Source organism: Variovorax sp. PBL-H6, assembly GCF_901827155.1.
In the GTDB taxonomy this organism is placed as follows: Bacteria; Pseudomonadota; Gammaproteobacteria; order Burkholderiales; family Burkholderiaceae_C; genus Variovorax.
This window is the reverse complement of the sequence record NZ_LR594659.1, coordinates 2577566-2634095: the sequence shown is the minus strand read 5'-3', so window position 1 is coordinate 2634095 and position 56530 is coordinate 2577566. Positions and strand designations below refer to the sequence as shown.

The window sequence follows — 56530 nt, the reverse complement described above, 5'->3', positions numbered from 1 at the left end:
CGTGGATCGGCCGGACCATGCGTGGCCCCGATGTCAAGGCTGTGGATCGCCGACAGGATCACCGCGATGTCCAGCGCCTTGGGACTGGGCTGGTCGTCAGGCAACACGCGTGAGCGGTAGTAGCCGTGCGTACCCTCGCGATCACCTGGCTGTTCGTCCACCCAGTAGCCGTCCAGCAGGTTCAGCACCGCTTGCGAGGCCTCACGGCAGCGCTGCGCCTGCGCCGTGTCGCCCAGGCCCTGCAGCCATGCCGCGCCCTGGCCCAGCGCGGCCGCCGAAATGCGCAGCGTGTAGTAGTGATGGCCGCTTTCCTCCTCCCAGATGTCGTACGACGGCTCGTGCCAGTGATCCAGCGTGAAGTCGATGTCCAGCTGGATCAGGGCCGCGACCTCCGCCAGCAGCGGCGCGTCGAGGTGCCCGCCGGCCACCCAGCGCAGCAGCGCCAGCGCACGAAGCGGCGGCCCATCGTGCTGGGGACGCGGCCATCGCAGGATGTCGAGCGTTCCGTCGGGGTTCACCCGCGTCTCGTTCACGATCGTGCCGTAGACGCTCGCGAGTTCGTGGTCCTCGCGCAGGTACTGCAGCAGGTCCGGGGCCACGCGCGCCCTGCGGTCGGACACCGCCGCAATCATGCGGCCGTCGAGCCCGTTCAAGGCGAGGCTGAAGCGGGTGAAATCGCGCACATGCTGCAGGGCCTCGCTGCCGACGCGCCCGTCCTCGTAGAGCAGGCGCAGCGCATCGATGACCACGGCGGAGTCGCGGAACCAATGAAAGAAGTAGTCCGGGTCCGGGTCGTAGTTGCCCAGCACCGGGGAAGCGACGATGGCACCGGCGATCGGCCGCACCGTCTGGCCGAAGCCGGAGCGATCCTTGACGATCGACACCGGCGAGATGCTGGACAGCATCGCCTTCGCCGAATAGCCCAGCTGTGTTTCGAGCCAGGACTCGAATGCCCCGCTCATGCGTCGGACGCGACGAGATGCGGGCTGGTGAAGTCCAGGCGCCGCAGGCCGGCCTGCACTTCGGGCACGCTCATGAACAGCTTCCACAGAAGGCCCGTGCGATGGTTCTCCATCATCACGACGATCGGGCCCTGGTCGATGGCGAGATGCGTTTCGGCGAACCAGCCGCGCCGCTCGCAGAACGCATCGACGAAGCCGTAGTCCTTCCACACCCGCGTTCCATGCACGGTCAGGAGATGCCGCGCGACCTGCATCACTTCGGCGGGTGCATACGGCAGGCTGGCCAGCGCGGCCGTCGGCGAGATGGTGCCGTTGTCATTGCTCGGGTCGTGCGCAAGGTAGCCGTCGGGGTCGTCGCTCGCCGTCAGGCCCCAGCACGATTCGCCGTAGCCCGCGTGGCCCCGGGGGTTCGCAATGCAGTGCGCGCGGTTGATGCGCACATGGCGGCTGTTGAGATCCCAGTAGTCGGCGTACCGATCCTTCAGACCGTGCGGATCGAGGCCGCAGAACGAGTAATGCGTGAAGAACAGCGGTCCGCCGTACGCCGAGCCCAGTGGCATGTCGATGCCGTAGTACTGCCGCCCGTTGACGAAGTCGGGCCCGCTGGCGTAGCCGCGGTGGTAGACCTGCGGATCGACCGCATGGCGTGGCGCGGCCGCGGCCAGGAAGTAGGTGATGAGACACTCGTTCCAGCCGTGGATCTGATGGTTCATCGCCCAGCCGTGGTTCGGGCTCCAATGCCAGTACAGCACGTCCTGCCCGCCCTGGGTGAACCAGTCCCACTCGACCTCGTGCCAGAGGGTGTCGATGTCGCCGCGCAACCTGCGCGCGACGGCCGTGTCCTCGCTGAAGTACTGGCGCGCGCACAGCAGGCCCATGCAGAGGAAGGAGGTTTCGACCAGGTCGCCTGCGTCGTCCTTGATGCCCATCGGAATGGTCGCTCCGCTCGGCCCGTGGATGAAGTGCGCGAAGGCGCCGTGGTAGCGCGTGGCGCGGAACAGGGCATCGAGCATGCGCCGCAGGCGATCCAGCGCCGCATCCCGCGTGACCCAGCCGCGCTCGACCGCGACGATCAAGGCCATGACGCCGAAGCCCGTGCCGCCGATCGCGGCCTTGTCTCCATCGGTGTCCCCCGCGAGCGAGCGGCGGTCGAGCGCGAGCCCGCTGGTGGCATCCGCGCCGTCCCAGAAATAGCGGAAGGTCTGGCGCTGCACGGCCTCGATCAAGTCTTCATCAGGCAGGGCTGCCAGCGCCCTCGGGTTTCTGTCATCCTTCAACACGAACGGCTCCTTTCGTCGACGGGGTGCGTCACGCATCCCCCGCAGCATGCCATTATTGAGCCCCCTGGGTCCCATTCTGGAGTTCTCCGATGAGTCGTATCGATACCCTCATGGCGCGGATGACGCTGTCCGAAAAGCTGGGCCAGCTGACGATGACTGCGTCCAGCTACACGGTCACCGGACCGGTCCTCGCGGGGGACTCTACCCAATCGATCATCGACGGCACCGTCGGCAATCTGCTGAACATGGTCGGTGCCGGGCCCGTGCACGAGATGCAGCGGCTGGCCGTCGAGAAGTCGCGCCTCGGGATTCCGCTGCTGATCGGCCTGGACATCATCCACGGCCACCGCACGCTCTTTCCGATCCCTCCCGCGGAGGCGGGCATCTTCGACGAAGCCATCTGGGAGCGCACGGCGCGCGAGGCCGCGCGTGAAGGCGCGGCCGACGGCCTGGCGATGACGTTCGCGCCGATGCTCGACGTCTCGCGCGATCCCCGCTGGGGCCGCACCGCGGAAGGCCCGGGCGAAGACCCGTGGCTCAACGCGCGCATCGCGCAGGCCAAGGTCCGCGGCTTCCAGGGCGCCGAGCTGTCGTCGGCCGAATCGCTGGCCGCCTGTGCAAAGCATTTCGTCGCATACGGCGCGGTCACCGCGGGGCGGGAGTACGCCGCCGTGGACATCTCCGAGCGCACCTTGCGCGAGGTGCATCTTCCGGGCTTCGCGGCGGCGGTCCGCGCCGGCGTCGCGACCGTGATGCCGGCCTTCACCGACCTCAACGGCGTGCCGATGACGGCGCACGTCCCCTTGCTGCGCGACTGGCTGCGCGGCGAGATGGGCTTCGACGGCGTCATCGTCAGCGACTACAACGCAATCGGGGAATTGATCAAGCACGGAGTGGCCGCCGATCTGGCCGACGCCGCGGTGCTGGCGCTGAAGGCCGGCGTCGATATCGACATGATGGCCGACGCGTATCGCAAGGGCCTGCCGATCGCGCTCGAGCAGGGCCGGGTGACCCTCGAGGAGATCGACGCGTGCGTGCGCCGCGTGTTGCGGCTCAAGGAGCAGCTCGGCCTGTTCGACGACCCCTACCGCCGGGGTGCGACACCGGAGCCCGCGGCGGCGGTCGCCGAGCGGCACGCGCTGGCGCGCGAGGTTGCGGGCAAGGCGATCGTCATGCTGAAGAACGAGCGCGACGCCCTCCCCTTGGCTGCGGGCGCGAAGACACTGTGCGTCATCGGCCCGCTGGCTGACGCAAGCACCGAAATGAAAGGCCCGTGGTGGGGTGCCGGCGAACACGAGCCGGCCGTCAGCGTGCTGGCCGGCCTGCGTGCCGCGCTGCCGCAGACCGACATCCGCCATGCGAGCGGCGTCGCCATCGAGGATGCCGACGACAGCGGCATCGAAGCCGCCACCCTGCTGTGCGACGGCGCGGATGCGGTGGTGTTGTGCCTGGGCGAGCGCGCGCCGATGAGCGGCGAGGCAGCGAGCCGCGCCACGCCCGCCCTTCCCGGCCGGCAACAGGCCCTGGCCGAAGCGGTGACGGCCCGTGCACGCACGCTGGGCATTCCCGTCATCGCGATCCTTTTTTCGGGCCGTCCGCTCGTCGTGCCCTGGCTGTCAGAACACGTCGATGCGCTGCTGGCTGCGTGGTTCCTCGGCGTCGAAGCCGGCCATGCGATTGCCGACGTGGTCACCGGACGCCTATCGCCAGGCGGTCGCACGACGATGAGCTGGCCGCGCGCGATTGGGCAGGTGCCGATCTTTTTCGGCCAGCGTCCCACCGGCCGGCCGATGAATCCCGCCGACTACTACACGAGCAAGTACCAGGACGTCGACAACACACCGCTGTATGCCTTCGGTCACGGCTTGACCTACGGCCGGTTTCAGTACGACGAGCTTCAGGTCGAACCGCGGCGCGTGCGCGAACAGGACCGGCTTGCGATCAGCGTCAGCCTGCGCAACCTGGGTGGGCGCGAGGCCGAAGAGACTGTCTTCCTGTTCGTTCGCCACAAGCTGAGCCGCGTCACCCGGCCGCTGCTGGAGCTGAAGGGCTTCGCCAAGCTGCGGTTGATGCCGGGCGAAGCCGGCTCGGTGAAGCTGGCGTTGCCCGCAGCCGAGCTGCGCCACCTCGGGCCGGACCTGCAGCCCATGTTCGAGGCGGGCGAGGTCGAGATCCTTGCCGGACCGAGTGCCGTGCAAACAGGGTTGCTGTGCCAGAGCATCGAGCTGTATTGAACGCCTGGCATGACGCCGGTACGCCCGTACGCCAGAACGGCATTCGCTGAATTGAAAGGTTGAAGATGTCCGCAGACGACTGGTGGCGGCACGGCATCGTCTATCAGGTCTACCCGAGGTCGTTCCAGGACAGCAACGGCGACGGCATCGGCGACCTCGACGGCATCCGCGCGCGGCTCGATCATCTGGTCGCCCTCGGTGTAGACGCCATCTGGATCTCGCCGATCTTTCCCTCGCCGATGGCGGATTTCGGCTACGACATTTCCGACTATTGCGACATTGATCCGCGCTTCGGCACACTGGCCAGCTTCGATGCACTGGTCGGCGAGGTTCATGCGCGGGGACTCAAGCTGATCCTCGACTTCGTGCCCAACCATACGTCCGACCAGCATCCCTGGTTCATGCAGAGCCGCAGCGCGCGCGGCAATCCGCGGCGTGACTGGTACCTGTGGCGCGACCCGGCGCCCGATGGCGGCCCGCCCAACAACTGGCTCAGCAACTTCGGCGGCCCGGCCTGGACGCTTGACCCTGCCACCGGGCAGTACTACTGCCATTCCTTCCTGAAGGAACAGCCTGACCTCAACTGGCGCAACCCGGAGGTGCGCGCCGCGATGTACGAGGTGCTGCGCTTCTGGTTGCGGCGCGGCGTCGACGGCTTTCGCGTCGACGTGCTCTCCGACCTCGTCAAGGACGCGCAGTTCCGTGACAACCCGCCCAACCCGGACTTCCTCCCCGGCCAGTTTCCTTCACTGCGCTTGATTCCGCTCTACTCCACGGACCAGCCGGAAATGCAGCAGGTCGTGGCGGAGATGCGGCGCGTGGTCGATGCCTTCAGCGATGCGGCGTCATCGCGCGTGCTGGTGGGCGAGCTCTACCTGCCGCTGTTGCGCCTGGTCGCTTTCTACGGGCTCAATGCCGACGGCGTGCTCGAAGGCGTGCAGTTGCCTTTCAACTTTCAGTTGATCGGGGCGGAATGGCAGGCCCGGCACATCGACGGCCTGGTGCGCGACTACGAAGCCGCCTTGCCTGCCGGCGCCGCACCGAACTGGGTGCTGGGCAATCACGACAAGCCCCGCATCGCGAGCCGCGTCGGACCGCAGATGGCGCGGCTGGCGGCCATGCTGCTGCTCACGTTGCGCGGCACACCCACGCTCTACTATGGCGACGAGATCGGCATGACCGACGTTGCCATCCCTCCAGAGGAAGTGCAGGACCCGTTCGAGAAGAACGAGCCCGGCAGGGGCCTGGGCCGCGATCCGCGGCGCACGCCGATGCAGTGGAGCAGCGCACCGCAGGCAGGCTTCACCACCGGCACCCCGTGGCTGCGGCTGGCGGACGACTGGCGCCAGCGCAACGTCGAATCGCAGGCGCGCGACCCAGCATCCATGCTGACGCTCTATCGGCGGCTCATCGCACTGCGCCGCGCGCAGCCGGCGCTGAACCGGGGCAGCTACGAGGCCCTGGAAAGCGAAGAGGAGGTGCTGGCGTATGCGCGCACCTTCGAGGGGCAACGGGTGGTGGTGGCGCTGAACTTCGGCGCGACCACGGCCGCCTTGCCGCCTGCGTTGCTGCCGGACCGGTCGATCGTGCTGGCGTCCACGGATCCCGCACGCGCCGAGCGGATTGAAAAAGGGACGCTGCTACTGGAACCGCACGAAGGCGTTGTTGTCGGTCAGCCTTGAGAGCAATCCGGCAGGAGGTCCCATGTTTGTTTCGCAGCTGCATCAGAAATGAAAAGTCCGAAATCCTTCGCCGGGCCCTTTGCCGGAAAAGTCGCGCGGCGAAATCATGGGAACGAGGTGCCGCTGCGGGGCACCCGGCTACGCCTACCTTCCTGGCATCTTTAGATGAAGGCGCTCGACACCCTGCGGATGTTCGTGATCACCGCGCGCAAGGGCAGCCTCTCGGCCGCCGCGCGCAGCCTCAGCCTGTCTCCCGCGACGATCTCCCGCCGCATCAGTGCGCTGGAGGAAGAGCTCGGTGCGCAACTGGTCGACCGCACCAGCCGCAAGCTCAAGGTCACCGAGAGCGGGCAGGCCTTCCTGCAGCGGGCGGAGGTGGTGCTGGAGAAGATGGCAGAGGCCGAGGAAGCGGCGCGCAATTCCAAGCTGCGGCCCGAGGGGCGGCTGCGCATCCACTCGCGAACCCAGATCGGCTTGCGTGTGATCGCGCCGCTGCTGCCTCGCTTCGCCCAGCAGTACCGCGACATCCATGTGGAGATCGAGCTCTCCGAACACCCCGTCAACCTCGTGGAGCAGGACTTCGACATCGATATCCGCACCGGCGAGTCCAACGATTCGAGCTTCGTGATCAAGCGGCTGCTCAGCAGCGACGAGGTGCTGGTGGCCAGCCCCTCCTTCGTCAAGGCGCACCCGCGCATCCGGCACCCGACCGACCTGCCGCAGGTGCGATGCCTCACCTACCGCCGAGAGCAGGAGGCCACGACCTGGAAATACATCGACGAACACGGTGAGCAGCAGGCGTTGGCGATCCACGGCGTGCTCAGCTCGAACAATGGCGAACTGCTGCGGCTGGCTGCGATCGGCGGCATGGGCATCGCGCTGCTGTCGGAGCCCACCATCCGCAGCTGCCTCCAGGACGGTTCGCTGGTGCGCCTCCTGCCCGAGCACCGGTTCGCAGTGCGCGCCTTCTCCAATGGCATCTACGCGGTGTTCCGCCAGAGCCGCACCTTGCCCTTCAAGGTGCGCGCCTTCGTCGACTTCATCGCCGAGGCGCTACGCGAAGACGACGCCGGCTGAAGCGCTGGCTCAGCGCTTCTATGCCTATGCCGTGCCGTGCCGACGGCGGGATACGGCGCGATCCAGACGATCAGCGCCAACGTGCAAAGCTGCTTTGCAGTTCCTGCTTTCCGCACCTCGCCGCGCGATCCTAGAGTCCGCGGATGAACGACAGATCCATGCCTCTTCCACCCCTGCACGGCATCCGCGTCATCGAACTCGGCAACTACATCGCGGGCCCCGGCACCGCCATGACGCTCGGCGATCTCGGCGCCGAGGTGGTGAAGATCGAGTCGATGGAAGGCGACATGGCGCGCCACACGGGACACTTCGGCGAGGCCATGCTGCGGGCCTACAACCGCGGCAAGAAGTCGATCGCGCTCGACCTGCGCCAGCCGCGGGGCCAGGAGATCGCCCTGCGCCTGGTCGCAGCGGCCGACGTGCTGGTGCAGAACCTGCGGCCGGGCGCCGCCGAGGCCCTTGGCCTGGGCGCGGAGGCCCTGCGTACCCGGCACCCCGGCCTGATCCACGTGTCGATCTCGGGCTTCCCCACGGACGCTCCTTCGCGCGACCGCCCCGGCTACGACATCGCCGCGCAGGCCGAAAGCGGAATGATGTCCGTCACCGGCGAACCCGAGGGGCTGCCGCAGAAGGTCGGCGCCACCATCATCGATGCCGCGACCGTGCAGGTGGCGGCACAGGCCACCCTCGCAGCCCTGTTCCGGCGCGAGCGCACCGGCATCGGCGAGACCGTCCGCGTCTCGCTGCTGGAGGTGGCACTCAACCTGCAGTCGACGAACTGGAGCGACTACATGGTGCGCGGCGTCGAGCCCACCCGCAGCGGCGATGGCCAGCCGATGAACGCCCCTGCGGCGGACATCTTCCACACCCGCGATGGCATGGTGGTGGTCTCGGCCTACGTTCAATCGCACTGGATACGGCTGTGCGAAAGCATCGGCTGCCCCGAGCTGGCGAGCGACGCGCGCTTCCTCACCAATGAGCTGAGGGTGTGCAACCGCCCGGCCATGAAGGAGGCCGTGGGCAGCCGTCTCTCGCTCTTCAGCACCCGGGATTGCGTGGACCTGCTCACGCGCAACAACATCGTGGTCGGGGTGGTGCGCAGTTACAGCGAAACGCTGGCAGGCGAGGACTTTCGTTCGAGCCGCATGGTGATCGAGGCAGCGCCGAACGGCGGCCGGCCGGGCTATCCCAGCTTCGGCTTGCCGTACGAGCTGGCCGACACGCCGCGCCGCCCCACGCAGGCTGCCCCGGCCCACGGGGCGCATACGCAGGAGTTGCTGCGCGATGCAGGATTCGGATCCGGGGAAATCGCAGCCCTGCAGGCCGACGGCGTGGTCCTCGGCTGATGCCTGCGCGCCAGCAACCCCCGCGTGCGCGCCGTACAAAGGTGCTTTTCATTTCCTGCACGTCCACGCCGCGCGTGCGGCCATAGACTGGGTTTCGATTTCGATTGCCTTCCTTGCCATTCCAAGAGCCAACAGGAGACTAAAGTGAGTTATCGGAAGTTCGTTTCCGGCGTGTTGTTCGGACTCTTCGCCACCTTGGGCCTGGCCCAGGCGCAGCAGCCCATCAGGATCGTCGTGCCCTTCGCCGCCGGTGGCGGCACCGACCAGTACGTGCGCATCCTTGCGGCCGAGCTCAACAAGCGGGGAACCCAGGTCATCATCGACAACAGGCCGGGCGCCAGCGGCATCGTCGCCGCGGACTACGTGGCGCGGTCCCGGCCGGACGGCAATACGGTGCTGGTGTCGTCGCTGGGGACACTCGCCAACAACACGATCCTCTACGACAAGCTGCCCTACGACCCCAAGAAGGACTTCGCGCCGGTCTCGCAGATTGCCTACCAGCCGGCGATCATCGTCGGCCGGTCCGACCTGCCCTACAAGAACATCCGGGAAATGGTTGCCTACGCCAAGGCCAACCCCGGCAAGATCAACCGGGGCTCGCCGGGTGCGGCCATCCTGACCAACCTCGCGCCTCTCAGCTTCGAGAAGACCAACGGCTTCAGCACGACCCACATCCCCTTCAACGGCGATGCTCCCGCAGTCCAGGCGCTGCTGGGCAACGAGATCGACATCCACGGAACCTCCATCACCGGTTCCCTGCCGCATGTGCGCAGCGGCAAGCTCCGGGTCCTGGGCGTGATGGACAGCAAGAGGATGCCCCAGGTGCCGGATGCACCGACCTTCAAGGAACAGGGCTACGACCTCGAGGCCGTCCTCTGGTATTCGCTGTCGGTCCCCTCCGCCACCCCGAAGGAAGCGATCCAGCGCCTGAACCGCGCCGTCAACCAGGTGATCGCCGATCCGGAATTCGTCGAACGCGCCAGGGCCATCGGCATGGAGCCGCGCGGCGGCACCCCGGAGGAACTGGCGAAGTTCGTCGACATCGAATTCAATCGCTGGGTGCCGCTGCTCCAGAGCCTCAACTTGCCGAAGCAGGCGCATTGAGCAAGCGGCCGAGGCAGCTCCCGCTCAGCCCGGCGAGCACACGCTGACGACGACCTTGCAGGGCTCGGTCGGCAAGTGGGTTTCGCACTGCCCGGCTGCCACCTTGCCAGCTTCGTTCGGCGTGGCGGCGACGGCGGTGCCCCACTCTCCGTAGTTGCCCTTGGCGAGCGCGCCACAGGAGCGATCGAAGTAGGTGCGGACCACGCAAGTCCCCGGACGGCCCGCGGCACGGTCGCACCGGGCACGCGCGGCAAGCTCCGCCGCGCCGCGGGACGGAAAGTTGACGGCGTAGCCGTACCAGCCCTCGATGGAGGCAATGGCTCCCCAGCTCTCGCCACGGGATGGCTCGGCATGGGCAGGACGTACTGCAATGCCGCTCGGGTCGCAGCATGCCAGCAGCGCGAGCGCGCCGAGCACGCGGACAGCGTATGAGTGCAAGTTCATGGAGGAGGCCATTTTGAAGCAGTGCCCGGGTGCGGTCGCCGGAGGCGCTGCGGACCGGACGCTAGCGTAAATCCCTAGCACCAGGCTTCGGCAAGCATCGTACTCTGTATACAGAGTTCAGACATCAAGACCGTGCCCGCCAAGCTGCTCCAGATCGCCGCCGCCCCCGACCTCGTCGACCAGGTCTACCGCGCCCTGCACGACGCGATCAGCAGCGGCTCGCTGGCGCCGGGCGAGCGCATCACGCAGGAAGACCTGGCCCGGCGGCTGGCCGTCTCGCGCCAGCCGGTGCTGCAGGCACTTCGCTTGCTGAAGAAAGACGGCTTCGTGCTCGACGCGCCTGGCCGTGGCCTGCTGGTGGCGCCGCTCGACGTCGAGTGGATGCACAAGGTCTACCAGGTGCGCGGCGCGCTCGACGTGCTGGCGGCGCGGCTCGCCGCGGCGCAGCGCCATCGCATCGACCCGAAGCTGATCGAGCGCGGCCGCCGTGCGGCGCGCGGCCGCAGCGTGGAGGCCATGATCGATGCCGATGCCGCCTTCCATCACGCCATCTACACCGCCTCCGGCAACCCGCTGATTGCGCAGAGCGCCGACCAGCACTGGCACCACCTGCGCCGGGCGATGGGCGCGGTGCTGCAGTCCGTGCCGCAGCGCGAGTCGCTGTGGGACGAGCACGAGGCCATCGCGAATGCCATCGCGGCCGGCAATGCCGACCGGGCCGCGCGGCTCAGCGAGGCGCATGTCACACAGGCCGCCCGGACGCTCGGCGCACGCCTGGCCGAACGTCTTTCCGCCAACGCCCACCAAGGAAACACCGCATGAAACTCACCCCCGAGCAGCGCGTGCAGTTCGAGCACGACGGCTACCTCTTCTTCCCTGGCCATTTCACCCCCGAAGAAACGAGAGTGTTGACCGACGCGGTGCCCGCGCTCTACAGCCGGCGCGAGGCCTTCAACGTGCGCGAGAAGGGCTCGGACGCGGTGCGCACCAACTTTGCAGCCCACCTGATCAGCGAGCCCTTCGCGCGGCTGGCGCGCCATCCGCGCATGGTGGGCCCGGTGATGGACCTCTTCGAGGAAGAGGTCTACATGCACCAGTTCAAGATCAACGGCAAGATGGCCTTCGAGGGCGACGTCTGGCAGTGGCACCAGGACTACGGCACCTGGCTCAACGACGACCTGATGCCGACGGAACGTGCAATGAACGTGGCCATCTTCCTCGACGACGTGAGCGAGTTCAACGGCCCGCTGATGTTCATCCCCGGCAGCCATCGCAAGGGCGTGATCGAGGCGCAGCACGACCTCACGACCACGAGCTATCCGCTGTGGACCATCGACCACGCGCTGATCCGGCAGCTCGTGGATCGCGCCGGCGGCAAGCACGGCGGCATCGTCGCGCCCAAGGGGCCCGCCGGCTCGATGATCCTGTTCCACAGCTGCCTGGTGCATGCCTCGGGCAGCAACCTCTCGCCCTTCAACCGCGTGGCGGTGTACCTGAGCCTGTGCGCGGTCAGCAACCATATCCGGCGCTTCAAGCGGCCCGAGTACATTGCGCACCGCGACTTCACGCCCATCGCGCTGCTGCGTGATGATTGCCTGCTGAAGCCCTGCCCTGTCGAGACGCCGTGGAAGGATGGCCTGCCCGACAGCGCGCTGCGCACCTCGCTCGAAAACATCGACACCGTGGCGGCCTGAGCGATGAGCCTGCATCAACGACTCCAGCAGCGCGCCGCCGAGAACAAGCCGGTGCGCATCGGCCTGATCGGCGCCGGCAAGTTCGGCGCGATGTACCTGGCGCAGATCCCGCGCACGCCCGGCGTGCAACTGGTGGCCATCGCCGACCTCTCGCCCGATGCGGCGCGCACCAACCTCGAACGCGTGGGCTGGAACACCGAGCGTTTCGCCGCCGGCTCTGCGCAAGAAGCACTGCGCAGCGGCACGACCTGGATCACCGATGACTGGCAGGCCGTGACCCGCGAGCCTTCCATCGACATCGTCGTCGAGTGCACCGGCAACCCGGTGGCCGCGGTCGAGCACTGCCTCGATGCCTTCGCGCACCGCAAGCACGTGGTCAACGTGACGGTGGAGGCCGATGCCTTCTGCGGCCCGCTTCTCGCGCATCGCGCGCATGAGGCGGGCGTGGTGTATTCGCTCGCCTTTGGCGACCAGCCGGCGCTGATCTGCGACCTGGTCGACTGGGCGCGCACCTGCGGCTTCCCGGTGGTGGCGGCCGGTCGCGGCCACAAGTGGTTGCCGCATTTCAGCGAGTCCACGCCCGAGACGGTGTGGGGCCACTACGGCCTCACGCCCGAGCAGGCGAAGCGCGGCGGGCTCAACCCCAAGATGTTCAACAGCTTCCTCGATGGTTCCAAGCCTTCGATCGAGAGCGCGGCGGTGGCCAATGCGACCGGGCTCGGTGTCCCTTCGGACGGCCTGCTCTATCCGCCGGCGAGCGTGGAGGACATCCCCTTCGTCACCCGGCCGAGGAGCGAGGGCGGCGTGCTCGAGCGCAAGGGCATGGTGGAGGTGGTCTCGTCGCTGGAGCCCGACGGCCGGCGCATTCCCTACGACATCCGCATGGGCGTGTGGGTCACGGTGGAAGGCGAGACCGAGTACATCAGGAACTGCTTCGAGGAATACAACGCCCACACCGACCCGAGCGGGCGCTACTTCACGCTCTACAAGCGCTGGCACCTGATCGGCCTGGAGGTCGGCGTCTCGGTCGCGAGCGTGGCGCTGCGCGGCGAGCCCACCGGGGTGGCGACCTGCTGGAATGCGGACGTGGTGGCTACCGCCAAGCGCGACCTCGCCGCTGGCGAAACGCTCGACGGCGAAGGCGGCTACACGGTGTGGGGCAAGCTGCTGCCCGCCGAGCGCTCGATGCGGCTCGGCGGGTTGCCGCTCGGGCTTGCGCACAACGTGAAGCTGGTGCGGCCGGTGAGGAAGGGGCAGAGCCTTTGCTGGGATGATGTGGCGATGGACACCACCACGCAGGCGTACAAGCTGCGGCAGGAGATGGAAGCGATGTTTGCGCCGGAGCGAGCGAAGGCTGCTTGATCTTCACGCAGTGGACGTGGAGAGGCGCGAGGTGATGGTCGATGCTGCGCGCTGCGCGCCGAGGGAGTGCTTGCATGAACATTGACACGAACGGCTATTCGCGGATGACGGCCGTAGCGCTGCGCCAGGCGCTTGCCCGGGGCGAAGTGAACGCCGAGGCGGTGGCCCGTGCCGCGCTCGAACGCATCGCCGAGCGCGAGCCGCAAATCCATGCCTGGCAGCACCTCGATGCCAAGGGCGCATTGGCCGCTGCACGCGCATTCGATGCCCGCGGCCGGCCCGGCCTGCTCGGCGGTGTACCGGTCGGTGTCAAGGACATCATCGCCACCGCGGACCTGCCCACCCGCTACGGTTCGCCGATCTACGAAGGCTTCCGGCCCGCCGCGGACGCGCGCTGCGTCGCCACGGTTCGCGCGGCTGGCGCCGTCGTCATCGGCAAGACCGTGACCACCGAGTTCGCCTACTTTCAGCCCGGCCCCACGGCCAATCCGCGCAACCCGGCGCACACGCCGGGTGGCTCATCCAGCGGCTCTGCAGCAGCCGTGGCCGACGGCATGGTGCCGATCGCCTTCGGCACGCAGACTGCGGGCTCGCTCATCCGTCCCGCTTCGTACTGCGGCGTGTTCGCGCTCAAGCCCGGCTTCGGCGCCGCCAGCATGGAGGGCATCAAGCCCTTCTCGCCTTCGCTGGACACGCTCGGCTGGCTGGCGCGCAGCGCGGACGACCTGGAGCTGATGCGCTGCGCGATGGAAGGCACTCCTTTCGTGCCGCTGCAGCGGCCCGCGCCGAACGCGCTGCGCCTCGGCGTGTGCCGCACCCACGAGTGGCCGTCGGCGGATGCCGGTGGCATTGCGGCCTTCGGGCAGGCCGTCATGCTCGTGGGCGCGGCCGGCACCAGCCTGCGCGATGTTGCCCTGCCCGCTGCCGCGGCGGGGCTGCTGAATGCACAGAAGACCGTGATGGCCTACGAGGCCGCGCGCCAGCTCGATGTCGAATGGCGGCTGCATCCGCAGCAGCTCAGCGCCGCGCTGCACGGCCTGCTGCAGAACGGGCGGGACTGCAGCGAAGCCGACTACCGGCAGGCCCTGGCACAGGCCGGCGAAGGCCGCCGCACCGTCGGCGCGCTGATGCAGGGCCTCGACGCCCTGCTGGTGCCCGCTGCGCCTGGAGAGGCCCCGGTCGGCTTGACCGCCACGGGCGACCCGGTGTTCAGTCGCGTCTGGACCCTGCTTGGCCTGCCCTGTGTCAACGTGCCCGGCCTTCATGGGCCGCAGGGCCTGCCGATCGGCGTGCAGCTGGTCGGCCATCCGCAGCGCGAGCGCGATCTGCTGGCCGTTGCCGCCCGCGTCCACCACATCCTGTCGAACGGGTCGCAAGACGCACCGTACTTGGCTTGACCGCAACCCGGCACATGCAATTGTGGCGACGGGCTGCTGTCGAAATGCCGTCTTGCCAGACGTCATGGGGATGAGCGATCCTGCTCGACATACTCTCCTCCGGAGGTTCCCCATGCAATACATGCTGATGTTCTACCAACCCCAGTCCGAGTTCGACCAGCGTGACGAGGCCAAGGCGCAGGCCTACCGCGCGAGCTGGATGGACTACGTGGGCGCGGTGCGCCAGTCCGGCATCGTGCAGAACGGCCACGGCCTGCAGCCGCCGATGACCGGCACCACGCTGCGCGTTCGCGGCGACAAGCGCAAGGTGCAGGACGGCCCCTTCGCCGATACCAAGGAGCAGCTGGGCGGCTACTTCGTGATCGACGTGCCGGACCTCGACGCTGCACTCGAATGGGCGGCACGCGCCCCCTGCGCCGCCACGGGCGGCGTGGAGGTGCGCCCGGTGTTCACCGCACCTGCCGGGATGTGACGGCCCCTGCCCGCCCGGAGGCGCAGCAGGCGCATGCGGCAGCCGAGAGCGCCGCGCGCCAGTCCTATGGGCGGCTGGTTGCCATCCTCTCGGCACGAACGCGCGACATCGCGGCCTCGGAGGATGCGCTGGCCGACGCCTTCGCGCGCGCGCTCGAGCGCTGGCCCGCCGAGGGCATCCCGCGCCAGCCCGAGGCCTGGCTGCTGAGCGTGGCGCGCAACCGCGTGCTCGACGCCTGGCGCCACAGCCGCGTGCAGGACGCGGCAGTGCAGACGCTGCTGACCATGGCCGACGAGTTCGCCGCCGACCCGAGCGGCGGCGAGGCGGTGCCGGACGAGCGCCTTCGCCTCTTCTTTGTCTGCGCGCATCCGGCCATCGACCCCGTGGCGCGCACGCCGCTCATGTTGCAGACTGTGCTCGGCCTGGACGCAGCGCGCATGGCAGGCGCCTTCCTGGTCGCGCCGGCCACGCTGGGCCAGCGCCTGGTGCGCGCCAAGGCCCGCATCCGCGCCGCGCGCATCCCTTTCGAGTTTCCGCGCACCCAGAACCTGCCGCAGCGCCTGCAAGATGTGCTCGATGGCATCTATGCCGCCTACGGCACTGGGTGGGACGACATTGACGGCGCCGACAACGCACAGCGTGGCCTGACGCGCGAGGCGATCGACCTGTGCGGCATCCTCTGCGGCCTGATGCCGCAAGAACCTGAACCGCTGGGCCTGCTGGCGCTGATGCTGTTCTGCGAGAGCCGGGCCGCGGCCCGGCGCAGCGACAGTGGCGACTATGTGCCGCTCGATGTGCAGGACAGCGGCCGCTGGGACCTCGGCATGCACGCGCAAGCCGAGCAAGCCCTGCAACGCGCTGCCGGCATGCGTGTGCTGGGTGGCTATCAGATCGAGGCGGCGATCCAGTCCGCGCACTGTGCCCGGCGCCTGGGCGCGCCGGTCGCGCCCGAGGCCGTGTTGGCGCTCTACGACGGGCTGGTCGCCCTGCGTCCGAGCACCGGCGCGCACGTGAGCCGGGCCTGCGCGCTGGCGCGGGCCGAGGGCCCGGCCGCAGGCCTGCAGGCGCTCGATGCGTTGGCCCTGGACGAAGTGGCGAGCTATCAGTCTTTTTGGGCCGCGCGGGCGCATCTCCTGGGCGCGAGCGGCGAACGCGAGGCAGCGCGCCAGGCGTACGCGCGTGCGGCGGGGCTCAGTACCAGCGCGGCGGTGCGCGCCTATCTGGCTGTGGAAGCCGGCCGGCTTTGAATCCGGCAATGCTTTTCAAGGGACCTTCCAACCAGCCAGCGCAATAGGGTGGCTGCGGAGGTGAGCGGGCGAACGACGCACAGTGTCGCTTTTCGGCCGCAAGCCTCTACGCTGGATAGCGGCAATTTTGAGAGTTTGGGAAGGAATTTCCTCCCAAACACCTAAAACAAGAGCACTATCCGCGCATGTTGCTCAGTTTCTCGTTTTCCAACTTCGCCAGTTTTGTCGAAAAGACGGACTTGTCCCTTCGTCTCAGCACGCGCGATCCCGTGATCGGCTGGGACCGCTACGCGCTTACAAGCCAGCGGGCCTCCACTGTCGTTGCTATCGTTGGGGCCAACGGTGCGGGCAAGTCCTCGGTACTCAAGGCTGGTAGCTTCCTCGCATGGTTCATCCGCGAATCATTCGCCGCCGACCCAGAAGCGCCGCTGCCGTTCCACCCGCACATGCTGCACACGAAAGAGCCCTCGCGCTTTGAGTTGGAACTGGTGGACGACGATGGCACCCAATGGTTCTACAACTTGGTCACGACCACGACGCAGGTGCAACAAGAGACGCTGCGCAAGCGGCCGATACAGGGCAACGTACGCAGCGTATTCGCCCGCATGTGGAACAGCAAGGCTGGCGCGTATGTGGTTTCGCAGCCCGGCGTGGAACGGCGCCTACCTCCTTCCGAGGCGGCAAAGGTGCGGCCCAACGCCTCTTTCATCAGCGTCGCGAGGCAGTATGGCCTCGATGTTGCCTCGGGCCTGCAAGGCTTTCGCATCACGAGCAACTTGAAAACCGGCGACGCCAGCAGCGAATGGACAGCACTCACCGAAGCGGCGGACCACTTTCATCAGGCGCCGGAGAGCATGAACAGGGCGCGAAAGCTGCTTACGCAATTGGACTTGGGCCTGAGCAACGTCGAACTGGTAGCAATGGAGACGACAACTACACCATCCCCAAAGATGGGAGGCTCACCGCAACGTCCGACCTATTACCCCTTAGGCATCCACAACAGCAGCACGAATACCTTCCATCTACCCTTTGCATGGGAATCCGCAGGTACTCGCGCGGCCTTCGTTCTGCTTCGCCATCTGCTGGACGCGCTTGCCACTGGCACGCCGGCGCTGATCGATGAATTCGACGCGACATTGCACCCGCACATGGTAGAGCCCATCCTGCGCCTGTTCGATCGCGAAGAGACGAACCCGCATGGCGCGCAGCTGGTGTTCACGGTACAAAGCCCTGAAGTTCTGTCGCTGCTCAAGCCGGCGCAGGTGCTGTTCGTCGAAAAGACCGAGTGCATGAGCACCGCCTACCGCGGTGACGAAATAAGAGGCCTCAAGAGCAACGACAACCTCTACGGCAAGTACATGGCAGGCGCGCTCGGCGCGGTGCCCCATCTCTGATGGCGCGCTACAAGCGGCCGCTGCTTGATACCGTGCTGGCCGTGGGTGAAGGGCTGTCGGAAGTTCACCTGCTGCACCACCTTGGCGCGTTGTATGTGCCACGTAGCTGCGGGATTACCGTTACGGTGCGTGATGCCGGCGGCAAGGGCGCGGCGCAGGTAATTGACTATGCCGCCTCCATCACGCGGCGCACCGAGTACACGCGCACGCTGGTGCTGCTCGACACCGACACTGATTGGACGCTGGCAGCACGCGCGCAGGCGAAGACCTGCGCAATTGCAGTCATCCCGTGCACGCCGTGCCTTGAGGCGGTGCTCTTGCAAATCGCGGGCCGAGGAGGTGAGCGCAGCACGGAGCAGCATAAGCGGCTGTTCAGGCGCGTGTTCGCGATGACGGCGTCCGACGAGCGCATGCGCGGCTGGTATGCCAAGCACTGGGAACTTGACGCATTGATGCGCGCCCAACACGACGTCCCGGTCCTAAGGCAGCTTGTAGCTGAATTGACCGGGAACTAGACAGCGCCCGCTGCGCCGGCGCATGAGCGCGCTTTGGTGCGGTGTCGGCGCCTCCGGGAGTTCGAAGGTGGTCGGCCAAGCCGCCTGTGCCTGCGCGCAGAATCGATCCCGATGCGCGCCCTTCTCCGCACTTTTTCCTGGCAGGAACTCCGCCACCATCCCTGGCGCAGCGCCGCGGCCGTGCTGGCGGTGATGCTCGGTGTGGCGCTGGCCTTCTCGGTGCATCTGATCAACGCGTCGGCGCTCGACGAGTTCTCGAGTGCGGTGCGCTCGGTCAACGGCCAGCCCGATCTGGAGCTGCGCGCAGCGCAAGGCGCCTTCGACGAGTCCCTGTTCGGCCGCGTCGCGCAGCTCCCGCAGGTCCAGCTTGCCAGCCCGGTGCTGGAGACGCAGGCCGTGGCGCTGGCCAGCGATGCCCGCCGGCTGCCGTTGCGCGTGATCGGTGTGGATGCGCTGGTGCTTCCCACGATCGCGCCCGCGCTGATGCCGCAGCCGGCGAACGGCGCTGATCGCTTCGCCCTGCTGGCGCCGGACACCGTGTTCCTCAACGCGGCCGCTCGCAACGCGCTCGGCGAACACGCGACCCGGTTGCCGCTGCGCATCGGCACGCAGACGCGCGAGCTGCGCGTGGCCGGCCAGGTTGCGGCGGGTGGCGCCGCGTTGGCGGTCATGGACATTGGCGCAGCCCAGGACCTGTTCGGCCGCGCAGGGCAGCTCACCCGGATCGACCTGCGGCTCGCGCCCGGCACCGATCGCGCCGCCTTCATGCGCACGCTGCGCGAGTCGCCGGGCTGGCCCGCCAACATCCAGATCGCCGAGCCGGGCGACACGGCCGAGCGCGTGAGCAATCTCTCGCGGGCCTACCGGGTCAATCTCACGGTGCTGGCGCTGGTGGCGCTGTTCACCGGCGCCTTCCTGGTGTTCTCGGTGCTGGCCTTGAGCGTGGCCAAGCGTGCACAGCAGTTCGCGCTGCTGGGCGTTCTCGGGCTCACGCCGCGCGAGCGGCTGCGGCTGGTGCTGGCCGAGTCGCTCGGCCTTGGCCTGATCGGCAGCATCGCGGGGCTGGCACTCGGCACCGCGCTCGCCGCCTTCGGGCTGCGGGTGCTGGGTGGCGATCTTGGCGGCGGCTACTTCGAGGGTGTCGCGCCGACGCTGCGCTGGCGCTGGGGGCCGGCACTGCTGTACGGCGGCCTGGGGCTGCTGGCGGCGGCGGTTGGGGGCTGGTGGCCCGCGCGCGCGGCGCAGGCGCTGCCCGAAGCACAGACGCTCAAGGGCCTGGGCGCGGCGCCCGCCCAGGGCGGCGCGCACAAGCTGGCGCTGCTGCTGATCGCCGCCGGGATCGCGCTGGCCATGGCGCCGCCGGTCTTCGGCATCCCGATCGCGGCGTATCTCTCGGTGGGCTTCCTGCTGGTGGGCGGCATCGCGGCCCTGCCCTGGCTTATCGCGCTGCTCTACGACCGGCTGGCACCGGTCTTCGCCCGGCGCGTGCTGCCGATGCTGGCGATCGAGCGGGCGCGGCGCATGCGCGCCACGGCGGCAGTGGCGGTCAGCGGCGTGGTCGCGAGCCTCAGTCTCGCGGTCGCGCTCACGGTGATGGTGGCGAGCTTCCGCGAGTCGGTGACGCACTGGCTCGACGTGGTGCTGCCGGCCGATCTCTATGTGCGCAGTGCGAGCGGCGGCGGTGGCGGCTCCGTCGGCGGCGAGCAGGCGGCCTTCACGCCAGGCTTGGTGCAAGCCCTGTCGGCGCTGCCGGGCGTGGCGCGCAGCGGCACACTGCGCACGCGCGCGCTGCTGTTCGATCCGGCGCGGCCCTCGGTCACGCTGATATCGCGCAGCCTCGATGAAGACGCGTCGCGCTCGCTGCCGCTGGTGGGCCCGGCGCACCCGGTGCCGGCGGATGCCGTCGGCATCTACGTCAGCGAGGCGATGGTCGAGCTCTACGGCGCGAGGCCAGGCACCCGCTTCGAGCCGCTGGAGCGCGCCTTCGGCAGCGGCGCGCGCTTCTTCGTGGCCGGCGTGTGGCGCGACTACGTGCGGCAGTTCGGTGCGATCACGATGGACGCGCGCGACTTCGAGCGGCTCACCGGCGACCGCAGCGTGAGCGACATCGCGCTCTGGCTGGCGCCGGGCGCGAACGAGGCGCAAGTCCAGCAGGCCGTGCGCGCATTGGCGGCGCGCGAGCTCGGCGCGGCCGAGCCGATCGAGATCGCCTCCGTCGGCCAGCTGCGCGCGACCTCGCTGCGCATCTTCGACCGCAGCTTCGCCGTCACCTACTGGCTGCAGGCGGTGGCGATCGGGATCGGGCTGTTCGGCATCGCGGCCAGCTTCAGCGCGCAGGTGCTGGCGCGGCGCAAGGAGTTCGGACTGCTCGCGCACCTTGGCTTCACGCGTGCGCAGGTGTTGGCGGTGGTGGCGGGCGAAGGCGCGGCGTGGACCGCCATCGGTGCGGCGGCAGGCCTCGGGCTCGGGCTCGCGGTCGCAGTGGTGCTGGTGCATGTGGTCAACCCGCAGAGCTTCCACTGGACGATGGACCTGCTCGTGCCCTGGGTGCGCCTGGCCGCGCTCTGCGTCGCGGTGATGGCGGCCGGCACCGTCACCGCCTGGTTGGCCGGGCGCGCGGCAGCCTCTCGCGACGCGGTGCTGGCCGTCAAGGAAGACTGGTGACAATGCGCCCCATGAACGCGTCCCCTCCCCCCTGCGCCGGCTGGCTCGCTGGCGCGATCCGCCGCATCGAGGCTGACTACCAGCGCAGCGCCGACACGCACCTGATCCCGCTGCCGCTGCCCGGCTTCGCCGCGCACGGCATCGACTTCTACCTGAAGGACGAATCGACGCACCCGACCGGCAGCCTCAAGCACCGGCTGGCGCGCTCGCTCTTTCTTTATGCGCTGTGCAACGGCTGGATCGGCGAAGGCACGACGATCGTCGAGGCCTCGAGCGGCTCGACCGCGGTGAGCGAGGCCTACTTCGCGCGCCTGCTCGGCCTGCCCTTCATCGCGGTGATGCCGGGGAGCACCTCGCCCGAGAAGATCGCGCAGATCGATTTCTACGGCGGCCGCTGCCATTTCGTCGACCACGCGGCGCAGGTGTACGACGAGGCCCGCGCACTGGCCCAGCGCGAGCGCGGCCACTACATGGACCAGTTCACCTACGCCGAGCGTGCCACCGACTGGCGCGGCAACAACAACATCGCCGAGAGCATGTTCCAGCAGATGACGCACGAGCGGCATCCGGTGCCGGCCTGGATCGTGGTGGGCGCCGGCACCGGCGGCACCAGTGCCACGATCGGGCGCTATGTGCGCTTCCGCTGCCACGACACGCAGGTCTGCGTGGCCGACCCCGAAGGCTCGGTGTTCTCGGCGTACCACCGCAGCGGCGACGTGACGTTGACGGCATCGGGCTCGCGCATCGAGGGCATCGGCCGGCCTCGGGTGGAGCCCAGTTTCATTCCCTCGCTGGTCAACCGCATGATCGAAGTGCCGAACGCCGAGTCGGTGGCCGCGATGCGCGTGCTCTCGCGCCTGCTGGGCCGCAAGGTGGGGCCTTCGACCGGCACCAACTTCATCGGCATGCTGGCACTGGCTGGCGGGATGCGGGCCGCCGGGCGGCAGGGCTCCATCCTTTCGCTGCTGTGCGATGCGGGCGAGCGCTACCTGCCGAGCTACCACGACCTCGACTGGGTGGCGCAGAACTTTGGCGACTGCCACGCGGCCGAGCAGCGCGTGCAGGTCGCGCTCGCGGGCTGACGACCATGGGCCTGCACGGACTGTCGCGGCGCGCCCTGCTCGCCATGACCGCGCTGGCACTGCCGCCGGCATGGGCGCTGCCCGCGCGCACGATGCAGTTCCCGCGCGACTTCGGCAGCCATCCGGAGCTGCGCACCGAGTGGTGGTACATCACCGGGCATGCCCGCTCGGGCACGCGCGAGTTCGGCTTTCAGCTCACGTTCTTCCGCTCGCGCGTGGAGGCCACGCAGCAGATGCGCTCGGCCTTCGCGGCGCGGCAGATGATCTTCGCGCACGCGGCCATCACCGACCTCCAGGCGCGCAGGCTCTGGCACGACCAGCGCATCGCGCGCGCGGGCTTCGGCATCGCATCTGCCGCTGAAGAAGATACCGACATCCGGCTGCGCAACTGGACGCTCAGGCGAGACGCCGGCGGCTACACGGGCCGCCTGCCGGCCGAGGGTTTCGCGATCGACCTGCGCTTCACGCCGGCCGGCCCGGTGCTGCTGCAAGGCAAGGAAGGCCTGTCGCGCAAGGGGCCCAACGCCGAACAGGCCAGCTACTACTACAGCGAGCCGCAGCTCGCGACGCAGGGCCGCCTCAGCATCCAGGGCCATGGCTTCGATGTGCAGGGCCGCGCGTGGCTGGACCACGAGTGGAGCGACGCCTACCTGCATCCCGACGCGGCGGGGTGGGACTGGGTCGGCATGAACCTGGACGATGGCGGCGCACTGATGGCCTTTCGCATCCACCGCCGCGACGGCTCGGCCTTGTGGTTCGGCGGATCGCTGCGCAGCGCCGATGGCCAGCTGCGCGTGTTCGGCGCCGACGAAGTCCGCTTCGAAGGCACGAGCGCCTGGACCAGTCCGCGCACCCGCGCCGTCTATCCACTGCGCTGGCGCATCGACACGCCCGCGGGCACCTTCATCGTGCAGTCCCTGCTCGACGACCAGGAGCTCGACAGCCGGGGCTCGACCGGCGGCGTCTACTGGGAGGGGGTGAGCGACCTGCTGGACGCGAGCAACCGGCGCATCGGTCGCGGGTACCTGGAGATGACGGGGTACGCCGAGCCGTTGCGGATGTAGGCCAGCGGTCGTGTCCGCGGGCGGGCGCGACAGGCAGAATCCGTATCGCATCGGCGCCTCGCTCACCCGCTGCCGAAGCGCCTCCACCACCCCATCGATCGCCCGCCCATGGCCCAATTTCCCGACGACATCTACACCGAGCCTTCCGACCTGGATGGACGAACTCTCGACAATCTCGGGCCGCTGCGCCGTATGGCGGGCCTATGGCGCGGCGAGAGGGGCGTTGACGTCAAGCCCAAGGCGCAGGGGCCGAAGACGCAGGTCTACGTGGAGCACTACGAGCTGCAGCCGATCGACCCGCAGACCAATGGCCCGCAGGTGCTTTATGGGCTGCGCTACCACACCTTCATCCACAAGCCGGGCCTGACCAAGGCGTACCACGACCAGGTCGGCTACTGGCTGTGGGAGCCCGCCACCGGCACGGTCATGCACACGCTGGCGATCCCGCGCGGCCAGGTCGCAATGGCCACTGGCCATGCCAGCCCCGATGCAGATCGCTTCGAGCTCGTGGCCACGCACGGGAGCCTGGTGAACGGCATCGTCTCCAACCCGTTCATCGAGCATGCCTTCACCACGCTGGAATGGCGCATCGAGGTCGCCTTCAACGCGGACGGGACCTGGTCCTATGACCAGGACACCGTGATGCAGATCCAGGGACAGGCGGAGCCCTTCCACCACACCGACCGCAACACGCTCACGAAGGTGGGCGAGCCCTCGCCGAACCCCCTGGCCGTGCAGGCCTGAATCGCACGGATCGCCAGTGCGGCGAGCGCGTCATGCCGACGGGGTAGAGGAACGGGCGCGCCAGGAGCTGTAACACCTGCGAACCATGCGCAATCCGCGGGCACAATCCGGACGCCGCCCCTGTGGCCTTTGAGGTCGCTGTCGTGAAATTCGAGAAAATTCCGTTCGAGGCACCGTTCGCGATCGAGCCCATGGCACTGGCCGAGCTGCCGGCCGTGCCGAAGGTGAGCATCGCGATCATCTGTTTCAACTACGGCCGCTTCCTGCCCGAATGCCTCGACAGCTGCCTCGGCCAGACCGTGCCGCCAGACCAGATCGTGGTGGTGAACGACGGCTCCACCGACGACAGCGCGCAAATCCTCGTTGGCTACGCAGCGCGCTTCGCGCAGGTCCAGCCCATCCACCAGCCCAACGGTGGCATCTGCGCGGCCACCAACGCCGCCCTCGCCGCCTGCACCGGCGACGTGGTGCTGCTGCTCGACGCGGACGACGCGATCGCGCCGCGACGCATCGAGAAGGTGCTGGATGCACTTCGCCGGCGCTTGGACGGGCACCTTCCGGGCTGGACGCACAACGCCATGCAGCGCTTCTCGGAGGGCCGGCCCCACCTGGGCCTGGCGCCCTACTATCCCGGCGGCCGTGCGCCGGAGGGCTGGCTGGCCACCGAGACCTTGAAGGCGGCCTCCTGCCTCGTCCTATCGCTGACCTCGGGGCTCGCCTTCCGGCGCGAAGTCCTGGAGGCCATCGGCCCGGTGGACGCCGACCGCACGATGTACCAGGACCTGCAGCTTTGCACGGCAGCGGCGCTGCTCAGCCCCTGCGCCTGGATTCCCGAGCCGATGACGCGCTACCGCGTGCACGGCGCCTCGGCAACTCAGGGCTCGATGGTGTCGGTGGCGCAGATCAAGGCGATGCGGCAGCGCGCCGCCCGCTTCGACCTGTGGCTGCGCGCACAGCTCGAGCGCCAGCAGTCCGGCGCCTCGGCGCTGTGGCGGCCGCTCGAGGACCAGGGAGGTTATCTCTGGCTCAGTTTCCTCGAGCGCTGGCTGTCGGGAGAAGGCAAGGACCTCGGCCTGCTGCGGCGCGCGCTGCGCCACCCCGACACGCGCCAGGGGCCGCGGCAGTACCGCATCTACTACTACGGCAGCGTGCTGCTGCCCCGCGCGCTCTTCCTCTCGTACTCGCAGCTGATCTTCGGAGCGAGCCCGCTCAAGACCATGCTGCGCAGGCTGCTGCGCCGGACCTGAGGGCCGGCTGAGCCGGAGCGCGCGGCTCAGGCGAACACGGCGCGAAAGTCGATTTCCTCTTCCCCCGGCATCTCGAGGCGCAGCGTGTTCTCGACGTGCGTGAGGTGCTCGATCATCAGCATGCAGGCGCGCTCGGCATCGCCCTGCTCCAGCGCGTCGACGATGGCATCGTGCTCGTGGTGCGGGCAGGCGGGCGTGCCGGGCGCGTCGTAGAGCGCGATCACCAGGCAGGTCAGCGAGCACAGCTCGCGGATGCACTTGTGCAGGTACGGGTTCTGCCCGAGCTCGGCGATCAGCAGGTGGAACTGGCCCGAGAGCCGGATGGTCGCGCGCCGGTCGTTGCGCTCGCGGGCCTCGCTCTCGAGCGCGATGTTCTTGCGCAGGCGCGCGAGCTGCTCGCGCCGCACCTGGCCCGACAGGTCGCGCAGCAGCGCCGGCTCCAGCACGCGCCGCGCATTGAACACCTGTCGCGCCTGCTCGACGGTCGGGCTGGCGACGAAGGTGCCGCGGTTGGGCTCGACCGTGAGGATGCTGTCGTGTGACAGCTTGCCAAGTGCCAGCCGGACCTTGGTGCGGCTCACGCCGAAGACCTCGGACAGCTTCTCCTCGACCAGCTTGGTGCCGGGCGGCAGCCGGTGCTCCCAGACGGCCTGGAGGATGCGTTCGCTGATCTCCTCGACGGAAGGCGCACCCGGGGCATCAACGTCCGTGCTGGTCGTTTTGGCCATTGTCTCGATTCCTTTTGAACATCAGATCTCTTTGGATTGTATGGCGGTTATGCGGCCAATCATCGCCCAATTGCACCCGCTTTTCTTAGGAATGCACCAAGAAAGCTGCTGCCAGGTCCGGGTTATCCACTAGGCCTAGCCGAAGAACATAAATGTTTTTAGCGATGTACAAATTTCTTCTTGATTGCACATCGGTTATCGCCTATCTTTTGCCCGCGCAACGATTCAGCCCCTCACTTCCATCACTCACGGAGACAAGCGAATGCATGCAACCATGCCCATCGGCGGGACAGCCGAACGCGAGGCCAGCCCCTCATCCACCAAGCGCGTGGCGGCCGCCAGCCTGGCCGGGACGACGCTGGAGTTCTACGACCACTTCATCTACGGCTCGGCGGCAGCCCTGGTCTTCCCGAAGCTGTTCTTTCCGCAGAGCGAGCCGTTGGTGGCGACACTGCTGTCCTTCGCGAGCTATGGCGTCGCCTTCGTCGCGCGTCCGCTGGGTGCAGCGGTGTTCGGGCACTTCGGCGACAAGCTGGGCCGCAAGTCCATCCTCTTCATCACGCTGCTGATGATGGGATTGGCCACCTTCCTGATCGGCTGCCTGCCGACCTTCGGCCAGGCCGGCATGCTGGCGCCCATCCTGCTGGTCCTGCTGCGCATCATCCAGGGCCTGGCGCTGGGCGGCGAATGGGGCGGCGCGGCCATCATGGTCAACGAGCTCGACCCGGAGGGCAAGCGGCGCGGACTGCTCGGCGCCGTGGTGCAGATCGCGGCGCCCATCGGGCTGCTGCTCGCCAACGGCGCCTTCGCGCTGGTCACCTGGCAGGTGTCCGAAGAAGCCTTCCTCTCATGGGGCTGGCGCATTCCCTTCATGCTGAGCGCCATTCTCGTGGTCGTTGGCCTGTACATCCGCATGAGCGTGGCGGAATCCAAGGTGTTCGAGAAGGAGGCCAAGGGCCATGAAGCGCACGCGCCGATCAAGGAGGTGCTGCGCCACTACAAGCCGCAGCTCGCCATCGCCTTCTTCGCGCGGCTGGGCGGCGACATCGCCTTCTATGTGTTCACCCTCTTCCTGCTGTACTTCGTGCCGACGCAGCTGGGCCTGCCGAAGTCGATTGCACTCAACGCAGTGCTCCTGGGCGCCGTGGCGCAGATGATCTTCATCCCGGTGGCCGGCTGGCTGTCCGACCGCATCGGCCGCCGGCCGGTGCTCATGATCGGCGGCATCGGCGGCGCGCTCTGGGCCTTCGTGTTCATGCAGATGGTGCAGACGCGCGACCCGGCCCTGATCATGGCGGCGTCCTTCGTGGGCATGGTGCTGGTGTCGTTCATGTTTTCGCCGCTCGCCTCCTTCCTGCCGGAGTTGTTCGCGACCCGCGTTCGGGTGACGGGCGCCTCGCTCGGCTTCCAGTTCGCGGGCGTCTTCGGCGGCGCACTGGCGCCGATCATCGCCACCGCGCTGATCGCGCGCTTCAACTCGACGACGCCTGTGGCCATTTACCTCGCGATCGTCTGCGCGCTGATCGCGGTGGCTGCCTTCGCGGCACGCGAGACCGCACGCATCGACCTCAAGGACGCGGGCCATTGAGCGCCGCCGGCAAGCAAGAGAAGGAAACGCAAGTGCAAGGCTTCGACACCGTCATCCGCAACGGCCTGGTCGCGACCGCCTCGGAAACCATGCAGGCCGACATCGGCATCCGCGGCGGCCGGGTGGTCGCACTCGGGCAGGAGCTCGCGCGCGGCCGCGACGAGATCGATGCGCGGGGCAAGCTGGTGCTGCCCGGCGGCGTCGATGCCCACTGCCACCTCGACCAGCCGATGGACGAAGGCCTGCGCATGGCCGACGACTTTGCCAGCGGCACGCGCTCGGCGGCCTGCGGCGGCACCACCACGGTGATCCCCTTCGCCGCGCAAATCAAGGGCCAGTCGCTGCGCGCCGCGGTGGAGGACTACCACCGGCGCGCAGGGCGCAAGGCGGTGGTGGACTATGCCTTCCACATGATCGTGACCGACCCCACCGAGCAGGTGCTGCGCGAAGAGCTGCCGGCCCTGATCGCCGAGGGCTACTCCTCGTTCAAGATCTACATGACGTACGACGACATGAAGCTGGACGACCGCCAGATCCTGCGCCTGCTCGCGGTGGCGCGCAGGCACGGAGCGCTGGCGATGATCCATGCCGAGAACGCCGACTGCATCGCCTGGCTCACCGAGACGCTGGAGGAAGCCGGGCACACTGCACCGCTCTTCCACGCGACCTCGCGCCCCATGGCCATCGAGCGCGAGGCGACGCACCGTGCGATCACGCTATCGGAGCTGGTGGACGTGCCGATCCTGATCGTGCACGTGTCCGGCCGCGAAGCCATCGAGCAGATCCGCTGGGCGCGCGGCCGGGGCATGCGCCTCTATGCCGAGACCTGCCCGCAGTACCTGTTCCTCAGCGCGGACGACCTGGGCGGCGGCTACGAGGGCGCCAAGTGCGTGTGCAGCCCGCCGCCGCGGGATCGGGCCAACCAGCGCGTCGTGTGGGAGGGCCTGTCCGACGGGCTCTTCACCATCGTCTCCTCCGACCACGCGCCGTTTCGCTTCGACGATCCGCAGGGCAAGAAGCCCGGCGGCAAGGAGGTGGCCTTCCGCCACATCCCCAACGGCATTCCGGGGCTGGAGACGCGCCTGCCGCTGCTCTTCTCCGAAGGCGTGCGCACCGGGCGCATCACGCTCAACCAGTTCGTGAGCCTGACGGCAACCAACCCGGCGCGGCTCTACGGCCTGCACCCGCGCAAGGGCACGATCGCCATCGGCTCGGACGCCGACATCGCGATCTGGGACCCGAACAAGGAGGTCACCATCGAGAACCGCCTGCTGCACCACGACGTGGACTACACGCCCTACGAAGGCATGCAGGTCACCGGCTGGCCCGTGACGACCCTCGTGCGCGGCGAGCGCGTGTGGGACGAGGGCAAGCCCTGCGCGCCCTCGGGCCATGGCGAGTTCCTGCCCTGCGGCAAGCCCGAAATGGCGCGCCCCAAGCCGGGCGATGCGGCGAACGGCGCCTACGTGGGCAACTTGCCCGATGCGCTGGCCAAGCTTGCAAAGGCACCCCCGCATGCTTGACCTCGACGCCTCACAGATCGCGCAGCGTGTGCAGCGGGGAACGCTGGACCCGGGCGAAGTCGTGGCGGCGTGCCTGCGGCAGATCGAGTTGCGCAACGGCACGCTCAATGCCGTGGTGGGCGAGGTCCCGGCCTCGCTCGACGCAGAGATCACCTCCCTTCGCGCGCGCGTCGCCCGCAGGGAACCGATGCCGCTTGCCGGCGTGCCCGTGGTGGTGAAGGACGTGATCTGGGTCCGCGACCAGCGCGTGACGCAAGGTTCGCTGCTGTTCCAGGACTTCGTCGCGCCTCGCGATGCGCTGTCGGTGGAGCGACTGCGCGCCGCCGGCGCGCTGGTGATCGGCATGGGCAACAGCTCGGAGTTCGCCTGCAAGGGGCTGACCACCAACAAGGTCTACGGGCTCACGCGCCATCCGATGGACCCGGCCCTCACGCCGGGCGGCTCCTCGGGCGGGTGCGCCGTCGCGGTGGCCGCGCGGCTCGCGCCGCTCGCGCTGGGCACCGATGGCGGCGGCTCGAGCCGGCGACCGCCCGCGCACGTAGGCGTGGTGGGCTTCAAGCCTTCCTTCGGCGCGATCCCCGATCCCTTCGGCTTCGCGCATGCCTTCATCGGGCTCCAGACGATCGCGCCGATCGCCCGCACTGTCGCCGACGCCGCGCTGATGTTCGAGGCGATGGCCGGCCCCGACCCACGCGACCCGGCGTCCATGCTGCTGCCCGACCCAGCCCCGCTGCGCGCTGCGAACCAGTTGCGCGTGGCCTTCAGCCCGCGCCTGGGCCTCGACGTGCCGGTGGACGAGGACGTGCAGGCATGCATCGCCAGCGCAGTCGAGGCGTTGCGCATGGCGGGCTTCGACATCACCGATGCCGACCCGCTCTGGCCCGACGGTGCCGACGAGACTGCGTTGATGCCGCTGCAGCACACCGGGCTCGCCGACCTGTTCGGCGAAGCCTGGCGGCGCGATGCTTCGGTCTTCGACCCCGACGTAGCGCGCCAGATCGAGCGCGGGCTGCAGTGGTCTGGCGCCGACGTGGCGCGGGCGCGTGCCGCGGGCGCCGCAATCGCATCGACGCTGGCCGGCTTCCTCGCGCACCATGACGTGCTGATCTGCCCGACCGCGCCTTGCGTCGCCTGGCGCAACGACCGGCTCGGGCCCACGCACATCGGCGGTCAGGCGGTGGAGCCGCGCGCGCACGCCGTGTTCACGCCTTTCGTGAACCACGCGATGGCGGCTGCCATCACCCTTCCCTGCGGCAGCGGGCGCGATGGCCTGCCGGTCGGCCTGCAGCTGATCGCGGCACGCGGACGTGACCGGCAATTGCTCGAAGCGGCGCGGGCCGTCGAAGCGGTGCTGGCGCGGGCCGGCAACACGGCGGCATAGTCAGGCCTGATTTCAAAGGAACATCGCATGCGCATCCTCGTGCTCAACCCGAACACCAGCCAGGGCATCACGGACCGGCTGATGAGCGCCGCCCTGCCCGCCGCAGCCGCCGGCACCGAACTGGTCGCGCTCACGGCGCCGCGCGGCTTCCCCTACATCGCCACCCGCGCCGAAGCGCAGATCGGCGGCGCGGTCGCCTTGGAAATGCTGGCCGAGCACCACGAGGGCTTCGACGCCGCCATCATCGCGGCCTTCGGCGACCCGGGATTGTTCGGCGCGCGCGAGCTCTTCGACATCCCCGTGGTCGGCATGGCCGAGGCCGCGATGCTGACCGCCTGCATGCTCGGCAAGCGCTTCGCCATCGTGACCTTCGCGCAGGCGCTCGGCCCCTGGTACGAGGAGTGCGTGGAGTCGCACGGGCTCATGGGCCGCCTGGCCGGCATCCGCATGCTCGAGGGCCGCTTCGCCTCCATTGCCGATGTGCAGGACGAGAAGGAGCAACTGCTGGTGGACCTGGCGAACCGCGCGGTGAACGAGGACGAGGCCGACGTGGTGATCCTCGCCGGCGCACCGCTGGCCGGCCTGGCCGACAAGGTCAAGGATCGCATCCCCGTGCCCGTGGTCGACCAGATGGCCGCGGCGGTGAAGCAGGCCGAGGCGCTGGCAACGCTGCGCGTGCGAAAGGCGAGCGCCGGCACCTTCAGGCGGCCCGCGCCGAAGCAAGCGATCGGCCTGCCGGATGCGCTCTCGCGGCGCTTCGCTCCCTGAGGCTCACCTCCCATTTTCTGGCGAGAGCAGCGACTTCCTCGAGTACGCGGTGGCTCTTCGTGGCGCAGGAGCCAGGATCGCTGCAAAGAATCGTTCCCACGTCGTCGATCTCAAAATCCAATGCCGCGGCTGTGACGAGGAACGCCAAATGCCACAACCCGCTGGCGCAGCTCAAGGAACTCCAAAAGACCCGAAAGGCCACGCACACCGGCCGCTCGCGGCCTTGAGCACCTGATGCCTCAGGCCGCGCCAGGCGGCTTCGGTGTCGCGTGCATCGCCTGCATCTCCTCGCACAGGATGGGGACCGCCAGGTTGCACGCATGAATGCCCATGACGGTCGTGAGCTGGATGACCTCCAGCACCTCCTCGGGCGTCGCACCGAGCCTGAGCGCGTTCTTCATGTGCCGGCGCACGCCCGGCGCGTAGAGGTGAGTCGTTGCAGCGTTGATCGCCACCAGTACCAGCTCCTTGAACTTCGCCGGCAGCGGGCCGTTGCGGTGCGGGACACTGCGGAACGCAAGGTACGCCTCCATGAACTCGGGGTCCAATTCGCGCAACTGGTCCCACAGCGGGTTCCAGTCGCCGCGTGCGATATGGTCGTCGCAGTTCGGCGTGGCCACCTTCCTGTCAATCGGCGTGTGCGTCATCGGGTCGTCCCTGGCTACCACTTGGCAGAATCCGCGAGCAGCATCTCCGATGCCTTCTCGCCGATCATCAACGCTGGTGCATTGGTGTTGGAGGATGCAATCGTCGGCATGACGGACGCGTCTGCGACGCGCAATCCGGCGATGCCGTGCACACGCAAGCGCGAATCGAGCACCGAATCAGTCGAATCCCGCCCCATGCGGCAGGTGCCGACGGTGTGCCATGCGGTCTGACCGCTCTCGCGGGCGTAGTCCAGCAGCGCGGCATCCGTTGCGGCCCCTGCCCCCGGCCGCTGCTCGGCGATGACGACCTCGCCGAGAGAAGCCTGGTTCGCGATGCGGCGCACCAGCTTCAGCAGGTCGACCGTCGCGCGTCGATCGGCATCCTCGGCCAGGTAATTGGGCTGGATGCGCGGCGGCGCATTCGGGTCCGCGCTGGCGCAGTGAATGCTTCCGCGCGACGCCGGATACAGGACGAAGCCACCGATCGAGAAGCCCGACCAGGGGTCGATGCCAGCCCCTTTCGTTCGGGAGTAGCGGTCCTTCCCGCTGATGTGATAGACGCGGATCATCACGTCCGGGTGACCGTTGGCAGATGCCGTGCGTGTGATGGCATGCGCCGTTGACGAGGTGTTGGCCAGCAGCCCCTTGCGCAGGAAGAGGTATTGCAGCGCCGTCTTCACCTTCACGTAGGGGCTTCGCATCAGGTCGTTGATGGTCTCCGGCACGCGGGTGCGATAGGTGCAGCGCACCTGCAGGTGGTCGCTCATGTGCTCGCCCACGGACGGGAGGTCGCACTGCACCGCGATGCCGAGCGCCTGCAGCCGGGCCGCATCGCCGATGCCCGACAACTCGAGTAGTTGCGGCGATTGGACGGCGCCGGCGCTCAGCACCACCTCGCATCGGGCCCGCGCCGTCTGGATGCGGCCTTCGTGCTCGAACTCGACGCCGACGCAGCGCTGGCCTTCCAGCAGCACGCGGCGGACGATCGAACCGGTGCGGACGATCAGGTTGCTGCGCTGGCGTGCCGGCTTCAGGTACGCGACGGCCGCGCTCCAGCGCCGCCCGTTGTGCGCCGTCTGCTCCAGGTAGCGCACGCCTTCGTAGCGCACCGCGTTGTAGTCAGGCGTGCTCTCGATGCCCGCCTCGCCGCAGGCGTGCACGAAAGCTTCGGAGATCGTGTCGCGCTCGCGCACCGCACGGTCGGTGATGCGCATCGGGCCGTCGTGGCCGCGTAGCGGGTTGTCGGCGAAGGGATTGGATTCGAGCCGCTTGAAGTACGGAAGCAGCTGCTCGAAGCGCCATCCCTCGATGCCGCGGCCCGTCCAGCCGTCGTACTCGCGAGGGTCCCCCCAGACATAGGCCATGCCGTTCAGCGCGCTCGATCCGCCGAGCACTTTGCCACGCGGCCAGTAGATCGACTGGCCTTGCATGGCGGCCTGGGGTTCGGTCTGGAATTTCCAGGCGTAGCGCTCGTCGGTGAGCAGCTTGCCCACGCCCAGCGGGATGTGGATCCACATGTGGTTGTCCGCGCCCCCACCCTCTAGCAGCAGCACGCGGTGCCTGCCGCTCTCGGTGAGTCGCGCGGCCAGCACGCAACCAGCCGACCCCGCGCCGACCACGATGTAGTCGTAGGCTTCCATGGATGACGGTGCACCGGTCATGCGGACTTGTCCCGGTGTTTGAACGAATCGCGGCGGAAGCTGTAGAGCGCATTGGGATCGACCTTCACGTCCACCACCGCCGGCTTGCCGCAGGCAACGGCAGCTGCGACCGTGCTGCCCAGATCCGCGGCGCGGTCCACCCGGAAACCCTTGGCCCCCCATAGCTCGGCGAGCTGGTCGTAAGGCGGGTTCGGCACGTCGGCGCCGATGTAGCGCTCCCCGAAGAAATCGCGCTGGTAGGCTTTTTCCGCACCCCAGCAGCCGTTGTTCATCACGATGCAGACCGTGTTGATCCCATGGGCGACCGCGGTGCCGATTTCCGACGTGGTCATGCCGAAGCCGCCGTCACCCATCAGGCTGACCACGGTTCGATCGGGCGTCGCGAGCTTGACCCCCAGGCCGCACGCGTACGAGAAACCCACCAAGCCGAAGTCCAGGGGCGTGAAGAGTGCTGGCGGCTGCGCGTAGCGCAGCTTGTCCGTCGCCTGCAGGCACAAAGTGCCCGCATCCATCGTGTAGATGCAGTCGTCCGGCAGCACGTCGCGCAGCGTCTTGAAAAGGAAGGCAGGCTGGAGCGGGTCTGCGCCCTGCCCTGCGTCGGCATCCTGCTGGACAAGGAAGGCCTTGCGTCGATCCATGAAGGTTGTGGCCCAGTCGCGCGCCGCGCTGCCGTCATGGCCTTGCAGCGCCGACCCGAGGTCGCGCGCGACCACGCCCGCGTCTCCGAAGATGCCGAGCGCGACCGGAAAGAAACGCCCGATGGCCGTCGGCTCGTTCTCCACCTGGATGATCCGCGCGTTGCGGTTCAGGTTGTCGAACGAATAGAACGTGGTGTTGAAGCCGAGGCGCGTGCCGAGCGCAAGGATGACGTCGGCCGTACGCGCCAGGTCCGAAGCAACCGCATTGCCGCGCGGACCCATCTGGCCCGCGTAGAGCGGGTGCGTGCAGGGAATCGCGTCGCCGTGCCCGGGGGACGTGACCACCGGCGAATTGAGCATCTCGGCCAGCGCGAGCACGGCGGCGTGGTGGCGGCCGTTCTTGACGCCGCCTCCGGCAAGGATCAGCGGATTCTTCGCGCCGCGCAAGAGCACGGCCGCCTGCTCGATCGCTTCACGGCTCGCGGTGAAGGTACCGTCGAAATGCAGGCTGCCGGCGCGCGCGGTCAGGTCGAACTCCGCACTGTCTGCCAGCAGGTCGCGCGGCAAGTTCAGCAGTACCGGCCCTCGCCGCGGCGACAGTGCCGTGCGGAACGCCTCGCCCATCATCTCGGGAATGCGTGCGGTCTGGGTCAGCGTCCATGTCTTCTTGGTCACCGGCCGGAACAGTGCCTGCTGGTCGACCTCCTGGAACGCGTCGCGGTACACGTGCGCGGACGACAGCGAGCCTGCCAGTGCGACCACCGGCGAGTACGCCGCGTTCGCCTGAGCCAGGCCCGTGACGAGGTTGGTCGCGCCAGGTCCGTTCTGGCCGGCCAGGAAGACGCCCGCCGTGCCCTTGGCGCGAGCGTAGCCATCGGCCATGTGCACGCCGGTGCGTTCGTCGCGCACCCCGATGAAGTCGATCGAGCCCGAATCGTAGAGCGCGTCGAAGATCTCCATGCCGGCAGATCCGATGAGGCCGAAGACGTGTCCGGTCTTCTCGGCCTCGAGCGATTCGACAATGGCCTGGCCACCCGTCATTCTTTGCATGCTGGTCTCCTATTCGGGTTGAATGCCGCTGGCCTGCACCAGCTTCGCGGTCTTCTTGATGTCGGCCGAAATCATTCGGTCGAAGTCGCCGAGCGTGAGCCTGGAAGCGATCAGTCCCTGCGACTTGAGCTTCTCGGCGACCTCTGGCATTTCCGTGACCTTGACGAACTGCGCGGCGAGCGATTCCATGATCGGCTTGGGCGTCTTCGCTGACATGACCAGCGCATACCAGATGCTCGAGTCGAAACCTGGCACGCCGAGCTCGGCCACCGTCGGGACCTCGGGCATGGACGGCGAGCGCTGCGGGCTCGTGACCGCCAGCGCGCGCAGGCGCCCCGACTTGATGAAGGCCTGCGCCAGCGCGATCGGCGGAAAGGCGGTGTCGAGCCGGCCGGCGATGACTTCGTTAACCGCCTCCTGCACGCCCTTGTACGGGATGTGCAGCAACTCGATGCCCTCCTCCGCCGCGAAGTAGGCGCCGGTCAGGTGGGTCGCGGCGCCGACTCCGGCGGACCCGTAGGTCATCTCCTTCGGCTTCTTCCTGGCCGCCGCCACGAACTCGGCGAGCGTCTTCGCGGGATGATCCTCCCGGACCACAACGAGGCTGGGCGAAGACGCCAGTAGCGCGAGACCCGAGAAGTCTTTCTCTGTGTCGTACGGGAGCTTGAGCTTGAGCGCCGGATTCGCCGCATGGGCCGACGACACGAAGAGCATGGTGTGGCCGTCGGCCGGTTGGCTCAGCAGCATCTGGGAGGCGGAAACGCCACCGGCGCCCGGCCGGTTTTCCACAACCACCGACTGCCCCAAGGGCTGCGCAAGCTTGTCGGCGTAGATGCGCGCGATGATGTCGGTGAGCGCCCCGGCCGTGAAGGGCACGATGATGCGCACTGGCTTGGCGGGCATCCACGGCGGCGGCGTTGCCGACTGCGCCGCCCCCGGCAACGAAGCGCCGAGACCGGCGGCCGCTACCGCCGCGATGAACACTCTGCGCTTGATCTCGTCTTGCATCAGCAGTCTCCTAATGTATGAATGTCGACATTTGGATTGTAAGCACTGCAATTCGAGTTGGTCAACCGTGCGCCGGGCCCGCGCACCCGGAGACGCTGCCTAGAATCGAGCCGCCATGGACCCACGACTCTCCTCGCTTCAACTCACCCATACGCTGCCGCTGCAGGTAGCGGACCGGATCGGGTCGAGCATCGTCGAGGAATCGTTCGAGCCCGGCGAGCGCCTGAAGGAGACAGAACTCGCGCAATCCTTCGGCGTGAGCCGCGCCACGATCCGCGAGGCGCTGCGCATCCTGGAGAGCCGGGGGCTCGTCACCATCCAGCCGCAGCGGGGCGCGCAGGTGACGCGGCTGTCGGCGAAGGAACTGGATGACTTCTTCGAGATCCGTGCCGTGCTGCTCGGGCTCGGCAGCCGGCGCGCGGCGATGAACCGGTCCGATGACGAAGTGGTCGCGCTCCAGGCACGTCTGAAGGCACTCGAGGCCCATCGCGATGATCTCGACGACTACGTGCGCCTGAGCGGTGACCTGGTTTCCTACCTGATGCAGGTCTCTCGGAGCATCGCGCTCACGGCGTACATCGACGACTTCTCGCAGCGCATCGGCCGCTACGTGCGGCTTGGCCTCACCACGACACGCCGCCGCCAGCAATCGATCGCGGTCTGGCGAAAGCTGATCAAGGCGATCGTGGCCAAGGACGGCGATCTGGCCGAAGCCATTCACCGCCATCTGGCGCTGGAAAATCACCAGGCGGCACTGGTCGAATTTACCCGGCGGACGACAACGTCCGACAAAGCAAGCTAACGGCTGCGACCCCGTGACGCCGTGCGCTGGGTCTGCAGTACCTGCGCCCGCCGCATCTCCTCGAACCAGTCGGCCACGCAGCGCGCCTCGGGCGTAGCACCGGGCGCGAGTCCGTAGTAGTAGCGCGTGAGCGGCATGCGCAGGTCCGGAAGGGCGGCCTGCAGCCGACCCGACGCCAGGTCGTGTGCCAGCAGCGATGTCGGCGCCAGCGCGAGGCCCAGCCCGTCGACCGCTGCCTGCATCACGAAGTGCAGGTGATCGAACTGCAGTCGCCCTGCCTGCCGTCCACGCGGCGCGCCGAAGCACTTGCGCCAGTCGTCCCAGTCGGCCTTGCGCGTCTTCGCCGAAAGCAGCACATGGGACGCGAGCGCGCACAGGTCGACAAGCGGCTGCGCGGCGAAGAGCGACGGCGCGCCGACTACCAGCACCTCGTCGTCCAGGAAAGGATGCACCTGCATCGCCTGCGCCCAGCCCTCCAGCCCGCGCCGCACCGCCACGTCGAACCCCTCGGCTTCCAGCGACGGCCATTGCGTACTGGTGACCACCTGCGGCTCGATGTCCGGATAGCGTTCGACGAAGTCGGGCAGGCGCGGGATCAGCCAGCGCAGCGCGAAGGAGGGCCGCACGTTGATGCGCACGGCCGCACGGCCCGCGACTGGCCGCGACAGCGCTCGTGCTGCGGCACCGATCTGCTCCAACGCCGGCTCGACCTCGGCATAGAACTGCTGGCCCTCGGCCGTCAGCGCGACCTGGCGAATGCGCCGCTCGAACAATGCCACGCCCAGAAAGCCTTCGAGCGACCGGATCTGGCGGCTCACCGCGCTGTGCGTCACGTGCAATTCCGCCGCCGCGCGCGTGAAGCTCAGTTGCCGCGCTGCCGCCACGAAGACGCGGACGGCGTTCAGGGGCGGCTCGCTGGAAGGCATGTGTGCAATTTTCTCACGCATGCTGCCGCAGGAATGTCGTTTGTCGAAGGCAGGGCCGGGGCGCACCATCGGGCTCCCCGATGCCGCCTTCCTTCACTTCCTCAGCCTCTGCTGCAGCCCTCTCGACCGCTGTCGCCGACCGCGATTCCCGCCAGGCCGCCGTCGCGCTGGCCCTGGCCCTGCCGGCGGACACCGTGCTCTATCTGCTGCTGCCGATGTATGCGGAGCAGTTCGGCGTCACGCTGGCCGAGGTCGGGATGCTGCTGGCGGCCAACCGGCTGGTACGCATTGCCGGCTATGGACAGGTGGCGCGCTTCTACGCCCGCCGCGGCGACCGTGCAACTTGCCTGCTTGCCGTGGCCATTGCCGCCATGTGCGCAGTGGGCTACGCCACGCTCTCGGGCTTCTGGGCCCTGCTGCCGCTGCGACTCTTATGGGGCCTGTGCTTCGCCGCACTCAACCTGTCGACCCAGGCGCTGGCCACAGCGGACCCGATCGGCGCCTCGCGGCGCAGCGGCCGTTCACGCGCCTTCATCGCCATCGGGCCGGTGCTCGCGCTGCCGCTGGGCGCCCTGCTCGCGCAGTGGGCCGGGCCGCGGCCGATCTTCGGGGTACTTGCAGCGGTGGCGCTGCTGGGCCTCGCGGCCGCACGCCGACTGCCGGCGCTGCCGCATCCGGTATCGAAATCCGGAAGCCGGTTTCGAAGGCCCAACAGCCTCGATGCCTGGTGCTTCATGGAAGGCCTGACGCTCGATGGCCTCTTCATCGTTGGCCTATCGTACCTCGGCCGCGACTTGCTGCCGGGCGGCGCCGTGGTGGTCGCCGGGCTGCTCATGGCCCTGCGCTACCTGGCTGAGATCCTCCTCGGCCCGGCCGGCGGCCGCATGGCCGAGCGCTACGGGCCCGTGCGCCTGCTGGTGTCGCTGTCGCTGCTGACCGCACTGGCGCTGGTCGGCTTCGGCGCGGGTTGGCTGTGGTCCTGCGCCGCCGCGGTCGTAGTGCTGCGCGCGCTGCAACTGCCCCTGCTGGCGCCCATCGTAATGCAACGCACGCCCGGCCCGGCCAGGGTCCAGGCGCTGGCCGCGCGCGCCGTGTGGCGCGACATTGGCGCCGGCACCGGTCCGCTGTTGGCCGGCCTGCTGCTGCCGCTGGTCAGCCCGGCATGGCTCTATGGCATTCCGGCCCTGCTGCTGGCACTGGCCGCACTGGCCTGCGCCCGAACGCCGTCCCAACCCGTCACGACGACATAGACGAGAGCACCATGATCCACAGGTTCTTCTGCGAGCGCGCGGACGGTATTTTTCGAATCCTTTCTGGAACGCATGTCACGAACGCGCCTCAAGGGCTCTCGAAACGAAGCGGTCTTTCGAGTAGGCGGTGAAGCTGCCGAAGTGGCACTCCCTTTACGACCAAATAGAATATTTAATGAATCTATCAAATAGAGGGACAGGATATAATACTAATTGGGGTTGAACGGCAGTTACTGCCGAGTATTCGTTTCGACAAGGCCTTTGCCGCGTGCGAAGACGCCGGGCTCTTTGCAGTGACTCAGGGCTGGCTGCAAACGTGCATGTCGCATCCCCTACGTGCTGATGATTTGCTGCGGCAGATCCCATCCACCCTTGCCAGTTGCTGCGGACTCCCGATCCGCGCACCTATGTTCAAACGGCGCTACTTCCGTTGCGCACCTTCATCCAGAAAGGCTCTTTCCATGAGCACCAAAATCTACGTGGGCAACTTGCCCTATTCCGTGACCGATTCCAGCCTGGAAAGCAACTTTGCCGAGTTCGGCGGCGTCTCTTCGGCCAAGGTCATGATGGACCGTGAAACCGGGCGCTCCAAGGGCTTCGGCTTTGTGGAAATGGCTTCTGCCGAAGTCGCCCAAGCCGCCATCACCGGTCTGAACGGCATGTCCGTCGATGGCCGCTCGATCGTGGTGAACCTGGCCCGCCCCCGCGAAGAGGGTGGCGGCTCGCGTGGCTACAGCGCGACGGGTTACAGCGCGGCCAAACGCTCAGACATCGGCTATGGAAATGGTGGCTACGGCGGTGGTCGTTACTGAGGCCAGTAACTTCTTCTGAAAACCGGCTCTCCTGAGCCGGTTTTTTTTGGCCTGACCTTCGCCGGGTGCTGGCTAATTGCCTTTGTGATTCTCCCTGACCGAGTTGCTCTATAACGCGTGAGGCGCAGTGACGGCCTCACACCGTTGCACTCGGTTCGTGAGCTGGTGAAATGGGAGTACGAACATCGGGATGGGCTCAATGCCGACGACGTGATCGACCCAGCGCTGTGCATCTGGCGTGAACGAACCCGCGCTGCTTGTTCAGCCGCCGCGCGCGCCCTGCGTGTTGACGTAGAGCGCGTAGAGCGACTGGCTCGCCGCCATGAAGAGCCGGTTGCGCGCCGGTCCGCCGAAGCAGACATTGGCGCATCGCTCCGGCAGCGCGATGCGGCCGATGGGCGTGGCGTCGGGCGCGAACACCATCACCCCATCGCGGCCGTCGCCGGTGCCCCAGCCGGCCCAAAGGTTGCCGTCGATGTCGCAGCGGAAACCGTCGGGCGCAGCTTGCGGATCGGCCTCGACGAACACGCGGCCGTTCTTCAGGCCCTGCCCGTCCTCGCTCAGGTCGAACACGCGGATACGGCGCGGCGTGCTGCCCGACTCGACCACGTAGAGCAGGCTCTCGTCGGGCGAGAAGCATAGGCCGTTGGGACGCTCGATGTCATCGCAGACCACCTGGGCCTCGCCGGTCTGCCCATCGACACGGTAGACGTGGGTCGGCAGCTCGGGCTCGGCCGCGTGGCCTTCGTAATGGCCGAGGATGCCGAAGGGCGGATCGGTGAACCAGATCGATCCGTCGGACTTGACGACGATGTCGTTCGGCGAGTTGAGGCGCTTGCCCTCGAAGCGGTCCAGGATCACCGTGATGCTGCCGTCGTACTCGGTGCGCGTCACGCGCCGCGTGCCGTGCTCGCAGCTGAGCAGGCGGCCTTGCCGGTCGCGCGTGTGGCCGTTGGCGAAGTTCGAAGGCTTTCGGAAGTGGCTGACGGCACCGGTTTCCTCGTCCCAGCGCAGCACGCGGTTGTTTGGAATGTCGCTCCACAGCAGGTAGCGGCCGTCGCCGAACCACACCGGGCCCTCGGCCCAACGAAAACCAGTGGCCAGGCGCTCCACCGCGGCGCTCATCAAGCGGTACTTCGCGAAGCGCGGATCGAGGATCTCGATGGCGGGGTCCGGGTAGCGGTCAGCAGGTTGCCACATGGTTGGGCTCCGGAAATGGAATGTCCGGCGAGGGCGCGAAGCTAACGCCGCCGCGACACCAGCGCGATGATCTCGCCCATGATTCCGCGACGGAAGGCCAGCACGCAGATCACGAAGATCAGGCCCGTCACCATGGTGACCGACTCGCCCAGCGTGCCGAACCATTCGACCGAGGTCAGCCTCGCGAGCAGGTGGCCGAACTCGCCGATCTTGTTCTCGAGCAGCACCACCACGGCCGAGCCGACCAGCGGGCCGGAGAGGGTCCCCAGGCCGCCTACGAGCGTCATCAGGATCACTTGCCCAGAAGCGGTCCAGTGCACGTCGGACAGCGTCGCAAAGCCCAGCACCAGGGTCTTGAGCGAACCAGCCAGCCCAGACAGCGCGGCCGAGATCACGAAGGCCAGCAACTTGAATCGCGCCACGTCGTAGCCCAGCGAGAGCGCGCGCGGCTCGTTCTCCTTGATGCCCTTGAGCACCTGGCCGAAGGGCGAATGGATGGTGCGCACGATCAGCAGGAAAGCCGCGACGACGACTGCGAGCGCCACGTAGTACATGACCAGGTCGTTCTGCAGGTCGAGCAGGCCGAAGAGCTTGCCGCGGGGCACGCCTTGCAGGCCGTCCTCGCCGCCGGTGAACTTGGCCTGCAGGCAGACGAAGAAGACCATCTGCGCCAGCGCCAGCGTGATCATCGCAAAGTAGATGCCCTGGCGGCGTATGGCCAGGAGCCCGAAGATCCAGCCCAGCAGCGCGCCGGTGAGGGTGCCGGCGATCAGGCCCAGCTCCGGCGACAGGCCCCAGACCTTCATCGCGTGCCCGGCGACATAGGCCGAGCCGCCGAGGAACGCCGCGTGCCCGAAGGACAGCAGCCCCGTGTAGCCGAGCAGCAGGTTGAAAGCCGAGGCGAACAGCGCGAAGCACATGAGCTTCATCACGAACACCGGGTAGGCGCCGAGGAAGGGCGCGGCGACCAGCGCGAGCAGCAGCAGGCCGTAGAGGACGAGGGAGATGTTGTTGTTCTTCATCGCGCGGATTGCTTCACTTCTCTTTGCCGAACAGGCCGGCCGGCCGGATCAGCAGCACGATGACCATGATCACGAAGACGACGGTGGACGAGCCCTCGGGATAGAAGACCCTGGTGAACCCCTCGATCACGCCCAGGCCCAGGCCCGTGAGGATGGCACCCATGATCGAGCCCATGCCGCCGATCACCACCACCGCGAAGACCACGATGATGAGGTTCTGCCCCATCAGCGGCGAGACCTGGATCACCGGCGCGGCCAGCACGCCCGCAAAGGCGGCAAGCGCGACGCCGAAGCCGTAGGTCAGCGTGATCATCAGCGGCACATTGACGCCGAAGGCCTCCACGAGCCGCGGGTTCTCGGTGCCGGCGCGCAGGTAGGCGCCGAGGCGCGTCTTCTCGATCACGAACCAGGTCGCGAAGCAGACCACCAGCGAGGCCACGACCACCCAGGCGCGGTAGTTCGGCAGGATCATGAAGCCGAGGTCGGTGGCGCTGGCCAGCGCATCGGGCGTGTCGTAGGGCAGGCCCGAGACGCCGTACACGGAACGGAACACGCCCTCGATCAGCAGCGTGAGCCCCAGCGTGAGCAGGAGGCCGTAGAGATGGTCGAGCTTGTAGATCCAGCGCAGCAGCAGCCGCTCGATGACGATGCCGAACAGGCCGATGACGATCGGCGCCACCAGCAGCATCACCCAGTAGTTGATGCCGAAGTAGTTCATCGCCATCCACGTCAGCACCGCGCCCAGCATGAACAGCGCACCGTGCGCGAAGTTGATGACGTTGAGCAGGCCGAAGATCACCGCGAGCCCGAGGCTCAGGATCGCGTAGAACGATCCGTTGACCAGTCCGAGGAGGAGCTGGCTCAGCAGTGCTGGGAGGGAGATGGTCATTGGGTCTTGCTTTTTTTCAGCGGGGCTGCGGCACCCCGGCAGCCGAAGCAGCCCGAAGGGCGGCCTGGGGCGCGAGCACTACTTCCAGAGGGCGCACTTGCTCTCGGCCTTCGTGGTGAAGACCTGGTCGCCGGGCAGCTTGCTCACGACCTTGTAGTAGTCCCACGGCTGCTTCGACTCGGCCGGGCTCTTGACCTGCACCAGGTACATGTCGTGCACGAAGCGCCCGTCCTCGCGGATGCGGCCCTTGGCGTAGAAGTCGTCGACGGGCGTCTTCTTGAGCTGCTCCATGACCTTGTCGGCATCGGTCGTGCCGGCGGCCTGCACCGCCTTCAGGTACGTCATGGTGGCCGAATAGTCGGCGGCCTGGATGTCGGTCGGCATGCGCTTGGTCTTGTCGAAGAACTTCTTGCCGAAGGCGCGGGTCTTGTCGTCGATGTTCCAGTCCCAGCTGGTCGTGAGCAGCAGGCCCTCGGTGTTCTTCAGGCCGAGGCTGTGGATGTCGGTGATGAAGACCAGCAGGCCCGCCATCTTCATCGACTTGGTGATGCCGAATTCCTTGGCCGCCTTGATGGCGTTGATGGTGTCGCCGCCCGCGTTCGCGAGGCCCAGGATCTGCGCCTTGGAGCTCTGCGCCTGCAGCAGGAAGGACGAGAAGTCGGAGGCATTGAGCGGATGCTTGACGCTGCCGACCACCGTGCCGCCCTTCTCCTTGACCACCTTGGCAGTGTCGGCCTCGAGCGCCGCGCCGAAGGCGTAGTCGGCGGTCAGGAAGAACCAGCTCTTGCCGCCCTGCCCCACCACCGCGCCGCCCGTGCCCTTGGCGAGCGCCACGGTGTCGTACGCATAGTGCACGGTGTACGGGCTGCACTGCTCGTTGGTGAGCGCAGAGGAGCCGGCGCCGTTGACGACGAAGACGCGTTTCTTCTCCTGCGCCACCTTCGCCATCGCGAGGCCAGTGCCGGAATTGGTGCCGCCGAAGAGCATCGTGAGACCTGCGGTGTCGATCCATTCGCGCGCCTTGGAGGCGGCAATGTCGGCCTTGTTCTGGTGGTCGGCCGTGAGCAGTTCGATGGGCTGGCCGTTGACCTTGCCGCCGAAGTCGTCGATGGCCATCTGGATCGCGGTGGCGCCGTTGCGTCCCTCGACATCGGCGTAGAGGCTGGACATGTCGGTGATGAAGCCGATCTTGACCTGGGCCTGGGCAGCGCCCGCGGCCATGGCGAGGCCGAGGACGACGCCCGACAGTGCGAATTTGTTCTTCATGTGTTCTTTCCTAGCAAACGGATCCGGCTCACTTCCAGAGCGCGCATTTCGACTCGGCCTTGGTCGTGAAGACCTGGTCGCCGGGCAGCGTCTTGACGACCTTCAGGTAGTCCCACTCCTTCTTCGATTCGGACGGCGCCTTGACCTGCACCAGGTACATGTCGTGCACATAGCGGCCGTCAGCGCGGATCTGGCCCTTGCCGAAGAAGTCGCTGATCGGCATCTTCTTGAGCTGCTCCATCACCTTGTCGGAATCGGTGGTCTTGGCGGCCTCGACCGCCTTCAGGTAGGTCGTGGTGGCCGAGTAGTCGGCTGCCTGGATATCGGTGGGCATGCGCTTGTTCTTCTCGAAGTAGCGGGCAGCCCACTTGCGCGTATCGTCATTCAAGTCCCAGTACCAGCTGGTGGTGTGCAACAGGCCCTCGGTGTTCTTCAGGCCCAGGCTGTGGATGTCGCTCAGGAAGACCAGCAGGCCCGCCACCTTCATCGTCTTGCCGATGCCGAATTCCCGGGCCGCCTTGATCGAGTTGATGGTGTCGCCGCCCGCATTCGCGAGGCCGAGGATCTGCGCCTTGGAGTTCTGCGCCTGCAGCAGGAAGGACGAGAAGTCCGACGCATTGAGCGGATGGCGCACCGCGCCGACCACCGTTCCGCCCTTCTCCTTCACGATGCGGCTGGTGTCGGCTTCCAGCGCATGGCCGAAGGCGTAGTCGGCAGTCAGGAAGAACCAGCTCTTGCCGCCCTGCTCGACCACCGTGGCGCCGGTGCCCTTCGCGAGCGCGACGGTGTCGTAGGCGTAGTGCACGGTGTAGGGGCTGCACTGCTCGTTGGTGAGCGCCGAGCTCGCGGCGCCGTTGTTGAAGTAGACGCGCTTCTTCTCCTGCGCCACCTTGGCCGTGGCCAGCGCGGTGCCGGAGTTGGTGCCGCCGAAGATCATGGTGACCCCGGCGGTATCGATCCACTCGCGCGCCTTGGAAGCCGCGATGTCGGCCTTGTTCTGGTGGTCGGCCGTGAGCAGCTCGATGGGCTGGCCGAGCGCCTTGCCGCCGAAGTCGGCAATGGCCATCTCGATGGCGGTGGCGCCGCCCTTGCCCTCCAGGTCGGAGTACAGGCTGGACATGTCGGTGACGAAGCCGATCTTGACCTTCTCCTGCGCCTGCGCGCCGGAAGCCAGGACCAGGGCGCCGACGGCCAGCGCGATCGCGGTGAATGCAGTCTTCATGGTGTCTCCTTCAAGAAAAAACAAATGGGTTCGGACACAAGCCCAGACGGGGCTCAGACGCCGAGCAACTCGTGCAGCACCGGCATCTTGGCGTCGAGCTCGGCTGCGCCGAATTTTTCGACGATGCGGCCGTGCTCCATCACGTAGAAGCGGTCGGCCAGCGGTGCGGCAAAGCGGAAGTTCTGCTCCACCATGACGACCGTGTAGCCCTTGCCGCGCAAGGTGTGGATCATGCGGGCCAGGGCCTGCACGATCACCGGGGCCAGTCCCTCCGAGATCTCGTCGAGCAGGAGCAGCCTCGCGCCGGTGCGCAGGATGCGCGCGACCGCCAGCATCTGCTGCTCGCCGCCGGAAAGGCGCGTGCCCTGGCTGTGGCGGCGCTCGGCCAGGTTGGGGAACATGGCGTAGATCTCCTCCACCGACATGCCCTTGTCCGCGCCCTTGAGCGCAGGCGGCAGCAGGAGGTTTTCTTCGGCCGACAGGCTGGCGAAGATGCCGCGCTCCTCCGGGCAGTAGCCGATGCCGTGGTGCGCGATGCGGTGCGTGGGCATGCCGATGGTCTCGGCGCCGTTCACCTTGATGCTGCCCTTGCGTGCACCCGTCAGGCCCAGGATGGCGCGCATGGTGGTGGTGCGCCCTGCCCCGTTGCGGCCGAGCAGCGTGACGACCTCGCCCGGCTGCACCACCATGTCGACGCCGTGCAGCACGTGGGATTCGCCGTACCAGGCCTGCAGGTTCCTGATCTCGAGTGCAGGAACGCTCATTCAGTGGGCTCCCTGCAGCTGGCCGTCGGTGGTGCCCATGTAGGCCTCCATCACCTGCGGGTTTCTCGAGACTTCGGCGTATGGCCCCTCGGCCAGAACCGCGCCGCGCTGCAGCACCGTGATGGTGTCGGCGATGGTCGAGACCACGCTCATGTTGTGTTCCACCATCAGGATGGTGCGTCCGGCCGAGACGCGCTTGATCAGCTCGGCCACGCGGTGCACGTCCTCGTGGCCCATGCCTTGCGTGGGCTCGTCGAGGAGCATCAGCTCGGGCTCCATCGCGAGCGTCGTCGCGATCTCGAGCGCGCGCTTGCGGCCATAGGGCAGGTTCACCGTTTCTTCGTCGGCCAGTTCCTCGAGCCCGACTTCGGCGAGCAGCGCGCGGGCACGGACATCGAGCGGCTCGAGCGTCTTCTCGCTCTTCCAGAAATGGTAGGAGGTGCCGAGCGCGCGCTGCAGGCCCAGGCGCACGTTCTCGAGCAGGGTGAGGTGCGGGAACACGGCCGAGATCTGGAAGGAGCGGATGATGCCGCGCCGAGCGATTTGCGCGGGGCGCTCGCCCGTGATGTCCTGGCCGTTGAAGAGGATGGTTCCCGAGGTGGGCTCGAGGAACTTGGTGAGCAGGTTGAAGCAGGTCGTCTTGCCGGCGCCGTTGGGGCCGATCAAGGCGTGGATGGAGCCGCGCACCACCTTCAGATCGACTTTGCTGACGGCGGTGAAGCCCTTGAATTCCTTGGTGAGCTGGCGTGTCTCGAGAATGATGTCGCTCATCTCGCTCGGTCGCCCGGGTGCTGGCAGGAAAGATCGGTCATGCGGTCCATTTGAGCGCGCCACCATGGCTGCGCGGAACGCATTGTTTGCAGCCGCAGCAGGACTTGCCTACTGGGGCAAATGCCTATGCTGCGCTGCGGGAACGACTCGCGACGATAACGATCAGTGCGCGCCTGCCGCGGCGTCGGACGCGCCGCTGCCGCGCGTGGGCTTCGCCAGCCACACGAAGGGAACGAGGAGCAGGAACAGCACCGCCGATGCGAAGAACACGTCGTTGGCCGCCAGCATGAAGGACTGCTGGTCCACCATGCGGTTGAGCTGGCCCAGCACCTGCTCGGCGGAGAAACCGCTGGCACTCAGGCCTGCCATGGCGCTGTTGGCAGCGGCACTGCCCTGGTTGACCGACTCGACGAGCTGCGCATGGTGCAGCGCAGCGCGGTTCTCCCACAAGGTGGTCGCGATCGAGGTGCCCATGGCGCCCGCGGTGATGCGCGCGAAGTTCGACAAGCCCGAGGCCGCCGCGATGCGATCAGGCGACAGGCCCGAAAGCGTGATCGTCACCAGCGGGATGAAGAAGAAGGCCATCGCGACCCCCTGGATCACCGTCGGGATCATGATGGTCCAGAAGTCGGCCTGGGTGTTGAAGTTCGAGCGCATCCACAGCACCAGCGCGAACACCAGGAAGGAGAAGGTCGCGTAGCGGCGTGGGTCGATCTTGCCCACCGTGAGACCGACGATCGGCGAGAACACGATCGCCAGCAGCCCCACCGGCGCCATGATCATGCCGGCCTGCGTGGCGGTGTAGCCCATGAACTGCTGCAGCCACAACGGCAGGATCACCACGTTGCCGAAGAACAGGCCGTACGCCACGGCGGTGGCGAGCGCGCCGGACCAGAAGTTGCGCCGCTTGAAGAGCGACAGGTCGACCACCGGGTGCTTGTCCGTCAGCTCCCACGCGAGGAAGAAGGCAAAGCCGACCACCGCCACCACAGCCATGGCGACGACCTCGGGCGAATGGAACCAGTCGAGCTCCTTGCCCTTGTCGAGCATGAGTTGCATCGAGCCCACCCACAGCACCAGCAGCGCCAGGCCGATGCCGTCGATCGGCACCCTGCGCGTCGTGCTCTCGCGCTTGTGGTAGATGCCCCAGGTGATGCTGGCGGCAAGCAGGCCCACGGGGATGTTGATGTAGAAGATCCACGGCCAGGAAATGTTGTCGGTGATCCAGCCGCCCAGCAGCGGCCCCATGACCGGCGCGACCAGCGTGGTGATCGACCACATGGCCATTGCCAGCCCAGCCTTGGCTTTCGGGTAGCTCGACAGCAGCAGCGTCTGCGACAGCGGGATCATCGGCCCGGCCACGAAGCCCTGCAGCGCGCGGAAGGCGATCAGCATGGTCATGTTGGGCGCCAGCCCGCACATCCAGGAGCTGATGATGAACAGCAGCACGCTGGTCATGAACAGGCGCACCTGGCCGAAGCGCTGGGTCAGCCAGCCGGTGAGCGGCACGGCGATCGCGTTGGCGACCGCAAAACTGGTGATGACCCAGGTGCCCTGCGTGGAGCTCACGCCCAGGTCGCCCGAGATGGCCGGCAGCGATACGTTCGCGATCGAGGTGTCGAGCACGTTCATGAAGGTCGCGGCAGAAAGCGCGATCGTGCCCCACACGCGGGCCGAGCCCTCGAGCGGCGCATGAACGGCGGCAGGTGCGGCGGGCGTTGCGGCAGTCGCCATCTCGTGCCCCGCTTCAGATCGGGTTGACGTGCGAGCGCGGGCCGGCGGCCGGTACCCCAGCGACGGACGGCTTGGCGCCCGTGTTCGCGACCGCCGCGCCCCGGCCCAGGTTGGCCGCGATGACGCGCTGCACCTCGGCATCGGCGCCCTCGTCGAGCTGGCTGTAGACCTGCGTCTGGGCCACGGCGGCAGCGCGCGGCGCGTCGGCCAGCATCTTGCCGTCCCTTTGCCGCACGTCGACCTCGACATCCATCGACAGGCCCACGCGCAGCGGGTTGGCCTTGAGCTGCTCGGCGTCGAGCGCGATGCGCACCGGCACGCGCTGCACGACCTTGATCCAGTTGCCGGTGGCGTTCTGCGCCGGCAGCAGCGCAAAGGCGGCACCGGTGCCCACGCCGAGCCCGGCGACATGGCCGGTGTACTCGACCTTCTTGCCGTACACGTCGGCGATGAGCTTCACGGGCTGGTCGATGCGGATGTTGCGAAGCTGGACTTCCTTGAAGTTGGCATCGACCCACAGTTGGTTGAGCGGCACGATGGACATCATGGGCGTACCGGCCGCGACGCGCTGGCCGAGCTGCACGGTGCGCCTGGCGACGTAGCCTTCCACCGGCGCAGGCAGCGCGACGCGCTGGGTCGCGAGATAGGCCTCGCGCACCTTGGCGGCCGCGGCCAGCACGCTGGGGTGCTGCTCGACGCTGGTGCCTTCGGTCAGCGACTGGTTGCTGGCCAACTGCTCGCGGGCCGCGATCACGCCGGCCTGTGCTGCGGCCAGCGCGCTTTTCGCGTTGGCGAGCGTGGTCTCGGCGTGGTTGAGTTCTTCCTTCGACACCGCGCCGTTGCCCGAGAGCGCCTGGCGGCGCTTCAGGTCGTCCTGCGCGCGAGCGATGTCGCTCTGCGCCTTGACGATGTCAGCCTGGCGCAGCGAGACCTGCGCTGCCAGCGAACCGTTGTTGGCGTAGAGCGTGCGGACCTGGCGTACCGCTTGCCCGAGCGCGGCCTCGGCCTGCTCGAGGGCGACCCTGGCATCGGCCGGGTCGAGCTGCACCAGCGGCTGGCCGGTCTTCACCAGATCGGTGTCGTCGGCCATGATGGCCATGACGGTGCCGCCGATCTGCGGCGTGATCTGGATCACGTTCCCCTGCACGTAGGCGTTGTCGGTCGACTCGTAGTGGCTGGCGACCAGCCATTCGTAGGCGCCCCAGCCGGCGCCCGCCACGAGCACGGCGGCTGCCAGCGCGGTCAGGGCGCGGCGTCGCTTGCCGTTGGAGGCCGGCGCCTCGGCCGGAACGTTCGCATCAGGTGTGTTGTTGCTGTCCATGGATGTCTTTCGGATTCGCGCAATGTGTTCAGGGGTGGCGGGTCGCCTGCCGGCCGGCAGCGGCGGTGGCCTGCGCCGGTGGCTGCCAGCCGCCGCCCAGCGCGCGCGCGAGCCCGACCTGGGTCTCGAGGGCGCGCGCGGAGAGGTCGACGGCCTGCCGGCGCTCGGCGAGCACCGTGGTCTCGGCCGTCAGCACGTTGAGATAGTTGCCCAGGCCCGCGCCATAGCGCTGCACGGCGATGTCGTAGGCAGACTCGGCGGCGCGCTGCGAGGCGGCCTGCTCGGCCTGCTGGCGCGCCACCGCCTGGGCGCTCGCGACCTGGTCGGCGACCTCGCGCACGGCGTCGAGCACGGCCGCGTTGTAGCTCTCGATCGCGGCATCGAGGTCGGCCGTCTTGCCGCGCAGGTTGGAGCGAAGGCGGCCGCCCTCGAAGATCGGCAGCCGTACTGCCGGGCCCACGCTCCACTGCTCGCTGCCCGACTTGAAGAGCTGCCCGAAGCCGAGCGCCGAGAAACCGGCGAAGGCCACCAGGTTGACGTTGGGATAGAACTGTGTCTTCGCATTGGCGACATCGCTGGTCGCCGCCTCGACGCGCCAGCGCGCGGCAGCGATGTCGGCGCGGCGGCCCAGCAGGTCGGCGGGGATCGTCGGCTGCAGTGCGATCGGACGGAGGCTGTCGAGCTTCGGTGCCGCGAGTGTCCGGGTGGCGCCGGGTTGCCCCACCAGCGCGTCCAGCGCATTGCGTGCCAAGGCGATCTGCTCGTTCAACGCTTCGATCTGCTGGCGCCCCTGCGGCAGGCCGCCTTCGCTCTGGAACTGCTCGAGGCGCGTATCCAGGCCGGCCGAGACGCGGTCGCGCACCAGCTTGAGCGTCTCCTCGCGCTGCGAGAGCGTGCGCTGGGCCACCGCCAGCTGGTCATTGAAGCGGGCCCATTGGACGTAGGCACGCGCCACGTTGCTCGCCAGGAGGACCCGTGCCGCGTCGGCATCGGCGGCGGCGGCATTGGTGCTGCCGACGGCAGTCTCGATGGCGGTGCGGTTGCGGCCGAAGAAATCGAGCTCCCAGCTCGCGTTGAGCTGGAACGTGCCGAGCTCCTGCCGCGAGCCGCCCAGAGGCGCGGGGTAGATGTAGTTGCTGCTGAACTGCTGCTTGTTGAGGTCGAGCTGCCCGTCGACTTTCGGCAGTCGACCGGCCTCGGCTGCGCCGATGGCAGCCTGTGCGCGCTCGAGACGGGCTCGCGCCACTCGCAGGTTGGGGTTGCCTCGCAGCGCCTGGTCCACCAAGGTGTTGAGCTGGGCATCGCCGAAGCCGAGCCACCATTGGCTGTCGACAGTGGGTGTTGCCATGGCGGCGGCTTCGGGTGCGATGCCGACCGAAGCGGCGTCGCGCAGGCTCGCGTGCGGATCGATGTGGCCCATGTCGGCGCAGCCGGCCAGGAACAGTGCTGCAGCAGCGGCCAGGGCCGCCACGGGTCGCCGGGCGGTTTCAGGAAGAAGCGGGGTCATTCTTTTCTCCACGGGCCGCGATGGCCTGGGCGTTGTCCAGGAGGCGGCGCAGATAGTGCTTGAGCTGCATCCATTCCTCGGGGCTGAAGCCGGTGAGGAGTTCGTTCTGCACGCTGCACAGCACATGGGGCACTTGGCGAGCGGCTTCGCGCCCCTCATCCGTGAGCTCGATGTTGACCACGCGGCGGTCGGAGACCGAGCGCACGCGCCGGCACAGGCCCTTGGCTTCCAGGCGGTCGAGCAGGCGGGTCATGGCGCCGGTGTCGAGCTGGCACTCGCGCGCGAGTTCGGCGACGGTGGTTGCGTGACCCATGTGCAGCTTGAACAGGGGCGCCCATTGAGGGAAGGTCGGGCCGCCCGGCTCCGACATCTGGCTGGCCACCGCCTGCGCCAGCATGGTGGTGATGCGTCGCATCATGTGGCCGACACTCTCCTCGGCGTTGTAGGAATCGGGCTTGTAGAACCCGATGGTCTCGCCGTCGGGACCAGGAGGCGGCGCAGCAGCGGCGCGGGCGGGATCGGGGGAAGCAGGCATGGCGCGAATATAGTTGTCGTGACAGTAATTGTCAAGGCGACCTTTGAAAGGGCAAGCGTTCGTTAGAATGCGGCCCATGGTTTCCCCTAGCTCGTCGACAGCCGCCAAGGGCGCGCCCAAATCACTTTCCGGCCTGTCACCTTTCCTGCGGCCTTACCGGGTCCAGATTGCCCTGGCCGCGGCATTCCTCGTGCTGGCAGCGATTACCACGCTCGTGTTTCCGGTTGCGCTGCGCGGCTTGATCGACGGTGGCTTGGCCGGGGCCGACCGAGGCGCGCAGACGATGGCACTGCGCGATCATTTCCTCGCCCTCTTCGGCGTCGCGGTGGCGCTCGGGGTCTTTTCTGCGGCGCGGTTCTACACGGTGAGTTGGCTCGGCGAGCGCGTGACGGCCGACCTGCGCAATGCCGTCTATGCCCACGTGCTGCGCCAGAGCCCCGCCTTCTTCGAGACCACGCAGACGGGCGAGGTGCTGTCGCGCCTGACGGCCGACACGACGCTGGTCCAGACCGTGGTGGGCTCCTCGCTCAGCATGGGACTGCGCAATGCGGTGATGGGCGCCGGCGCGCTGGCGATGCTGGTCTGGACCAACCCGTATGTGATGGTGCAGGTGCTCGGCATCCTGGTGCTGGTGGTGCTGCCCAGCATGTGGTTCGGCCGCCGGGTGCGCCGGCTCTCGCGCGCCAGCCAGGACCGGGTGGCCGATTCGAGCGCCATCGCGGCCGAGGTGCTGAACGCCATTCCCGTGGTGCAGAGCTACACGGCCGAGTCGCGCGAAGCGGCGCGTTTCGACGCCTCGACCGACAGCGCCTTCCGCACCGCCGTGCGCCGCACCAAGGCCCGCTCGGTCCTGGTGGCGTTCATCATCATCGCCACCTCGGCGGCCCTGCTGTGGGGGCTGTACCAGGGCACCCAAGCGGTGCTGCGGGGCGACATCACTGCCGGGCATCTGGGGCAGACCGTGGTCTACGTGATCATCCTGGCAAGCGCCGCGGCGGTGCTGGGCGAGGTCTATGGCGACCTGCTGCGCGCGGCCGGCGCCACCGAGCGGCTCATGGAACTGCTGCACGCGAAGCCGGCGATCGTGTCGCCGGCCCGACCGACGCAGGCAACGGTCCCGGTGGCCGGGAGTGCAGTGCGCCTGGAGCAGGTGACCTTCCATTACCCGTCGCGGCCCGGCACGCCGGCGTTGCGGGACTTCAGCCTGGACATCGCGCCCGGCGAGACGGTGGCGCTGGTGGGATCGAGCGGCGCGGGCAAGAGCACGGTGTTCCAACTGCTGCTGCGCTACTACGACCCGCAATCGGGCCGCATCCTGCTCGACGGGGCGCCGCTCGCCGACATGGCGCTCGACGCCCTGCGCACGCGCATCGGGCTGGTGCCGCAGGACGCGGTGATCTTCTCCGCCAGCGCCTTCGAGAACATCCGCTACGGCCGGCCCGAAGCCAGCGCCGAGGAGGTGCATGCCGCGGCGCGCGCCGCCTTCGCCGACGACTTCCTGCGAGCCCTGCCGGAAGGCTACGACACCTTTCTCGGCGAGCGCGGCGTGCGCCTGTCGGGCGGCCAGCGGCAACGCATCGCGATCGCGCGGGCCATGCTGAAGAACCCGCCGCTGCTGCTGCTCGACGAGGCGACCAGCGCGCTCGACGCCGAGAGCGAGCGCATGGTGCAAGCAGCGCTTGAATCGGCGATGACCGGGCGAACCACGCTGGTCATCGCGCATCGGCTTGCCACGGTGCAGAAAGCGAACCGCATCATCGTGCTCGACCACGGGGGCATCGTGGAGCAAGGCACGCACGCTGCGCTGGTGGCGCAGAACGGGGTCTACGCGCGGCTGGCCGCGCTCCAGTTCAGCACGTAGTCCGCAGCAACGGGGCAGGCACGCAACCTGCGGCGGCATGTCAGATGGATCACAATGACTTTCGCATGCACTACGACCTGACCGACCTGCGCTTGTTCCTTCACGTAGGCGAGACGTGCAACCTGACCCGCGCCGCAGAACGGGCCTTCCTGTCTCCGCCCGCGGCCAGCATGCGGATCAAGCAGCTGGAGGAAAACTTCCACACGCCGCTGCTGCTGCGCCAGGCCAAGGGCGTGCAGCTCACGCCGGCCGGCGAGCGCATGTTGGAGCACATCCGCCTGGTGTTCAACCAACTCGAATGCATGCACTCGGCAATGCAGCCGTTCGCAAGCGGCGTGAAGGGGCGCGTGCGCCTGCTCGCCAACAGCACGGTCGCCAGCACCTTGCTGCCCGGTGCGCTGTCGGCCTTCCTCGCAGAGCATCCCGACATCGACATCGAGCTGGAGGAAAGCAGCTCGCGCGCAGCCGCGGTGGCCGTCGCCAAGGGCGCGGCAGACATCGCGATCGTGGCGGGAAGCGTGATCCCGGAGGACCTGGACGTGCTGCCGCTCTACCGCGACGAGCTGGTGCTGATCGCGTCTCCGCTGCTCGGGCCGCGCAAGGAAGGGCCGGTCCGCCTGGCCGAGCTGCTGGATCACACGCCCTTTGTCGGGCTCAACCAGAACAACTCGATTCACAACTTCGTCGACGGCATCGCACGGCAGCTCGGCAAGCGGATCAACCTGCGCATCCAGGTCGGCAACTTCGACGCGGTCTGCCGCATGGTCGAGGCCGGAGCCGGCGTTGCGGTGGTGCCGCTCATCTGCGCGCAGCAGTACGGGCTCAAGCGGCTGCGCGTGATGTCGCTCGACGAGTCCTGGGCGCGGCGCGACATCAGCCTCGTGCGGCTGCGCTCGCACACCCTGCCCCAGTCGAGCGAGTTGCTGATCGAGCACCTGCGCCGCCAGGTGCGGGCGCTCACCGGCGACGAGCCCGGCGGCTAGCCACGGGCGCCGCAGCGCTGCGGAAGGATCACAGCAGGGGCGTGTGCCAGCCCCACTCGTCCGGCACCATCCGCCGGACGCATTCGAAGTACATCGCCTGCACGCGCCGCGTGATCTCGCCGGGCTTGCCGTCGCCGACCGGCAACCGGTCGATGCTGGTGACGGGGATGATCTCCTGCCCGGTGCCGCAGATGAACGCCTCCTGCGCAAAGTAGAGCTCGCTGCGATCGACTTCGCGCTGAATGACGGGCCGGCCGAAGCGGCGCTCGTACAGGCGGATGATCGAATCGCGCGTGACGCTCTCCAGGATGCTGCTGCCCAGGTTGGGCGTGATCAGCTCGCCGTCGCGCACCATGAAGAAGCAGGCGATCGGGGCTTCGGAGACCTTGCCCTGCGACGTGAGCATGATCGCCCCGTCATAGCCGTCCGCCTGCGCCTGCAGCTGCGTCAGGCGGGCGTTGTGATAGTTGGCCGTGGCCTTGATGCGCGGCGGGCTCGCGTTGTCGGAGAGCCGGCTCCATGAGCTCACGCCGAGCTGCATGCCGGTCTCCGCGAACTTGGGCTTGTCGCGCGGCTGGGCCACCGCGAAGTAGCTCACCGGCCCCCGGGTCGCCATCAGGCCGATGCCCGAGATGAAGACGAGCAGCCGGATGTACACGTCGGTGTCGGGCGAGTTCGCGCGCACGAGGCGCGAGAGCGCTTCCTGCATCTCGTCGACCTCGATGCGGCGGTCGAAGCGCATCACCTTCATGCCCACCTGCAGACGCTCGATGTGCTCGCGCAGGCGGAAGAAGCTGTAGCTGCCATCCTCGGGCCGGCGATAGGCGCGCAGCCCTTCGAAGACGGTGGTGGCGTAGGTAACGGCGAGCGACAGAGGATGGATCCTCGCATCCGCATGGCGGATGATCTCCCCGTCCGACAAGACCCATTCAGGCGTCCACATGCTTGACCTTTTCTTGCTCGTTCAATGTTGAATCAGTTGTTGCCGAGCTTGAGCTCGGGCACCAGCTTGGCCATCTTCCGGTTCACGTCGGCGATGGTGCGCCCGAAGGCGGTGGCATCCATGTAGGCACCGGTGCCGGAGAGCTTGCCCAGCATCTCCCGGAAGCCCGGCTCGCCCACCATGTCTCGCCCGGCGGCTTCCCAGGCCTTCACCGCATCCTCGGGCATGCCCGCGGGGCCGGCGATGCCGTAGAAGATCGGCACCGAGACCGGGAAGTTCAGCTCCTTGTAGGTCGGCACATCGGGGTAGCCGGGAACCTTGTCGGGCCCGCTTTCCGCGAGCAGCCGCACGCGCCCGCTGGAGGCGAAGGGCGGGAACTCCGCCGCGACCAGGGCCTGGATCTGGCCGCCCAGCAGTGCCGAGATCGCCTCGGCGCCTCCCTTGTAGGGCACGTAGGTCGCCTCGATGCCTGCCGCCTGGAATGCGGCGGCAGTCGAGATGTGCGTCGCCCCGTTGGTGGCGGCCGTTGACCAGAACAGCTTGCCGGGGTTGGCCTTGCCCCAGGCGATCAGCTCCTGGATGCTCCTCCACTGCGCATCGGCCTTGACGAACAGGGGTTGCGCGCTGACCAGGAACTGGAAGAGATAGCGGAAGTCCGCGACCGGGTCGTAGGGCAATTTCTGCAGGTACGGCGCCACCGTGAACGGGCTGGAGGTGGC

49 protein-coding genes (2 of these 49 cut by a window edge) are annotated in these 56530 nt (G+C 67.9%); 27 read left to right on the top strand and 22 right to left on the bottom strand.

Annotated features, from left to right (window positions below):
• Nucleotides 1–962, bottom strand: partial view of a glycoside hydrolase family 15 protein gene (locus G3W89_RS12470; protein ID WP_162574377.1) — the 5' portion only. Its footprint begins 406 nt before the window's first position; only the first 962 of its 1368 coding nucleotides appear in the window; it begins with the start codon at nt 960–962; its stop codon lies beyond the left edge, outside the window.
• Nucleotides 959–2242, bottom strand: a complete 1284-nt coding sequence (locus G3W89_RS12465; protein WP_232076496.1) for a glucoamylase family protein — start codon at nt 2240–2242, stop codon at nt 959–961. Before G3W89_RS12465 ends, G3W89_RS12470 begins: the two co-directional genes overlap by 4 nt.
• 89 nt (nt 2243–2331) lie before the next feature.
• On the opposite strand from G3W89_RS12465, the gene G3W89_RS12460 reads away from it, so the two are divergent.
• The 5 genes from G3W89_RS12460 (at nt 2332) to G3W89_RS12440 (ending at nt 9685) form a co-directional block, all read left to right on the top strand.
• Nucleotides 2332–4476 carry a glycoside hydrolase family 3 N-terminal domain-containing protein gene (locus G3W89_RS12460; RefSeq protein WP_162574375.1) on the top strand — a complete coding sequence of 715 codons (2145 nt, stop codon included), beginning with the start codon at nt 2332–2334 and terminating at the stop codon, nt 4474–4476.
• 65 nt (nt 4477–4541) lie between these two features.
• Nucleotides 4542–6158: an alpha-amylase family glycosyl hydrolase gene (locus G3W89_RS12455; protein WP_162574374.1), complete on the top strand. Its 1617-nt coding sequence runs from the start codon at nt 4542–4544 to the stop codon at nt 6156–6158.
• 165 nt (nt 6159–6323) lie between these two features.
• Entirely contained in the window at nt 6324–7235 is a 912-nt protein-coding gene (locus G3W89_RS12450; RefSeq protein WP_162574373.1) for a LysR family transcriptional regulator, read from the top strand.
• Between the two features lie 158 nt (nt 7236–7393).
• Nucleotides 7394–8581: a CaiB/BaiF CoA transferase family protein gene (locus G3W89_RS12445; protein ID WP_162574372.1), complete on the top strand. Its 1188-nt coding sequence runs from the start codon at nt 7394–7396 to the stop codon at nt 8579–8581.
• 144 nt (nt 8582–8725) lie between these two features.
• On the top strand, nt 8726–9685 hold the full coding sequence (locus G3W89_RS12440; RefSeq protein WP_162574371.1) for a Bug family tripartite tricarboxylate transporter substrate binding protein: 960 nt from the start codon (nt 8726–8728) through the stop codon (nt 9683–9685).
• 24 nt (nt 9686–9709) lie between these two features.
• On the opposite strand, the gene G3W89_RS12435 is transcribed toward G3W89_RS12440, so the two are convergent.
• Nucleotides 9710–10129, bottom strand: coding sequence for a DUF4189 domain-containing protein (locus G3W89_RS12435; protein ID WP_162574370.1), 420 nt, complete (start codon nt 10127–10129; stop codon nt 9710–9712).
• A gap of 132 nt (nt 10130–10261) precedes the next feature.
• Here G3W89_RS12435 and G3W89_RS12430 point away from each other — a divergent pair, with 132 nt between their 5' ends.
• The 13 genes from G3W89_RS12430 to G3W89_RS12370 all read left to right on the top strand — a co-directional run bounded on the left by G3W89_RS12430 (nt 10262) and on the right by G3W89_RS12370 (nt 25011).
• The gene (locus G3W89_RS12430; RefSeq protein ID WP_162574369.1) at nt 10262–10951 is read left to right on the top strand and encodes a GntR family transcriptional regulator; all 690 of its coding nucleotides are present in this window, start codon (nt 10262–10264) and stop codon (nt 10949–10951) included.
• The gene (locus tag G3W89_RS12425; RefSeq protein WP_162574368.1) at nt 10948–11823 is read left to right on the top strand and encodes a phytanoyl-CoA dioxygenase family protein; all 876 of its coding nucleotides are present in this window, start codon (nt 10948–10950) and stop codon (nt 11821–11823) included. Before G3W89_RS12430 ends, G3W89_RS12425 begins: the two co-directional genes overlap by 4 nt.
• Nucleotides 11824–11826: 3 nt before the next feature.
• Entirely contained in the window at nt 11827–13185 is a 1359-nt protein-coding gene (locus G3W89_RS12420; protein ID WP_162574367.1) for an NAD(P)H-dependent oxidoreductase, read from the top strand.
• Between the two features lie 74 nt (nt 13186–13259).
• Nucleotides 13260–14582, top strand: a complete 1323-nt coding sequence (locus tag G3W89_RS12415) for an amidase (protein WP_232076494.1) — start codon at nt 13260–13262, stop codon at nt 14580–14582.
• 112 nt (nt 14583–14694) lie between these two features.
• Entirely contained in the window at nt 14695–15054 is a 360-nt protein-coding gene (locus tag G3W89_RS12410) for a YciI family protein (RefSeq protein WP_162574366.1), read from the top strand.
• Complete coding sequence (locus G3W89_RS12405) at nt 15051–16301, top strand: RNA polymerase sigma factor (RefSeq protein WP_232076492.1); 1251 nt, start codon at nt 15051–15053, stop codon at nt 16299–16301. Before G3W89_RS12410 ends, G3W89_RS12405 begins: the two co-directional genes overlap by 4 nt.
• A 185-nt stretch (nt 16302–16486) precedes the next feature.
• A complete protein-coding gene (locus G3W89_RS12400; RefSeq protein WP_162574364.1) occupies nt 16487–17695 on the top strand; it encodes an AAA family ATPase in 1209 nt (402 codons plus the stop codon).
• On the top strand, nt 17695–18210 hold the full coding sequence (locus G3W89_RS12395; RefSeq protein WP_162574363.1) for a hypothetical protein: 516 nt from the start codon (nt 17695–17697) through the stop codon (nt 18208–18210). Before G3W89_RS12400 ends, G3W89_RS12395 begins: the two co-directional genes overlap by 1 nt.
• A gap of 111 nt (nt 18211–18321) precedes the next feature.
• On the top strand, nt 18322–20874 hold the full coding sequence (locus G3W89_RS12390) for an FtsX-like permease family protein (RefSeq protein ID WP_162574362.1): 2553 nt from the start codon (nt 18322–18324) through the stop codon (nt 20872–20874).
• 2 nt (nt 20875–20876) lie between these two features.
• Nucleotides 20877–21956: a PLP-dependent cysteine synthase family protein gene (locus G3W89_RS12385; protein ID WP_174258317.1), complete on the top strand. Its 1080-nt coding sequence runs from the start codon at nt 20877–20879 to the stop codon at nt 21954–21956.
• A gap of 5 nt (nt 21957–21961) precedes the next feature.
• Nucleotides 21962–23020: a lipocalin-like domain-containing protein gene (locus tag G3W89_RS12380; RefSeq protein WP_162574360.1), complete on the top strand. Its 1059-nt coding sequence runs from the start codon at nt 21962–21964 to the stop codon at nt 23018–23020.
• 108 nt (nt 23021–23128) lie between these two features.
• Nucleotides 23129–23764 (top strand): FABP family protein, encoded by a 636-nt coding sequence (locus G3W89_RS12375; protein WP_162574359.1) that lies wholly within the window; start codon nt 23129–23131, stop codon nt 23762–23764.
• Between the two features lie 143 nt (nt 23765–23907).
• Nucleotides 23908–25011 (top strand): glycosyltransferase family 2 protein, encoded by a 1104-nt coding sequence (locus tag G3W89_RS12370; RefSeq protein ID WP_162574358.1) that lies wholly within the window; start codon nt 23908–23910, stop codon nt 25009–25011.
• 26 nt (nt 25012–25037) lie between these two features.
• Here G3W89_RS12370 and G3W89_RS12365 read toward each other — a convergent pair whose 3' ends face one another.
• Nucleotides 25038–25739: a GntR family transcriptional regulator gene (locus G3W89_RS12365; RefSeq protein ID WP_162574357.1), complete on the bottom strand. Its 702-nt coding sequence runs from the start codon at nt 25737–25739 to the stop codon at nt 25038–25040.
• A 262-nt stretch (nt 25740–26001) separates the two neighbouring features.
• Between G3W89_RS12365 and G3W89_RS12360 the strand changes: the two genes are divergently transcribed.
• The 4 genes from G3W89_RS12360 to G3W89_RS12345 are packed head-to-tail and all read left to right on the top strand — an operon-like array spanning nt 26002 to nt 30999.
• Nucleotides 26002–27327 (top strand): MFS transporter, encoded by a 1326-nt coding sequence (locus G3W89_RS12360; RefSeq protein WP_162574356.1) that lies wholly within the window; start codon nt 26002–26004, stop codon nt 27325–27327.
• A gap of 32 nt (nt 27328–27359) precedes the next feature.
• Nucleotides 27360–28850 (top strand): dihydropyrimidinase, encoded by a 1491-nt coding sequence (gene hydA, locus G3W89_RS12355; RefSeq protein WP_232076808.1) that lies wholly within the window; start codon nt 27360–27362, stop codon nt 28848–28850.
• Nucleotides 28843–30231 (top strand): amidase, encoded by a 1389-nt coding sequence (locus G3W89_RS12350; RefSeq protein ID WP_162574354.1) that lies wholly within the window; start codon nt 28843–28845, stop codon nt 30229–30231. Before hydA ends, G3W89_RS12350 begins: the two co-directional genes overlap by 8 nt.
• Nucleotides 30232–30258: 27 nt before the next feature.
• Nucleotides 30259–30999, top strand: coding sequence for an aspartate/glutamate racemase family protein (locus tag G3W89_RS12345; RefSeq protein WP_162574353.1), 741 nt, complete (start codon nt 30259–30261; stop codon nt 30997–30999).
• 239 nt (nt 31000–31238) lie between these two features.
• Here the strand turns inward: G3W89_RS12345 and G3W89_RS12340 are convergent, their stop codons facing one another.
• Genes G3W89_RS12340 through G3W89_RS12325 form a run of 4 tightly spaced genes read right to left on the bottom strand, consistent with a single transcriptional unit; the run spans nt 31239 to nt 36003 of the window.
• Entirely contained in the window at nt 31239–31646 is a 408-nt protein-coding gene (locus G3W89_RS12340; protein WP_162574352.1) for a carboxymuconolactone decarboxylase family protein, read from the bottom strand.
• A 14-nt stretch (nt 31647–31660) separates the two neighbouring features.
• The gene (locus G3W89_RS12335; protein WP_162574351.1) at nt 31661–33307 is read right to left on the bottom strand and encodes a GMC family oxidoreductase; all 1647 of its coding nucleotides are present in this window, start codon (nt 33305–33307) and stop codon (nt 31661–31663) included.
• Entirely contained in the window at nt 33304–34995 is a 1692-nt protein-coding gene (locus G3W89_RS12330) for a thiamine pyrophosphate-binding protein (protein WP_162574350.1), read from the bottom strand. Before G3W89_RS12330 ends, G3W89_RS12335 begins: the two co-directional genes overlap by 4 nt.
• A gap of 9 nt (nt 34996–35004) precedes the next feature.
• On the bottom strand, nt 35005–36003 hold the full coding sequence (locus G3W89_RS12325; protein ID WP_162574349.1) for a tripartite tricarboxylate transporter substrate binding protein: 999 nt from the start codon (nt 36001–36003) through the stop codon (nt 35005–35007).
• A 115-nt stretch (nt 36004–36118) separates the two neighbouring features.
• Between G3W89_RS12325 and G3W89_RS12320 the strand changes: the two genes are divergently transcribed.
• Nucleotides 36119–36805, top strand: a complete 687-nt coding sequence (locus tag G3W89_RS12320; protein ID WP_162574348.1) for a GntR family transcriptional regulator — start codon at nt 36119–36121, stop codon at nt 36803–36805.
• Here the strand turns inward: G3W89_RS12320 and G3W89_RS12315 are convergent.
• Nucleotides 36802–37731: a LysR substrate-binding domain-containing protein gene (locus G3W89_RS12315; RefSeq protein ID WP_162574347.1), complete on the bottom strand. Its 930-nt coding sequence runs from the start codon at nt 37729–37731 to the stop codon at nt 36802–36804. The genes G3W89_RS12320 and G3W89_RS12315 overlap by 4 nt on opposite strands.
• Nucleotides 37732–37811: 80 nt before the next feature.
• Here G3W89_RS12315 and G3W89_RS12310 point away from each other — a divergent pair, with 80 nt between their 5' ends.
• Entirely contained in the window at nt 37812–38981 is a 1170-nt protein-coding gene (locus G3W89_RS12310; protein WP_162574346.1) for an MFS transporter, read from the top strand.
• A 461-nt stretch (nt 38982–39442) separates the two neighbouring features.
• Nucleotides 39443–39793, top strand: coding sequence for an RNA recognition motif domain-containing protein (locus G3W89_RS12305; RefSeq protein ID WP_162574345.1), 351 nt, complete (start codon nt 39443–39445; stop codon nt 39791–39793).
• A 261-nt stretch (nt 39794–40054) separates the two neighbouring features.
• Here the strand turns inward: G3W89_RS12305 and G3W89_RS12300 are convergent, their stop codons facing one another.
• From G3W89_RS12300 to G3W89_RS12250, 11 genes are all read right to left on the bottom strand, one after another.
• A complete protein-coding gene (locus tag G3W89_RS12300; RefSeq protein ID WP_162574344.1) occupies nt 40055–40993 on the bottom strand; it encodes an SMP-30/gluconolactonase/LRE family protein in 939 nt (312 codons plus the stop codon).
• A gap of 41 nt (nt 40994–41034) precedes the next feature.
• Nucleotides 41035–42015: a branched-chain amino acid ABC transporter permease gene (locus tag G3W89_RS12295; protein ID WP_162574343.1), complete on the bottom strand. Its 981-nt coding sequence runs from the start codon at nt 42013–42015 to the stop codon at nt 41035–41037.
• Nucleotides 42016–42028: 13 nt separating this feature from the next.
• Nucleotides 42029–42904, bottom strand: a complete 876-nt coding sequence (locus G3W89_RS12290) for a branched-chain amino acid ABC transporter permease (RefSeq protein WP_162574342.1) — start codon at nt 42902–42904, stop codon at nt 42029–42031.
• A gap of 78 nt (nt 42905–42982) precedes the next feature.
• A complete protein-coding gene (locus G3W89_RS12285) occupies nt 42983–44170 on the bottom strand; it encodes an ABC transporter substrate-binding protein (RefSeq protein WP_162574341.1) in 1188 nt (395 codons plus the stop codon).
• Between the two features lie 28 nt (nt 44171–44198).
• Nucleotides 44199–45392, bottom strand: a complete 1194-nt coding sequence (locus G3W89_RS12280; RefSeq protein ID WP_162574340.1) for an ABC transporter substrate-binding protein — start codon at nt 45390–45392, stop codon at nt 44199–44201.
• A gap of 53 nt (nt 45393–45445) precedes the next feature.
• Nucleotides 45446–46156, bottom strand: a complete 711-nt coding sequence (locus G3W89_RS12275; RefSeq protein WP_162574339.1) for an ABC transporter ATP-binding protein — start codon at nt 46154–46156, stop codon at nt 45446–45448.
• Entirely contained in the window at nt 46157–46927 is a 771-nt protein-coding gene (locus G3W89_RS12270) for an ABC transporter ATP-binding protein (protein WP_162574338.1), read from the bottom strand. It lies immediately after the preceding gene.
• A gap of 162 nt (nt 46928–47089) precedes the next feature.
• Nucleotides 47090–48661 (bottom strand): DHA2 family efflux MFS transporter permease subunit, encoded by a 1572-nt coding sequence (locus tag G3W89_RS12265; RefSeq protein ID WP_162574337.1) that lies wholly within the window; start codon nt 48659–48661, stop codon nt 47090–47092.
• 13 nt (nt 48662–48674) lie between these two features.
• Nucleotides 48675–49982, bottom strand: coding sequence for an HlyD family secretion protein (locus G3W89_RS12260; protein WP_162574336.1), 1308 nt, complete (start codon nt 49980–49982; stop codon nt 48675–48677).
• A gap of 28 nt (nt 49983–50010) precedes the next feature.
• A complete protein-coding gene (locus G3W89_RS12255) occupies nt 50011–51489 on the bottom strand; it encodes an efflux transporter outer membrane subunit (RefSeq protein WP_162574335.1) in 1479 nt (492 codons plus the stop codon).
• A complete protein-coding gene (locus tag G3W89_RS12250) occupies nt 51470–52024 on the bottom strand; it encodes a MarR family winged helix-turn-helix transcriptional regulator (protein WP_232076490.1) in 555 nt (184 codons plus the stop codon). The genes G3W89_RS12255 and G3W89_RS12250 overlap by 20 nt, the downstream gene beginning before the upstream one ends.
• A gap of 76 nt (nt 52025–52100) precedes the next feature.
• Between G3W89_RS12250 and G3W89_RS12245 the strand changes: the two genes are divergently transcribed.
• Together G3W89_RS12245 and G3W89_RS12240 are read left to right on the top strand one after the other, a co-directional pair.
• Nucleotides 52101–53885, top strand: coding sequence for an ABC transporter transmembrane domain-containing protein (locus G3W89_RS12245; RefSeq protein WP_162574334.1), 1785 nt, complete (start codon nt 52101–52103; stop codon nt 53883–53885).
• Between the two features lie 65 nt (nt 53886–53950).
• Complete coding sequence (locus tag G3W89_RS12240) at nt 53951–54868, top strand: LysR family transcriptional regulator (protein ID WP_162577446.1); 918 nt, start codon at nt 53951–53953, stop codon at nt 54866–54868.
• Nucleotides 54869–54896: 28 nt separating this feature from the next.
• On the opposite strand, the gene G3W89_RS12235 is transcribed toward G3W89_RS12240, so the two are convergent.
• Both G3W89_RS12235 and G3W89_RS12230 read right to left on the bottom strand, forming a co-directional pair.
• The gene (locus G3W89_RS12235) at nt 54897–55811 is read right to left on the bottom strand and encodes an aminotransferase class IV (protein ID WP_162574333.1); all 915 of its coding nucleotides are present in this window, start codon (nt 55809–55811) and stop codon (nt 54897–54899) included.
• Nucleotides 55812–55843: 32 nt separating this feature from the next.
• Nucleotides 55844–56530 carry the 3' portion of a Bug family tripartite tricarboxylate transporter substrate binding protein gene (locus G3W89_RS12230; protein WP_162574332.1) on the bottom strand. It continues 291 nt past the right edge of the window, so only the last 687 of its 978 coding nucleotides appear in the window; its start codon lies beyond the right edge, outside the window; it ends in the stop codon at nt 55844–55846.

What these genes read in the sequence shown, in the direction of transcription:
- G3W89_RS12460 (WP_162574375.1), top strand. Translation starts at nt 2,332, where the DNA reads ATGAGTCGTATCGATACCCTCATGGCGCGGATGACGCTGTCCGAAAAG.
- G3W89_RS12340 (WP_162574352.1), bottom strand. Translation starts at nt 31,646, where the DNA reads ATGACGCACACGCCGATTGACAGGAAGGTGGCCACGCCGAACTGCGAC.
- G3W89_RS12305 (WP_162574345.1), top strand. Translation starts at nt 39,443, where the DNA reads ATGAGCACCAAAATCTACGTGGGCAACTTGCCCTATTCCGTGACCGAT.
- G3W89_RS12380 (WP_162574360.1), top strand. Translation starts at nt 21,962, where the DNA reads ATGGGCCTGCACGGACTGTCGCGGCGCGCCCTGCTCGCCATGACCGCG.
- G3W89_RS12275 (WP_162574339.1), bottom strand. Translation starts at nt 46,156, where the DNA reads ATGAGCGTTCCTGCACTCGAGATCAGGAACCTGCAGGCCTGGTACGGC.
- G3W89_RS12375 (WP_162574359.1), top strand. Translation starts at nt 23,129, where the DNA reads ATGGCCCAATTTCCCGACGACATCTACACCGAGCCTTCCGACCTGGAT.
- G3W89_RS12265 (WP_162574337.1), bottom strand. Translation starts at nt 48,661, where the DNA reads ATGGCGACTGCCGCAACGCCCGCCGCACCTGCCGCCGTTCATGCGCCG.
- G3W89_RS12300 (WP_162574344.1), bottom strand. Translation starts at nt 40,993, where the DNA reads ATGTGGCAACCTGCTGACCGCTACCCGGACCCCGCCATCGAGATCCTC.
- G3W89_RS12235 (WP_162574333.1), bottom strand. Translation starts at nt 55,811, where the DNA reads ATGTGGACGCCTGAATGGGTCTTGTCGGACGGGGAGATCATCCGCCAT.
- G3W89_RS12385 (WP_174258317.1), top strand. Translation starts at nt 20,877, where the DNA reads ATGCGCCCCATGAACGCGTCCCCTCCCCCCTGCGCCGGCTGGCTCGCT.
- G3W89_RS12410 (WP_162574366.1), top strand. Translation starts at nt 14,695, where the DNA reads ATGCAATACATGCTGATGTTCTACCAACCCCAGTCCGAGTTCGACCAG.
- G3W89_RS12445 (WP_162574372.1), top strand. Translation starts at nt 7,394, where the DNA reads ATGCCTCTTCCACCCCTGCACGGCATCCGCGTCATCGAACTCGGCAAC.
- G3W89_RS12285 (WP_162574341.1), bottom strand. Translation starts at nt 44,170, where the DNA reads ATGAAGAACAAATTCGCACTGTCGGGCGTCGTCCTCGGCCTCGCCATG.
- G3W89_RS12280 (WP_162574340.1), bottom strand. Translation starts at nt 45,392, where the DNA reads ATGAAGACTGCATTCACCGCGATCGCGCTGGCCGTCGGCGCCCTGGTC.
- G3W89_RS12245 (WP_162574334.1), top strand. Translation starts at nt 52,101, where the DNA reads ATGGTTTCCCCTAGCTCGTCGACAGCCGCCAAGGGCGCGCCCAAATCA.
- G3W89_RS12310 (WP_162574346.1), top strand. Translation starts at nt 37,812, where the DNA reads ATGCCGCCTTCCTTCACTTCCTCAGCCTCTGCTGCAGCCCTCTCGACC.
- G3W89_RS12315 (WP_162574347.1), bottom strand. Translation starts at nt 37,731, where the DNA reads ATGCCTTCCAGCGAGCCGCCCCTGAACGCCGTCCGCGTCTTCGTGGCG.
- G3W89_RS12250 (WP_232076490.1), bottom strand. Translation starts at nt 52,024, where the DNA reads ATGCCTGCTTCCCCCGATCCCGCCCGCGCCGCTGCTGCGCCGCCTCCT.
- G3W89_RS12455 (WP_162574374.1), top strand. Translation starts at nt 4,542, where the DNA reads ATGTCCGCAGACGACTGGTGGCGGCACGGCATCGTCTATCAGGTCTAC.
- G3W89_RS12425 (WP_162574368.1), top strand. Translation starts at nt 10,948, where the DNA reads ATGAAACTCACCCCCGAGCAGCGCGTGCAGTTCGAGCACGACGGCTAC.
- G3W89_RS12325 (WP_162574349.1), bottom strand. Translation starts at nt 36,003, where the DNA reads ATGCAAGACGAGATCAAGCGCAGAGTGTTCATCGCGGCGGTAGCGGCC.
- G3W89_RS12360 (WP_162574356.1), top strand. Translation starts at nt 26,002, where the DNA reads ATGCATGCAACCATGCCCATCGGCGGGACAGCCGAACGCGAGGCCAGC.
- G3W89_RS12270 (WP_162574338.1), bottom strand. Translation starts at nt 46,927, where the DNA reads ATGAGCGACATCATTCTCGAGACACGCCAGCTCACCAAGGAATTCAAG.
- G3W89_RS12395 (WP_162574363.1), top strand. Translation starts at nt 17,695, where the DNA reads ATGGCGCGCTACAAGCGGCCGCTGCTTGATACCGTGCTGGCCGTGGGT.
- G3W89_RS12420 (WP_162574367.1), top strand. Translation starts at nt 11,827, where the DNA reads ATGAGCCTGCATCAACGACTCCAGCAGCGCGCCGCCGAGAACAAGCCG.
- G3W89_RS12390 (WP_162574362.1), top strand. Translation starts at nt 18,322, where the DNA reads ATGCGCGCCCTTCTCCGCACTTTTTCCTGGCAGGAACTCCGCCACCAT.
- G3W89_RS12290 (WP_162574342.1), bottom strand. Translation starts at nt 42,904, where the DNA reads ATGACCATCTCCCTCCCAGCACTGCTGAGCCAGCTCCTCCTCGGACTG.
- G3W89_RS12450 (WP_162574373.1), top strand. Translation starts at nt 6,324, where the DNA reads ATGAAGGCGCTCGACACCCTGCGGATGTTCGTGATCACCGCGCGCAAG.
- G3W89_RS12240 (WP_162577446.1), top strand. Translation starts at nt 53,951, where the DNA reads ATGCACTACGACCTGACCGACCTGCGCTTGTTCCTTCACGTAGGCGAG.
- G3W89_RS12400 (WP_162574364.1), top strand. Translation starts at nt 16,487, where the DNA reads ATGTTGCTCAGTTTCTCGTTTTCCAACTTCGCCAGTTTTGTCGAAAAG.
- G3W89_RS12330 (WP_162574350.1), bottom strand. Translation starts at nt 34,995, where the DNA reads ATGCAAAGAATGACGGGTGGCCAGGCCATTGTCGAATCGCTCGAGGCC.
- G3W89_RS12345 (WP_162574353.1), top strand. Translation starts at nt 30,259, where the DNA reads ATGCGCATCCTCGTGCTCAACCCGAACACCAGCCAGGGCATCACGGAC.
- G3W89_RS12320 (WP_162574348.1), top strand. Translation starts at nt 36,119, where the DNA reads ATGGACCCACGACTCTCCTCGCTTCAACTCACCCATACGCTGCCGCTG.
- G3W89_RS12350 (WP_162574354.1), top strand. Translation starts at nt 28,843, where the DNA reads ATGCTTGACCTCGACGCCTCACAGATCGCGCAGCGTGTGCAGCGGGGA.
- G3W89_RS12295 (WP_162574343.1), bottom strand. Translation starts at nt 42,015, where the DNA reads ATGAAGAACAACAACATCTCCCTCGTCCTCTACGGCCTGCTGCTGCTC.
- G3W89_RS12260 (WP_162574336.1), bottom strand. Translation starts at nt 49,982, where the DNA reads ATGGACAGCAACAACACACCTGATGCGAACGTTCCGGCCGAGGCGCCG.
- G3W89_RS12255 (WP_162574335.1), bottom strand. Translation starts at nt 51,489, where the DNA reads ATGACCCCGCTTCTTCCTGAAACCGCCCGGCGACCCGTGGCGGCCCTG.
- G3W89_RS12335 (WP_162574351.1), bottom strand. Translation starts at nt 33,307, where the DNA reads ATGACCGGTGCACCGTCATCCATGGAAGCCTACGACTACATCGTGGTC.
- G3W89_RS12415 (WP_232076494.1), top strand. Translation starts at nt 13,260, where the DNA reads ATGAACATTGACACGAACGGCTATTCGCGGATGACGGCCGTAGCGCTG.
- G3W89_RS12365 (WP_162574357.1), bottom strand. Translation starts at nt 25,739, where the DNA reads ATGGCCAAAACGACCAGCACGGACGTTGATGCCCCGGGTGCGCCTTCC.
- G3W89_RS12435 (WP_162574370.1), bottom strand. Translation starts at nt 10,129, where the DNA reads ATGAACTTGCACTCATACGCTGTCCGCGTGCTCGGCGCGCTCGCGCTG.